Source organism: Hoylesella buccalis ATCC 35310 (assembly GCF_000177075.1).
Lineage (GTDB): Bacteria > Bacteroidota > Bacteroidia > Bacteroidales > Bacteroidaceae > Prevotella > Prevotella buccalis.
Map to the genome: position 1 here is coordinate 115,343 of NZ_ADEG01000039.1, position 57,671 is coordinate 173,013.

Consider the following 57,671-nt stretch of genomic DNA (forward strand, 5'->3'; position numbering starts at 1 on the left):
CAGATTTTTGAACTGGTGGCTCTCATCTATGAAGATGTGGTCGATGCCCATCTGCTTGAAATCCACCACGTCGTCCGTGCGTGACTTTATGGCATGTTCCACCTTCTCCAGCTTCGCTTCAAGGTTGTGTTTGCGCTTCTCCAGACCTTTCAGCATAGCCCGCGACACGTTCTTTCCCTGCTGCCGCAGCACTTCGAGGTTTTCCTCCACCGTGTCAAGCTCCGCTTGCAGGATGCGCTGCTGCAACTCCGGCGACTGCGGTATCTTGCCGAACTGGTCGTGCGACATAATGACACAATCGTAGTCGTTGTTCTTGATGTTGTTGAAGAAACGCACGCGGTTGGCGGTCGAAAAGTCTTTCTCCGAAGCGTACAGAATCCTCGCGTTGGGATATGCCGCTTGATAGGTGGCGGCAATCTCCGCAACATTGGCTTTCAGCCCGATAATCATCGGCTTGTGCGCCAAGTTCAGACGCTTCATTTCATGCGCGGCGATGCACATTATCAGCGTCTTGCCGGTTCCCACCTCGTGGTCACAAATTCCGCCGCCGTTCTGTTTCAGCATCCAGACGCAATCCATCTGCGAGGGATAGACGCTCCTGATGCCCCGGCTTGCCAGCCCTTTCAGATTGAGGTCGGGAAAAGTCTGATGCGAGCCGTCATACTTCGGGCGCACGAAACAGTTGAACTTGCGGTTATACATCGTCGTCAGCCGCTCCTTGAACTGTGGCGACTGCTCTTCGAGCCATTCGGAGAAGCCGTTTCGTATCTCGTCAATCTTGGCGTTGGCGAGCTGTATTCCCTCGCTGTCGCGCACCTTGATGTCGTTGCCATGCTCGTCCCTGCCGATGGACTTCATCATGTCGGGACAGGTGTTGTGCAGGGCGTGTTTCAGAAGGTGCATGCCGTCATAGTTACGGTAATACCCCTTCACCAGAAACTCGTCCGTGATTTTCATGGTGCGGTAGCCGCACGCCACCGAAAACTCGTCCATGCTTGCAGAGTAGGCGATTTTCACCTCCGTGTCGAACAGCCGGCTCATGTAGGCGGCATAGACACCCGTCGGAATCCAGCGTTCCCCGAAATTGAAATCAAGGTCTTCAAAAGCGATGCGCGGCGGTTCGGCATCTTTCAGAGCCTCCAACGCCTGCTTCACCTCCGGCATACGTTCACTTTCGGGGTTTTCGCCCATCCAAGCCTCTATGCGTTCCGCTTTCTCTATCACGTTTCCGGCAATAAAGCGGTCCTTAATCTCGTAACCGGTTACGAGCGGATTGTAATAGATGCGCCCTTGCAGGGCTGTGAGCAAATCCTCCGCCGTACTGTCGGTTATCTCCCGCATATAGTCGAGATCGACAGTGCCGAACTTGTTGAGCGACGCGGACAGTGCTTCTTCGGGTGAGCCGACGTTGGCATGGCTCTCCACGGAGAAGGAAACGGGACGCTCGAAGATGTCCGCCTTGACAAACTTCCCGTTCTCCGCCCGTTCCAGCGAAAGGATGTCACGCCCGCCCGCGTCCATCATCACTAACTTCACGTTCTGCTTGGCGTTGAGGTTGCCGTAGCGCATGACAAACTCATCGTAACAGGTGTTTAGATGCTCTCGCCACGGGACATTTGCTTCATGCAGGTTCGATTCATAGCGGTACAGCCGCTCGTAGGCGTCACGGAGTAAAACATACTGTAACGCCTTCTCCTTCTGGTAGCCTTTCAGGTCGAGCGGCTGGAATGTCGCCCCGTATGGCGTGATGTCCTTCAGGTAGCCGATGTTATGACGCCCCCTGTCAGCCACCAGCGACCCTTCGCGCAGGTGCATCTCCGGCGTGCGATGGTAGGCACGCGGCGTAAGGTCCGCGACTTCCTCCTTCGGCTTTTCCGGTTCGATGTCGGGAAAAAGGGAAGTAGCCACCGTTTCCGGTGGAGCATCGGTAACAGCAGGTGCGGCGACTGCTTCCGGCTGTGTTTCCTCCTGCCGGGGTTGTTCACGTGGTACTTCCGGCGTGATCGTCGCAACCGTTCTGTTTTCATGTTTTTCATTATGCTGCCTTGCCAGCTCCCGAAGTTCCTTCCTGCGCTCCGGCGTGAGTTCCATCATCATCTCGTAGAAGCCGTTGATGGGAGGATTGGTTTCCCAGTCCAGCTTTGCATAGATGTCGTCCGGGTCGGCAGGCTTGGCGGTGTTCTCCGCTTTCACCTCCTTATTCTCCATAGCGGGTTTTGCAGTTGGAGCTGTCGGTGTAACCGTGACTTTCGGTTTGGGCGGAGTGGACTTTGCCGTAACTGCCTTTTTCACCGTCTTTTTCTTTTTGGAGGTTTTCGGTTGGCTGACCTCTTCCGTCATCCCCCAGAGGTTGAGCAAGGAGAGCTGCACCCCGTCAGAATATTTCGGACGTGGCTCTATCTCCGGTTTTTCCTCAACGGGTTGCGGTTTTTCCGTCGGAGTTTCCACCGTCTGCGCCGAAGATACCGTTTCCAATTTTATAGCAGGACGCTCCGCCTCCTTTTGAACGGTAACCTTTTCTTCCGTTCCCGACTGCCAGATTGTTCCCGAATACAGACGCATGGCGAGCCTGTAATGGAAATCCTCGTTGAGCATCCGGCGCAAGTCCCCGGCGATACCTGCGGTCTTGCCCTCGTGCAGATAAACCATAGCGGGCTTCCCGTAGGGGTCAGTGTCAAGTTTCGACGTCGTATGCACGATGCGTTCCGGGTGGTGGATGAAATAGGCGTTGTCGGTCAGGTCGGTTTTCGTGTCCGTCTGTATCACGGTCATCAGCCGCTCGTCCTGCGACATTTCCTTCTTGCTGAGGTTCTTTTGCAGGACAATCAGGTCGCTGCCCACCTCCGTCCCCGCGTTGTCCGTGAACAGGTTGTTGGGCAGGCGTATCGCGGATACCAGATTGGCCTGACTGAACAGCTCGTTACGCACGGAGGTCTTGGTGCTATTCAATACCCCTTGCGAGGTGATGAACGCCACGATACCGCCGTCACGCACGGCATCCAGTCCTTTGAGAAAGAAATAGTTGTGGATGGTTTTCTGGGCGGAGCGTCTGCCGAAAGAGTCGCTCCGCTGAAACTCCGCGTCGAACACGGCAATGTCACCGAACGGAATGTTGGACACCGCCAAGTCGAAATAATTGTTGAACGGTCTTTCGATTTTCTCAAAACCGCAGGTGCGCATTTTCTGGTCGGGATAGAGATGCCTCAAGATTGTACCCGTGAGCAGATCCTTCTCGAAAGCCATCACATCCGCATTGGGGCTGTGCCGTAGCATGGAATCCACGAACACGCCGACACCTGCCGACGGTTCGAGCATACGGGCGGGGCGGACGCTGTAATCTGCCAGCACGTCCGCGATGGTGTCGGTTATCTCTTTGGGGGTGTAGAAAGCGGTCAGCACGGACGCTTTCAGCGAATCCACAAACCGCTTGTACTCTGTTTCGTCCTTGCTGTTCTCACGGATAAGCCTGTGCAGCTCCACCGTCGGGGCGAACAGTTCGAGGTCGGATTTCGCCCACCGGACGGCATCCGTCAGTTCCTTTGCAGGGTTGAGGATACATTTCAGACCGCCGAAACCGCAGTACCTTTGAAGTATGGCACGCTCTTCGGTTGTCGCTGTCCTGTTTTCCCTGTCAAGGATGAATGCCGTCCGTATCGCCTCGATGTTGTCCCGCAGTTTCTGTTTGCGGTTAAACGCCATATTCGTCTAAGTAAAGGACGGTTGCTCCCGTCAGCTCCGTGTAGAGCAGGTCGTAATCGGAAGACAGGGCGAAATTGTCATCCGAGAGGTCATAGACGGAGAACACGTTGCCGACAAGCGGCAGCAGTTTCAGGACAAAGGCTTCACGCTTCTCTTCCGGCACTTCATCGGCAAACTCGTTTTCCACGACTTCGCGGAGGATGGCGTAACGGGAATAATGCAGCCCGCGCAGCAGCGTGTCCATCGCCAGTTCCTGCGCACCATCGGCGGGATAGCCTTCAAGCCGTGCCCTCTCATACGTTTCGGCGGCACGGTCGGCCCGTTCCCGTATGAAAGCGGTGTCGTCAGCCTGTTCAAACTTGTTCGTGCGGAGATAGTCCAGCAGGTACAGACCGTAATAGGAAAAGTCGGTCTGACCCTCGTTTTTCTTCTTGTTGTTCATTACTTTGGATTTAGCGGATTGATAATTAACGGGATAATCGGTTGGAAAAAGGAAGAAAAAGGCACTCGGTATCCCTCCGAGTGCCACCACTAAATCCAAAGTATGAGTGTAATCCGGTATCGAAGAACAATTCATTACTCTGAACAAGTGGCAAAGTTAATACTATTTCTTCCGTCCTGAAAATTTCTTGCCCTTTTTAGCCTCCGGGAACACAAAAGTCGTGTTATATTCCCCGTCAAAGGCGACAACAGCATCGAAACTCTTGCCCTGTTTGCTCTTGAACCCTTTGAGCAGCTTGGTATGCCCTTCGGTGAGCAGGTCTTTGATTTCATCGTCGGACAGGGTGCGTCCCGCTTTCAGCCGGAACACGGGCAGTCCGCACTCCGTGTTGTCGCAGCGTACCACCTTGCCGTAGAACCGCATCCTGCCCGTGCCACACTTGGGACACGCGCAGCCGGAGTCACGGCTGCCGAAGAGCTTGTCGCACGAGAGCAGTTCGGAGGTTATCTCACGTGTGTACGCCTCTATCTCCTTGCGGAAGGTGTCGGCGGACAGTTCCCCGCGCTCGATACGCGCCAGCTCCTTTTCCCATTCGCCCGTCATGGCAACATCGGCGATGCGCATCGTCTTGACGACGGAATTGAGGGCAAGTCCTTTTTCGGTGGGAACAAGCGACTTCTTGCAGCGTTCCATGTAACCGCGCTTGAAAAGCGTTTCGATGATGGAGGCGCGTGTGGCGGGAGTACCGATGCCACAGTCCTTCATCGCCTGCCGCAGTGCGTCGTCCTCAATTTCCTTGCCCGCCGTTTCCATTGCCGAGAGCAGGGTGGCTTCGGTATGCAGCGGCTTGGGTTTGGTCTTTCCTTCGGTAATGGACGAGCCTTTCGGTGTCAGCGTGTCGCCTTCCTGCCAGCCGGGGATGGTAATTTCCTCTTTTTCCTCGCCATAGACGGCACGCCATCCGGTTTGCTTCACGACGCTGCCTTTTACGGTAAACTCCACTCCGGCACATTCCGCCGTGACAGTGGTCACATCCTTGACGCATTTCTCAGAGAATGCCTCGACCATGCGCCCGGCAATCATCTGATAGATGGTATTGTCCTCTTTGGAGAGGAAGAGCGGTTTCTCACCCGTGACGAGCAGGGCATGGTGGTCTGTCACCTTGCCGTCGTCCACGCTGCGGCGTGTCGGGGCGGCTTTTGCCCGCACCTTGTCTTTCCATTCGGGCTGTGTGCCGATGAAAGCGAGCAGTTTGGGAATTTCGGCAAACACGTCTTCGGGGATGTAGCGGCTTCCCGTTCTCGGATAGGTTATCAACTTCTTTTCGTAGAGTTTCTGCGCGATTTCAAGCGTCTGTTCCGCCGTGAAGCCGTGCTTGGCGTTGGCTTCTTTCTGGAGCGTGGTCAGGTCGTAGAGCAAGGGAGTTTCCTCCGTCTTCTCCTTGCGCTCGGCTTTCGTGACAGTGGCGCAACCTGCCGCCTTTACCTTATTATATAGTTCCATCGCCGGTTCTTTCTCTTTCCATTTCTCGGAGGATGAGAATTTCACGACTTCGCCGTCGCAACCGTCCGTTGCGATATGGAGCAGCCAGAATGCTTCGGACGTAAAGCGGCGGTTCTCCCAGTAGCGTTCACATACCATAGCCAACGTTGGTGTCTGCACCCGCCCCACGGAATACGTGCCGTGTCCGGCGGCGATGGATAACGCCTGTGTGCCGTTGATGCCCACGAGCCAGTCGGATTCGCTCCGCGCTTTGGCGGCGAGGTAGAGGTTGTCGTATTTGCTGCCGTCTTCGAGTTTCCGCAGTCCCTCACGGATAGCTTTGTCGGTGAGAGAGCTGATCCACAGGCGCACGAAAGGAGTGGTGCAACCCGTATAGTGGTAGAGGTAGCGGAAGATAAGCTCTCCCTCGCGTCCGGCATCGGTCGCCACGATGATATGTTCGCTTGTGTCGAACAGTCTTTTGATGACTTTTATCTGCGACACCACGCCGCTGTCGGGCTTGTAACCTTTCTCCGTCCTGACCTGACGGGGGACGAGCGTGAATGTGTCGGGAATAATCGGGAGGTTGTCACGGACAAATCCGCGCACGCCGTAGCCGTCGGGCATGGCAAGCTGAACGAGGTGTCCGAATGCCCATGTCACGGCATAGCCGCCTCCCTCGAAATATCCTTCCTCTCTCTTTGTCGCGCCCACGATGCGGGCGATTTCACGTGCCACGGAGGGCTTTTCTGCAATGATTGTCTTCATGTTTTCTTGCTTTTTTGTTGATACTTTGGATTTTATTTTGGATTCAGTGGCGGACACGGGATTACATTTTCATGCCTTTGTTGTTCTTCTTTTTCGGCTTCTCCTGCTGCTGTTGCTGGCGGTCGTCCTTCGGGGCGGTCTGACCTTTCTGCAAAGGCTCTTTCAGGTTCTTTGTCGCCTCGTTGGTTTTGCCCTCGTTGTTCACCGCCACCTGTGTGCGGCTCTCGTTGGACGGGGCGACCTGCTGGGCGTTGTCGGGGTTCGTTTCGTAGCGGTACGGGCGGCCCTTCTCCGGGTTGAACTTGATATACATCGTGGCATGGAAGCCCTGCTTGTCGGTCACGTTCTCCAGTTTCACGGCTTTACCCGCCACGTAGTCGGCTTTCTGCTTGTCGGTGAAGTTCACGCCGCTCCATTTGCTGATGGGGCGGATGCTGCCGTCCTCGTTCATCCACGTGTTGCGGCGTTGCTCCTTCTTGGTCTGTGCGGCATTTTCCCCGCCTTGCGCCTGACTTTTCGAGGTGTCACCTTTGGCTTCCTGCGTCTGTGCGGTACGGGGCGACCTTCCGGTTCCCGGCACGAACTCCACGCCGCGCTGCTCCACGTTCACTTGAAGGGTGGTGACGAACTTCCTGCCGTCGTTGCGCTCGATGAGCTTGTCGCGCACGGGCAGTCCGGCGCGGAGCATGTCCTGCTCCTGTTTGGTGATTTCCGTCTTGCCGATGCGCTCCGGGATGCGCACCTTGTTTGCCGGAATGTCCGTGATTTCATTCGTCTTGCGGTCGATGCTGATGTAGGAGGGGATGATTTCGCCCGTTTCCCTGTCCTCAATGTCCACGACCCTGCCGAGGTTGCCCGTTTCGCGCAGGTTCTTCCGGTCATCGTCGGAGAATTTGTGTTCCTTGTACTCATCTAACTTCTGCTCCTTGCGGATGAAGTGCGGCACGAGGCTGACATTTCCCTCACCGTCCTTCTTGAAGGAGAGGCGGGCGTCCAGCTCGAATGATTCGCCGCCGAAGGTGGGCTTGACCTTTACCAAGTCGGACTTGCCGTAGTGGAGCATCTTCGTAAGGTCTCCGGACTTTTCAAGGTCGTCACGCTTCACGCCCCATCTGTCCTCCAGCTCCTGCCAGTTGATTTTGCTCTCGTTGATGGGTTGGTAGCCCTGTCTGCCCTGCGTCTGTTGCGGGCTTTCCTGCTGTTCTTTCTGTTGTTCCATGTTTTCCTGTTTTTGAGGTTCTTGTTTCTCTGTCTTTTGTGCCGCCATCTCTTCCTGCACCTGCTGTTGATAAGGGAAGGTGTCGATTTTGTGCGGTGCAAGGATTTGTTTGTTCTGGTACGGATGCTGAAGCAGGTCTTTCATCACGCCAAGCATGGAATCCACTTGGTCTGCCGCGATGCGGTAGAAACCGAAGCGGCTGGGTTCCTTGCACTGCCGGAAGAAGTTCTTGAAGAAGTTGTCCAGCACGTCGCCTTGTCGGTCGAATTGCAGGAAACTCTGCGCGTTCTCAGCTTTCGCAGGGGTACGCTTGGGTGTGCCGTCTGCATTCAGCCCGGCTACCACGCTGATCTCGCCCGTCTTCTCATCACGGACTACCAGCACGTCCTTTTCGTCTTTTTTCTTTGCCATTTGAAAAATGTTTTAATGGGTTATTTATGAAAGAAATTATGGATACGAGCCTTGTAGAAGGCTATATCTTCTTTTTTGAAGTCCTTGATATGGTTGGAAAGGAATGTCAGCACATCCTCCTCGCTGTAATAGGTTTTCTTGCCCAGTGTCTTGTAGGGCAATGCGCCGACACTGCGGTAGCGTTGCAGTGTGCGCTTGCTTATCTGGAGCAGCATGCACAAATCCTGATTGTCGAAAAGGCGGATGCTTTCCGTGATAGTAGGCTGTTTCCCCTCAGCCTTCATCGCCAGCAGCAGTTCGTCCTGACGGTCGAGCCGTTCCATCAGCTTCTGCATCCAGCCCTCGAAGTTGTTTCGTGTGAGCAGTTCCATGACCTATGTCCTCCTTCCTTTTGGTTTGCCGCCAGTGCGCAGCGTGTGGTTGCGTTTCAATTCCTGCGGTGTCGCCGCGTCCTCGTTGACGGCACACGCTTCAAGCAGGCGGTCTATTTCCGACTGCCGGTAGCGGCATTTACCGCGAAGCACGACATAACCGATGCGTTGCTCGCTGCGCATACGCTGGAGGGTGCGGGTACTCACGTTAAGCAGGTGCGCCGCCTCGCGTGTGGTGAGCAACCTGTCGGGCGATGCCGCTTTCTTGTCGCCGGAGGCGGCACGGACGTGTGCCGCAATCTCCGCTATCTGTTCCGTCAATGACCGGAAGGCGGAACTTTCCATCGTTATCACTTTCATATTCAGTCCTTTCTTTTTGTTTCTGCAGCAAAAATCGGCAATAAACAAAAGGGGCTTTAACAACTCACTACGTGACTCACGTAAGATTTTTACGGAAGATGGCTCCGTAACCCGGTCAAACGGCGCAACAGGCAGCCTTTCAGCGGAAAACGGCACGTGTTCAGGACCGTACCGTTACCTTTGCGGGCAAACCGATAATTGCATGAATATGGAAATAGTATCTATCGAGAAAAAGACTTTCGAGATGATGGTGGCGGCATTCGGCGCACTCTCGGAGAAGGTCGCCGCCCTGAGGCGCAAAAGCGACACGAGGCGCATGGAAAGATGGCTCACGGGCGAGGAAGTCTGTAGGCAGTTGAGAATAAGTTCGCGCACGTTGCAGACGCTGCGCGACAGGCGGCTTATCGGCTACTCGCAGATAAACCGCAGGTTTTATTACAAGCCGGAGGAGGTGAAGCGGCTGATACCGCTTATCGGCACGCTCTATCCGCACGGCAGATGATTTGATTTATTCACCCACTGAATCCGAAGTTATGATGAACGAGAACAACGATGTTTTTACGATGGAAGACGAGCCGATAGCCTCTGTGGTGCAGGATATGCGCAAAGGCTCGAAATGGCTGTCCGCCTTTCTGGAAAGTTACCGTCCTCTGCTGGACGGGGAACGTTACCTGACGGACGGCGAGGTGGCGGAACTGCTCCGCGTAAGCCGACGCACATTGCAGGAATACCGCAACAACCGCGTGTTGCCCTTCATACTTTTGGGAGGGAAGGTGCTTTACCCGGAAACGGGGCTGCGTGAAGTGCTGGAAGCAAATTACCGCAAGCCGCTGGAGTGAGCGCGGTTGGCAAGAAAAAAGGAAACGGGCGACACTTTTTGTGGTGCTGCCCGTTTCCTTGTCTTATGTGGTATGCGCAATCAGCAGTACCCGGCTTTTCCGTTCTGTATGAACATCACGTATGCCTGCCGTTTCTCTTTGGCGAGAGCTTTTCCCACCAGCCATGTGCGGAACAGGTGGGTGTTGTAGGTGTTCAGCCGGAAGGCGACGGGGATGATGATTTCAAGCGCGTACACATCTGCGTACAGTCCGTTTTCAAGTTGCATGTAGCGGCACACCTCGTAGTCGTTAAGCACGTCCGACTTGCGGATGGCTTTGATGGCGGCGTTCACTGCCGGGACGGTCGTATGGAACAGTCCGGCGATTTCGGTGGCGGTCATCCACACGTCGTTACCGGTTACGCTGACCGCCTTGTCCTCTATGATGATTATGTCACGTTTCATGGCTTCTCTTTTTTAGATGGTGCAACCTGCAAATTCCTCAACACTGTTCAACCTTGCGGCAAGGTTCTTCATGTCCTGATTGAGTTTTTCTTTGGTTATCTTCGCGTAAATCTGCGTCGTCTTTATGCTCTTGTGTCCGAGCATGGAGCTGACGGTTTCGATAGGTACGCCATTAGAGAGAAATACCGTCGTGGCTGCCGTGTGGCGGCTCTGATGCCACGTGATATGCTTGGTGATGCCGCAACGCTTGGCGACGGCACGGATACCGGCAAGGCACGTGTTATAATGCGGGACGGGGAATATCTTGCCGTTCTCGCACAGCCCACGGTATTTGCCGATTATGCGGTTGGCGATGTCAAGCAGGCGGATGTTGGACACCACGCCCGTTTTCTGGCGGTTGATGTTTATCCACTCGTGTTCGTCGAAGTAGGTGCGGATATTCTCTTCCGTGAGGTTGCGCATATCCGAGAACGACAACCCGGTGAAAGCGCAGAACAGGTAGAGGTCACGGTACAGTTCCTGTTTGGCGTTTTTCAGTTTCCCGTCCATCAGCAGGCGTATTTCCTCTTTGGTCAGAAAACTGCGTGTTGTTTCCTCCTTCTTGATTTCATACTCGCGGAACGGGTCGCGTGTCAGCCACTCGTTGTTGATGGCGATGAACACCATCGTCCGTAGCGGGCAGACGTACAGCCACACGGTATTGGTGCAGCAGTGTTTGTCCGTGCGCAGGAACATCTCGAAGTCGGAGATGAAAGCGGGGGTAAGCTCTTTCAGTGCGATGTCCTTCACATGGTAGCGGATGTCGAGGAACTCTTGCAGGTGCTTGTAAACGATACGGTACTTTTCCAGTGTACCTTTTGCTTTCATGCCTGCTTCCACCTGTTTCTCATAGTCCTCATTGTGACGACGGTACACCTGCATCAGCGTGTGGTAGCGGTGTTCCAGTCCGAGAAAAGCGTTCTTCACCTTCTCAGCCGTGACGAAGTTGTCACGTTCCATGATTTCCTGATAGTGCCTATTGATGCGCACCCGCATCTTGTCAAGCATACGGTTCGTTTCGAGTGCCGCCGCGCTTCTGCCTGTGACACGTCCACCTTTGGTGTCCCACAGTTTCGGATCGACTGTCAGCTTGCAGCTGAACTGCGTCTGGCTGCCGTCCACCGTGATGCGTCCCATGACGGGTACTGTCCCGTCCTTTTTCACTACCTGACGCTTGAGGTAATAGATTACTGAAAATGTACTCTTCATCGTCCTTAATTTTTTGGTTTCAAAATTAGTTGGTGAAGAGTCCGGTGTCGGTACGCAAAACGGGGAGGAACGGAGCAATCTTTTTCCGTAACCGAAATTTTTGCGTGAGTTATCGGTAACTCACTATTCCTTAACGTATTGTTTCGCTATCCGTACCCGTTTGTCGCATTTTCGGGCATGGTTACGAACAAGTAACGTTGCGGCGTCAGGATTTGGCTTCGGCAGGGATTGTAATGGCTTCACGAATTATCGCCACTTCAACTAAAACCCTTGTAACTCAATTCTATCACTATAACTTTCCGCATTTCACTTTTTTGTAGTAACTTTGTGGCAATAAATAACTTGTTTTTATGCATATTGAGAGGAATACAGGACTGGTGTTGGAAGGTGGCGGCATGCGTGGCGTGTTTACCAGTGGTGTTCTGGATGCTTTCATGAAGCATGGTGTATATTTCCGTTATGTCGTCGCCGTGTCGGCCGGTGCGTGTAACGGCATGTCGTACATCAGCAGGCAACCGCGCAGGGCGCGCTTGTCTAACATCGACTTTTTGACTCAATATGGTTACATTGGTTGGCGACATTTACTCAGACAGGGTTGCATCTTTGATCAAGAATTGTTGTACGATAAATTTCCAAACGAATACCTGCCATTCGATTTCGATACGTTTTTTCAGTGGTCAGCGACCTTCGAAATGGTGACTACCAACTGTCTGACGGGACAAGCGGAATACCTCACGGAGTCGAAAGACCGGCAACGTTCGCTGGACATTGTGCGCGCTTCGAGCAGTTTGCCGTATGTTAGCAAGATTGTGATGGTAGACGGCATCCCCATGCTCGATGGCGGCATCGTCGACTCTATTCCTGTGATGCGGGCCATAGAGACGGGGCATCCGCAGAACGTGGTGATTTTGACGCGCAACAAAGGCTACCGCAGTAAGGAACGCGACCGTAAGATACCTCCTTTTGTTTATAAGAAATATCCCCGTCTGCGCGTGGCCTTGAGCCGCCGAGTGGCCGCTTACAACGAGCAACTGGAACTGGTGGAGCGGCTCGAGGAGTTGGGGAAGGTTGTGTGTATCAGGCCCCAAAGACCCATGGAGGTGGGACGAATGGAGAAAGATATCGGCCGGCTGGAGCGGTTGTATCAAGAGGGCTTCATGCTGGGCAATGCCTTCTGCGAAACCCTATTATGATGCTTTTCTATACCGACTATCGCTTAAGGACGATGGTGACCTCGGTAGATTGATTTGATTTGCTGTGGCTTCGAATCGCAAACTCATAGACTTTGGCGTCCAATCTCATTGACATTGCCGTGTAAAAGCATTGAGTTTGGCACCCAAAGTCAATGGTTTTGCTGGGAATGTCGCATCTTGTTGATAAACAATATCTTATGCTGTTGCTTCAAGATGCTGTTCGTGTGTCGTTTCTTCTTGGATGATGTATTTAGGTGAGGGACCGTACTTGTTGGGCTGGGGTTTCCCATCCAGCAAGCAAAGCACGAACGTTACCAGACCGGTGACCATGACAACGATTAGCGAGATGATGAAGATGGGGTCGGTGAACATGCCCATGCTGGCTTCTGGATTGGCATTGACACTCATCAATTCTTCGCCAATGCCTGTTCCATAAATATACAGTGTGTAAACAACTGTTGATGCATAGTTTGCGTAAACCCACCATTTGCTGGCACCACGGTCTTGCAATCGGCGCACGGTAATGGCAAGGGCAAGTGATAAGACAGCAAGGTCACAGATGGCGGCAGCCAGTAGTGGCAGGAAAGCCTTACAGATATTGGTTAGGATGAAATAGCATACCATGTAGGCTAACATAAACCACCAGAAGTCTGAACGACGTGTGCGGCCATGGAAGTCGAAAAGTCGGTTGCATCCTTTTCTTACAGCTTCCGGAAATGAGGGTTGTGGTTTCTCAATAAATTTAGTCATAGGTTTTAAAGATAATATAGTTTTAATAGTTTGTCAATCATGTATTTGAGGATTGTGGGGCGTGTCTTCCAGCAGGTCGGGGCGCAGCCTGCGGGTGCGTTCCAGGGCCTGTTCCATTTCCCAGTTCTTGATTTTTGCCTCGTTGCCACTGAGCAATATCTCGGGAACCTTCCATCCTTTGTAGTCGGCCGGGCGTGTGTAGATGGGGGCGGAGAGCATGTTGTCTTGGAACGAGTCGCTCAGTGCGCTCTGCTCATCGCTGATTACTCCTGGGACAAGGCGTATGATGGCATCGGCCATCACAGCCGCAGCCAGCTCGCCACCCGTTAAGACGTAGTCGCCAATGCTAATCTCGCGAGTGATTAGATGGTCGCGAATGCGCTGGTCTATGCCTTTGTAGTGGCCGCAAAGAATGATGATGTTGCCCTTCATGGATAGGTCGTTGGCCACCTGTTGGTTGAATTGTTCACCGTCGGGCGACGTGAAAATCACCTCATCGTATTCCCTTTCGGCTTTCAAGGCGGTGATACAGCGGTCAATAGGCTCGCACTGCATCACCATACCGGCAAAGCCTCCGTACGGATAGTCGTCCACGCGTCGCCACTTGTCGGTGGTGTAATCGCGCAAATGGTGTAGGTGTATCTCGGCTAATCCCTTCTTTTGTGCTCGCAATAGAATGGATTCGTTGACGAATCCCTCGAGCATTTCGGGCAAAACTGTAATGATGTCTATTCGCATATTGTGACAAAAGTAAGAAAAAAGCGTTAATGTTAATGACACTAATTCCTTAAATAATGTGAAATAAGTGAATGATAGAAAGATTGAAAAGACGTGAAAAATGTTTTTTCTTCATGTGTTCCATGCGTGCGAACAACCCTTGATTGATGGGATGGAATGGTGCACAGAGGTAATCGTTTGCAGGTGTATTTGCAAACAAATGCTATGATTTGTGAAAAAATAGGGCATGAAACTCCATCGGTTTTCGTAACTTTGCGGCCGACAATATATCACAAAACACGATTTTATCGATATGAAAACAAAAATCATCACCATGCTTTTGGCGGGTCTAAGCCTGTCGGCAGTAGCGCAAAACGTACAGTTTCATTACGATTTAGGCCACAACATCTACAGCGAGTTGAGTGGGCGTCCGTCGGTAACAACAACCGTGGAAATGTTCAAAGCAGACAAGTGGGGAAGTACTTACATGTTCACTGACCTCGACTACCAGCGTGATGGCGTGGCTGGTGCTTATTGGGAGATATCCCGTGAGTTCAATCTGACGCCCAACAAGCAATGGGCCGCACACGTTGAGTATAACGGTGGACTGTCTTCTAATGAGAAAACTTGGAACGCAACCCGCTTTCAACATGCTGCATTGCTGGGTGGTGCGTGGAATTGGCACAACGACAATTTCTCTAAAACCTTCTCGGTGCAATTGTTGTATAAGCAGTTTTTCAAGAGTAGGCACATGGGTGCGAAGGCTTTCAGCAGTGTGCAACTCACGGAAGTGTGGGGTGTTAACTTCGCCAATAACCTGATGTCGTTCAGCGGATTTTGTGATCTTTGGTACAATTCGAATGTAAACGGTAATTTCATCTTTTTGTCTGAACCTCAGTTGTGGGTCAACCTTAATGCCATCAAGGGTTGGGAAGGGGTTAACCTGAGCATCGGTTCAGAAGTGGAACTCAGCAATAATTTCGTTTGGAATGACCATGGAAAGAACAATAAGTTTTACGCCATTCCAACTTTAGCTGCAAAGTGGACGTTCTAATTGACATCCATTATCCCGCAACATGCGTCCTGTTTGTGCTGATTCATCAAGGTGTTTGACGTGATGAACCCAGTAGTCAAAGCGACGGATGTTGCGGGATGAAAAAGAAAAAACTCAGGTGAATTGTTCCCTGAATTGATCTTCTGATATAATCTCTATCCCCAATTCTTTTGCTTTTTTATTCTTTCCGGAGGTAGAGTTCACATTATTATTAATAAGGTAGTTGGTCGATTTACTCACGCTTCCTGTCACATGTCCGCCTTGATTTTCGATATAAGCCTTGAGCTCAGCGCGGTTTTTGTAGTGATGTACGTCGCCTGTGATGACGAAAGTGAGGCCTTCGCACCTCGCACCTGTAGGCTGTGTGGACGGCTGTTCAACGTTTAACGTCTTCAACAGGTCATCAACCACGTTTCTGTTTGCTTCCACTTGGAACCATTTCACAACCGAAGCCGATGTTTCCGGACCAATTCCGGGGATGTTGGCAAATGCCTCTGGCGTGTCAGCCTCAATGGCTTTGCTAATGAGTTCGTGCAAAGAGTAAGCGTCCAGCAGGCGTTTGCAAGCGTCAACACCACACATGGGAATGGTCAAGGCATAGAGGAATTTGCGCGCTTCCACAGTCCTTGACTTTTCAATGGAGCGCATCATGTTGCCCGCTGACTTGTTTCCAAATCCTTCCAATGATGCGATTTGTTGGGCATAATTGGGTAAACGGTAGATGTCAGCGTAGGTGTTGAGCCATCCTAAGTTAATGAATTTGGCCAACGTTTGCTCAGAAATGCCATCGATGTCCATGCCGTTTTTCGACACAAAGCGATTGAATTTCTTCAATTGTTTGGCCGGACAAGCCTCGTTAGTGCAGTGAAGGGTGCGCGTACCGCTTGCCTTGCTGATGTCGATGCGTGTTTGATGATGGCAAACGGGGCATTCGTGCGGTATTTCCAACGCTCCAACAGTTTGCACAACCTTAATCACTTTCGGGATAATTTTATTGGCCTTGATCACCGACAGCACGCTGCCTGGTCCGCCAATGCCCAACCTTTCGCACTCACTGATATTGCACAGCGAAGCCTTTTTCACGGTTGTTCCCTCCAATTCTACTGGCTTGAACACCGCAACGGGTGAGATAGTAGACGCTGCGCACGACCATTCAATGTACTCAAGTTCGGTTGTAGCCGCTTCATCCTCCCACTTAAAGGCCAGTCCGGCGCGTGTGGCATGATGGCCAGTGATAGAGCCTGTGGCAGCAAAGGCCGTGTCGTCGAACGTGATAACCAAGCCATCTACGGGGAAGGGACATTGGTTGTGGGTCACCAGGTTGGTCCATTGTTCAATGGCTTGGTTCACGTTGTGGATGGAAGGGTCGCTGATGCGTTCGTGTTTCACCACGTTGAAGCCCATTTCTCTAAGCCAATCCAAGCGTTCTCCCCAAGAGTTTATCGCCTCATCGGTGAACACCAGCGTGAACGGAATCCATTGTATTTTGCGCCGTTTCACCTCTTCAACATCCTTCAGCGTGAGCGATCCCGATGCGAGGTTGCGCGGGTTGGCGTATGCTTCGTCTGCTTCCATGTTGAATACTTCAAAGTCTGCATACGAAATCACAGCCTCTCCGCGAATCACTAGATGTCCACTGTTCTTGATAGTAGCAGGAATTCCCTGGATGGCAGGAGCCAGATGGGTGATGTTGGTGCCCACGTGTCCGTTGCCACGCGTTACTACTTTGGTGAGTTTCCCATCGTCATAAGTCACCACGAGGGTCAAACCGTCCAGTTTCCACGACAGCCATATCGGTCGTTCTTCAGCCCATTTTACCAGTTCTTCGGGCTTCTTGGTCTTCGCCAGTGACAGCATTGGAAACTCGTGCGCCTCTTTCTGTCCGGTGATTGTGCCGTCAGAAACATTCGTGGTGGGACTGTCTGGCAGCACCAATCCACTTTCTTGTTCCAGTCGTTTCAGCTCATCGAACTTGGCATCCCATTCAAAGTCGGTCATCGACTCTGTGCGTCCACTATAATAATTGTCTGATGCACGGTTGAGTTCTTCAACCAACTGCTGCATCTTTTGCCGTAAGTCGTTTGTCATCAGATTGTTTTTGTCTTGAGAATTTCTATCAGTTTTCTGTCGGCCTCCGTCCATTTCAGGTCATTCAACTCATCTATGGTGAGCCATTTGTAGTCCAAGTGTTCCAACATCTTGAACTCTCCGTCGCCGCCTTTGCAAAGGTAAGCCGTGAGATGCATGTTGAAATCGGGATAGTGGAATTCCACTGTACCCACTTTTTTGCCCACAAATACATCCCAATCCATCTCTTCCTTGATTTCTCTCACCAGTGCTTCGTGGTCAGATTCTCCCTCTTCAACCTTTCCACCAGGAAACTCCCAGTGTTCTGAAATGTACGCATAGTGCGAGCGTCCCCGCTGCATGCACAAGTATTTGTCGCCGTCTTTGATGATGGCAGCTACCACACGATATGTCTTTTCTTCCATCTTTCCTTGGTTTTTATTTTGCTTCAAATGTACAAATAATTATTGATAATGTTGTAATTTTGCAGAAAATAGGCTGCACCTTAACATAGAAAGTGAACTTTCTCTGTTTTCGGTTTGCACTATTTTTGCAAACTATAAAACGATAATTATGGCTATAGTAATAGGAATTGACGTAGGAATCAGTACGACAAAGATTGTGGGAATTAATGATGATGGCACCGTGGTGGCCCCCATTCGCATCAAGGCTACCGACCCGGTGACCTCGCTCTATGGTGCGTTTGGCAAGTATTTGCACGACAACAAGATTTCTCTTGGCGAGGTAGAGCAGGTGATGCTCACCGGTGTTGGTGCGGCTTACGTTGACGACCCCGTGTATGGATTGCCCACCGCCAAGGCAGAAGAGTTTATCTGCAATGGTCTTGGGGCACAGTTTGAGACCGAGTTGGACGACATGATCGTTGTGAGTATGGGCACCGGAACCAGTCTTATCCAGTGTTTGGGCGATGACATTCGCCATATTGGGGGCATGGGATTGGGAGGCGGAACGCTCATTGGATTGTCGCGCATCATGCTCAAGACAGACGATATCAAGCAGATTTCCATGCTGGCCATGCAAGGTGAAGGTTCGAATATCGATGTGCGCATCGGCGACATCAGTCCCAATCCGCTGCCCAACCTGCCCAAAACCGCCACTGCCTCACTCTTTGGCAACGCCAAGAGCAACGCCTCGCGCGAAGATATTGCACTGGGCATCATCACCATGGTGCTACAAACCATCGGAAGCAGCACCATCCTGGCCTCGTTGGGCACGGGCATCAAGGACTATGTTCTCATCGGCAACCTCACGCTTCTACCTCAGTGTAAGTCCATATTCGGTGGCATGGAGAAGTTGTATGGCGTGAATTTCATCATTCCCAAGTACAGTGAATTCTGCACAGCCATTGGTGCTGCACTGTGTTTTATCGATAAAAAACGGAAATAAGCCATCGGTCTTACACGCTGTCGGATAGGGAATCAGGCTTGTTCATGGATGTAATTTTTCTTGACAACAAGCTTGCTTATTTTGGACGTATTTGCGAACAATGCAGACATTGGGCGCAAATACGCCAAATATGAGCGATTTTTGTATGTAGTTGATATATAAAGAATTACATCTGTATATAATCCTTGTTCCATCTTTTTTTACCCATTTTTTAGCCAAAAGCATTGCTTTTGGCCGCCAATTCACATGACTTTGCAGCGCAAAAGCATGTTGGTAGGTCGCCAAAGTGCTGCATTTTTTGGTGAAAAATCATTGTTTTTGCGCAAAAACTAGATGTTTCTATCCAAATTACTCCTTGTTTGCATCCTTCCTGCCTATTGATTTTTTCTAGATTGAAAGATTTGAAGAGCCGTTTTATGGGCGTTTATTAGACAAAAAACTTAACATCTTGCGTTGTGACAAAGTGCTGACCCGTTTCATCTGGTTCAGTGCATAAAACGCTGTGTTCGACATTCAATAAAATTATAAAGAGCGACATCAGGATAACGATTAATTCTCGTTTTAACCTTTTTATCTTATACAATCGTACAAAAAGGACATATTTAAAGTATAAAGGGTAAGAACAGTTACCGCAAAATATTGTATTTTTGCAAACATAACTAACACAAAGTATATGAAACAACGAATCATGATGCTGCTGTTGTCTGCCGTTGCCGTGCAAGGCTTTGCCCAGCTTACGTTGGAACGTTGCCATGAGCTGGCACGCACACAGTATCCCGTCATCAAGCAATACGAGTTGGTCAAGCAAAGCAAGAACTACACGGTTTCCAATGCTTCAAAGGCCTATTTGCCACAAGTGAAGGTCAGTTTGGGAGCCAATGGGTTCACCGATCCGATCGATTTTTCTGAACAAATGAAGGCTACGGGCATGGCAGATATGAAAAACTACCTGCTCAATGGCAGCGTACAGGTTAATCAGGTGATTTATGATGGAGGTGGCATCTCCGCTCGTAAGCAGCTGGCTAAGGCACAAGCCGAAGTTGACGAAAACCAGTTGAATGTGCGTTTGTATGACATCAACCAGCGAGTAGACCAGCTATATTTCGGCATTCTGATGCTGGATGAACAGCTCAAACAGGTTAAACTCTTACAGAACGACTTGCAGTTGAGCCGCAATACCGTTGAAGCCATGTTGAAAGGTGGCGTTGCTAACCAGTCTGATTTGGATGCAGTGGCTGTAGAACAGGTTCGTGCCGAGCAGCAAGAGGGCAGTCTTCGTGCCTCACGACGCTCGTATGCGCGGATGTTGGGACTGTTCATCGGACAGGAGGTGGATGAGAAAACCCAACTGGCGAAGCCTGCCATGCCGGAAGTTTTGCCAGACAGCACGTCGCATCGTCCCGAATTGTCGTATTTCGCAGCGCAGTCAAAATTGCTCGATACGCAGCGCAAGGCTTTGAACAGTCAGCTCAATCCCACGATAAGCGCTTTCGCCATGGGCATGTATCATAACAAAGTGATGGACATCATGCGTCCGGGTATGATTGCGGGTGGCATTACGTTGTCATGGAACGTGGCACCTTTTTATACGCGTAAGAACGATTTGAGGAATCTGGAAACCAAGAAAAGGCAGATTGAAAGTGAGCGTGAAACTTTCCTTTTCAACACACGTTTGCAAAACCAGCAGTCGGCAGGGGTGGTGTATGACCTGCGCAAAAAGCTGGAACAAGACACGCGCATCATCACTTTGCGTGAGCGCATCCATGATACGTCGGTGAAAAAGGTGCAAAATGGTATTGAGAGCATCAACGAAATGCTGCGCGACGTCAATGCGGTGAGCGAGGCACGGCAGCAGAAAACCATTCACGAAATACAGCTCTTGCAAGCAATTTATCAACTCAAAAACATCAATAATAACTGATATGAAAACGATGAAGATAGTGATGGTCGGACTTGTTGGCATCTTGTCAGCATGTTCGTCACACGAGAATAAATACGATGCGACTGGTCTTTTTGAAGCTACAGAGGTTGTTGTGTCGGCCGAACAAAATGGCAGACTACTCCAACTGGGGGTTGCCGAAGGTTCTGAAGTGAGTAAAGGACAGCAGGTAGGCTTGATAGATACGGTTCAATTGACCTTGAAAGCTCGCCAGGTAGGGGCCAACTCCAAGTCGATTGCCAATCAGAAACCGGATGTAAACGCGCAGATAGCCGTGCTCAGACAGCAGCTCAAGCAGGCCGAACAAGAGCGACAACGATTTGAAGGACTGGTGAATGATGGGGCTGCCAACCGCAAACAACTGGACGATGCCACATCGGCCGTTCGGGTGTTGAAACGTCAATTGGCTGCACAGCAATCTTCTTTGAACAATAGTACGCGTGCACTGAATTCACAAATCAGTGCGAACGACATCCAAAAATATCAGGTACTTGACCAGTTGAAGAAGTGTCATGTCACCTCACCGCTCACGGGTACCGTGCTTGAGAAATATGCCGAAGAAGGCGAGTTCGCCTCCATCGGTAAGCCATTGTTCAAAGTTGCTGATACCAAGAACCTCTTTTTGCGCGCCTATCTCACCAGTCGGCAGTTGGAAAAGGTGAAGATTGGGCAGCAAGTGACAGTCTTTAGCGATTACGGAGATGACACCAGCAAGGAGTATAAGGGAAAGGTGGTTTGGATATCACCACGCTCAGAATTCACCCCCAAAACCATCTTGACCGATGACGAACGTGCCGATCAGGTGTATGCCGTGAAGATTGCCGTGCAAAATGACGGTCACATCAAGATTGGTATGTATGGTGGGATGAAGTTGTAAGATAATAATGAACGCGATAGAAGTAAGTCATATCACCAAACATTACGATGATGTCCAGGCGCTGGATGATGTTTCTTTCAGCGTGAAGCAAGGAGAAGTGTTCGGACTTATTGGTCCAGATGGTGCCGGCAAGACATCTCTGTTTCGCATTATGGCATCACTTTTGCTGGCCGATGCAGGCACTGTAAGTGTTGAAGGCTATGACGTGGTGAGCCAATATAAGGAAATTCGCCAGCGAGTTGGTTACATGCCGGGTAAGTTTTCGTTGTATCAAGACTTGACAGTAGAGGAGAATCTCCAGTTTTTTGCTGATCTTTTTGGCACCACCATCGCTGCTGGATATGATGGAATCAAAGCCATTTACTCGCAGATAGAGCCTTTCAAAAATCGGAAGGCGGGTGCGTTGTCGGGTGGTATGAAGCAGAAATTGGCTCTTTCTTGTGCGCTTGTCCATCAACCAAGCGTATTGTTTTTGGATGAACCCACCACGGGTGTCGATCCTGTTTCGCGCAAAGAATTGTGGCAGATGCTGGGAATGCTGAAGGAAAGGAATATCACCATTGTGGCCGCAACGCCCTACTTGGACGAGATTCGCTGCTGTGAGCGGGTGGCTTTTCTGGACAATGGACGGGTGAGAGCCATCGATGGCCCCGATGAAATCTTAACGCAATTTGCCGAAATCTTCAATCCTGAGGGTCTGAAGCATGAGGATAAGTCTGCCCAGGTGCAGCAAGGAATAGCGGAAGAGGGTCAGCAAGAGAAGGCGGAAGACGTGATACAGGTTGAACATTTGGTTAAGGCTTTTGGGACGTTCCATGCCGTTGACGACATTTCTTTCAGCGTTCATCGTGGCGAAATCTTTGGCTTTTTAGGTGCAAATGGTGCTGGAAAGACCACTGCCATGCACATGCTCACGGGATTGAACAAGCCCACAAGCGGCAAAGGGAAGGTGGCTGGATTTGACATACGCAAGCATTCGGAGCAGATTAAGAAGCACATTGGCTACATGAGTCAACGCTTTTCCCTGTATGAAGACATGACCGTGGCTCAGAACATCAAGCTTTTTGGCGGTATCTATGGCATGAGTAAACAAGCCATTGCCACCAAGATGGACGACATGCTCAAGCAGTTGCATTTCGAGGCTCATCGCAATTCGCTGGTCAATTCGCTGCCATTGGGGTGGAAACAGAAACTCGCGTTCTCGGTAAGTATCTTCCACGAACCTGAAGTGGTGTTCCTTGATGAGCCTACTGGGGGTGTGGATCCAGCCACAAGACGACAGTTTTGGGAACTCATTTATGCCGCTTCGGCCCGCGGTATCACCGTCTTTGTCACCACGCACTATATGGATGAGGCCGAATATTGTGACCGAATCTCCATCATGGTGGATGGAAAAATTCGTGCCATGGGTACACCTGACGAGCTGAAACGCACATACCGATGCAACGACATGGACGAGGTGTTTACGCTGTTGGCACGCCAAGCCACCCGTGGAGAATAATGTTTAGTGATAAAAAGAATGAATCAGTTTAACTCATTTGTCATCAAAGAAACGAAACATATCATGAGAGATCGGCGCACCATGCTGATTCTCTTTGGCATGCCGGTGGTGATGATGCTCGTTTTTGGCTTCGCCATCACGACCGACATCAAGGATGTGAAGGTGGCTATTGTCACTTCTTCGATGGATAGTCGTACGCAACAGGTGGTAAACAGTCTGGATGCGTCGGGCAATTTCATCGTCACTCATACGGTGGGGACGACGAAAGAGGCCAAACAACTGCTGTCAGACAACAAGGTGAACATGGCCATCGCCTTCTCTCCCGATTTCGGAAACAATCGGTATAGCGGTCAGGCTGGCGTTCAATTTATCGCTGATTACACGGATCCGAACATCGCTGAACAGCAGGTGTCGTATGCCCAACAAATCGTGATGGACGAACTGACGAGGGAAATGCATGGAGAAAGCAGGCCTGCCGTCAACACCCAACTGCTGTATAATCCACAAATGAAGAGTGCATACAACTTTGTTCCTGGCACCATGGGTATGCTCATGATGCTTATTTGCGCCATGATGACCTCGGTGAGCATTGTCCGTGAGAAAGAAAGAGGTACGATGGAGGTGCTCCTGGTATCGCCCGTCAAGCCGCTGTACATCATGATAGCCAAGGCTGTGCCTTACTTTGTGCTGTCCATTATGATACTCATCAGCATCCTACTCATCTCGAAGTTTGTCCTGGCCGTGCCCATTGCGGGCAACGTGGCACTCATCTTTGGTGTTTCGTTGCTGTACATCTTGCTGTCGTTGGCTTTGGGATTGCTCATCAGTGTGGTTGCCAACACGCAAGTAGTGGCCTTACTAATGTCGGGTATGTTGCTCATGATGCCAAGCACGATGCTCTCTGGAATGATTTATCCCATCGAGAGTATGCCGGCCATTCTGCGTTATCTCTCGGCTATCATCCCAGCCAGATGGTATGTGTCGGCCATGAAGAAACTGATGATTATGGGCGTTGACGTGCAGATGGTGTACCAAGAACTGGCCGTACTCACTGCCATGGCTGTGGTATTGTTAGCCGTTGCGTTGAAGAAATTTAAAATCAGACTGTCATGACACTGTCCTATCTCATTGAAAAAGAATTCATCCAGATTCGGCACAATCCATTCATACCCAAGCTGATACTGTTCTTTCCAATCGCCATCATGCTGGTGTTTCCGTGGATTACGAGTATGGAGGTGAAGAACATCTACATCACCGTGGTTGACAACGATCACAGTACGCTGTCGCAACGCTTGGTACAGCGCATCCAATCATCGCCCTATTTCAAGTTCTCGGGAATGGCTCAAACCAATAAAGAGGCCATGCAGGCCATCGAAAGGAATGATGCCGACGTGGTACTCACCATTCCTCACTACTACGAACGCGACCATGTGAACGGCCAACAGCCACAGGTACTCATCTCTGCCAATGCCGTGAATGGTACCAAGGGCGGCATGGGATCGGCATATTTGGCCCAGATTGTGAACCAAAATTTACAGGACGGACAAGTCAGACCGATGGAGTCTCCGTTCTCAACCGTGGCACTGTTCAATCCTCACAAGAGCTACAAGCTGTTCATGATTCCTGCCCTGATGTCGTTGGTGATTATTATGTTGTGTGGTTTTCTCTTGGCCTTGAACATTGTCAGCGAAAAAGAAGCCGGCACGATTGAGCAGATGAACGTAACGCCTGTGAGCAAACTCCAGTTTATTCTTTCCAAGATGATTCCCTATTGGCTCATATCCGCAGTCGTCATCATAGAGTGTATCTTCCTGGCTTGGCTGGTTTTTGGCATTTTTCCGGCAGGCAACATCGTGTTGATATTCCTGTTGTCCATGCTCCTGGCCTTGATATTCAGCGGCATCGGACTCATCATTTCCAACTACAGTGATGCCATGCAGGAAGCCATGTTCGTGATGTTTTTCATCATCATGTTTGTCATGATGCTCAGCGGACTGTTCACTCCCGTGTCCAGTATGCCCGATTGGGCGCAAAAGTTGACGCTGGCTAACCCCGTGACCTACTTCATTGAGGGCATGCGAACGGTGTTTATTCGAGGGGGCAACTTGGCTTCCATCGCCCAAGACCTGCTCATCTTGCTTCTGTTCGCCATCGTCATCGATGTGTGGGCGGTGTTCAGTTATAAGAAAATTCAGTAAACGTTTGTCCCATCATCCATTTGGATGTCAAAAATAACGGCAGTAGTTGAAACGCTTAACTGGGACCGATGACGTTCGCATACATGAGAAATGAAATAGATGGATGACATACTTTCATCCGCCAACGTTATTCGTTTAAGTAGAGAGAAGTGGGTGGAAGATGGCGCATGTCGTTGACTTTTTTTACCAAATAATACCCCAAAAACGGCACTTCAAATCTTTCAATCTAGAAAAATTCAATAGGCAAACAGGATGCAAATAAGAGATAATCGTGGCTGAAAATGCGAATTTCACCTTCAGCGCGTAGCTTTTATTAGCTTATATGCATCACTTTGGTGCTCAATTGACATGCTCTTGCTTTGCAAAAGCATGTAGATTGTAGCCTTAAAGCAATGCTTTTAATGAAGAAAAGCTTGAAAAACAACGCCCTGAGTGTGATTGTTAACCATAACGTATTGGCTCACAGGTATATCTGAAAACCGCTTCATATTTGGCTTATTTACAACGAAACGATTGTCGTTTGTAAATAAGCCAAATATGAAGCGGTTGCTTGTCAAGAATATTCACACCCATGATACCGCTGGAGTAGGATGCTCACAGCGTGACATGGTGATCAATTTGCTATGCTACAGCAAATGAGTCTCGCCAATAAAGAATAGGAGTGCGTAACCCAATATCATGCTGATGATACCCACTGTCAAGCCCACCTTGAGCATGTCGTTCTGCTTGACCAGTCCTGTTGAATAGGCGATGGCGTTTGGTGGCGTTGAAATAGGTAAGCACATGGCTGAAGAAGCTGCGATGGCAATACCGATGAGTATCGTAGATGTGCCGCCAATGGAATTGAGGGTGTCGCCCATGCCTGCACAGACAACGCTCAAAATTGGAACCAACAAGGCTGCTGTTGCGGTGTTGGAGATGAAGTTGGACAAGAAATAGCAAATCAATCCCGACAAAATCAGTATGATTACCGGACTGAATTCCTTGAAAGGAATGCTCTCGATGGCGCGGTCAGCTAAGCCAGATCCGTTCATGCCGAGGCCTAAAGCGAATCCGCCGGCCACCATCCAGATGACACTCCAGTTGATTTCTTGCAAATCTTTACCAGTAATGACGCCCGTAATCGCGAAAATTCCCATAGGTACCATGGCCACGGTGTTAGAGTCCATGCCGGTAATCTTGCCCGGGATGAGCCAGAGAAGAATGGTGAGGATGAAGGTTCCGCTTACTACCCACATGCGCCATCCACTATGTATGTGTCCTTTGATTTCCAACTCAATGGTCTTCTGTGTAAAGGGGAAGAACTTCAAGATGATGCGCCACGAAATGAACAGCAGGATGATGACCAATGGAAACATGAAGGCCATCCAGTTACCAAAGCCGATACCCATGTTCAGTCCTTCAGGGTCGTTGAGGGCTTGTAGTGCAATTGCGTTCGGTGGTGTGCCGATAGGCGTGGCCATACCGCCAAGGTTGGCTGCTACAGGGATGCTCATAGTCAGTGCGATGCGCCCCTTACCGTTGGGTGGAAGGGCTGCGAATACAGGGGTGAGGAAGGTGAGCATCATGGCTGCCGTGGCGGTATTGCTGACAAACATGGAGAAAACACCGGTGATGAGGAGGAATCCTAAAAGTACATTCTCACTCTTGCGTCCGAACGGTTTGATAAGGTTACGAGCCAAAAGAACATCCAGTCCCGATTTTGTCGCTGCGATGGCAAGGATAAATCCGCCCAAAAACAGGATGATGACGGGGTTGGCAAAGGTGGCCATAATCTCCTTTGATTTGAGCAAGGTGCCGAATACTTCATTCTCTTCGCCCTTGAACATTGATAAACTGTTATTGGAAACAGTTAAGCACATCACGGTGATGATGGCTAATGAGGTGGCCCACGAAGGCACGGCTTCGGTAATCCACGACAGGGTGGCGAATACAAAAATGGCGATGATTCGCTGTTGAATGACGGTCAATCCATCGATGCCGAAGGTGTCAATGGGTAGGTTCCACACGATAGCGGTCACGGCTATGATTCCTAAGAAGGTAAACAGCTTCTTGGTATTTAGCTGACCGCTCATAACATTTTCTTTTTCTTCTTCCATGGCTAATTGAGTGTTTAGTTATAGTTAGATTGGGCAAAGATATGATTTTTTTGGAATAAACAAAAATTATGACATAATAATAGTAGAAAAACATCCTTTTTCCTTTTCGTATGACAGGCGAACATGGCGGTGGGAAGATGAAAAATCGTGGCACTTCCATGTAGTTTTTGTTTAATAATTTTGTATTTTTGTATCCTATTTTATCAGGACATGTTGCATGATGTATAGAACAGAAAGGCATGAAGAATAAATTTATTTTGCGTTGGTTTGGAGCTTTTGTCCTCTTCACGGTCATCTTGTTGGCGGGTTGCCGTCATGGTAGTGGGTCGAAAAGTTCGGGCGATGGGGAGCCATTGGCATTCAAGTATGCCCAACATATTAAGGTGGTGAAGCATCAACTGTTTACGGTTGTCACACTCGTTGACCCGTGGCGTGAGGGGAAAACGTTGCATACTTATGTGCTGGTGGATAGGAAAGATTCGGCTCGGGTGGATCATTTGCCCGAAGGAACGCTGGTTTATACGCCTTTAATGCGCAGCGTTGTCTTCACGACAGCTCACTGCAAACTGCTTGAATATTTAGGTTGTTTGAATCAAATTGTTGGCGTTGCCGACTTGAAATACATCCTGATACCCTCCATTCATGAGCGGGTACGATTGGGAAAGATTGTGGATTGTGGTGAAGGCATGGCACCCCAGTTAGAAAAAATCATCGAATTGAAGCCGCAGGCGTTGTTCTTGTCACCTTTTGAGAACAGCGGTGGTTATGGAAAGTTGGCGCAATTGGGAACGCCCATCATCGAGATGGCCGATTATATGGAAACTTCTCCGTTGGGCAGAGCCGAGTGGATGAAGTTTTATGGCATGTTGTTCGGTCAGGAAAAGCGTGCCGATTCGCTATTTAATGTCGTGGATAGTCTTTACCAGGGGCTGAAGACGACGGCCCAAGCGTGGCACATTGGACGTTCAATCTTGACGGAACGCAAGACGGGTAGCGTGTGGTACTGCCCCGGAGGGATGAGTACGATGGGGCAAATGATAGCCGATGCCAACGGAACCTATGCCTTTTCGGACGACAAGCATAGCGGTAGTCTGCCTTTATCGTTTGAAGAAGTGTTGGAAAAGGCTGGAGATAGTGACGTTTGGGCATTCAAATTCAACGGCGAAAGGCTCATGACGAAGAAGGATTTGTTGGCCGAATATCATGGATATGATGGCTTGAAAGCGTTCAAGATGGGGCAGATTTATCAGTGTAATGGCAGTGTAAAACCTTATTTTGAGGAGACTCCTTTTCGTCCTGACTTATTATTAAGGGATCTTATCATCATGTTACATCCCGAAGCAACGGCCTTAGGTCCATTGAGATACTATGAGAAAATAGAACAATAGGTGTGACATGGACGACTCGGCATCACGCTTTCAGTTGTAAAGTATCGTGCACAGACACAAAAAAGACAATCCGCATGGACTGTCTTTTTGTAGTTATTTGATGGCACAGGCAGGTGATATCAGCTTACTGTCTGTGTCTTTTGTTATTAATAGGCGGCTTCAAACTCCTTCAAGAAGCGCAGGTCATTCTCTGAGAACATGCGCAAATCGCTTACACGATACTTCAGATTGGTGATGCGTTCCACGCCCATTCCGAAGGCATAGCCACTATATACCTTACTATCAATGCCGCAAGATTCCAGTACGTTGGGGTCAACCATGCCGCAACCGAGTATCTCTACCCAACCCGTGTGCTTGCAAAACGCACAACCATCACCACCACAAATGAAACAAGAGATATCCATTTCGGCACTTGGCTCAGTGAAAGGGAAATAGCTGGGGCGCAGTCTGATGTCGGTATCTGGGCCGAACATCTCACGTGCAAAGGTCAACAATACTTGTTTGAGGTCAGTAAACGACACGTTCTTATCAATATATAGACCCTCTACTTGATGGAAGAAGCAGTGCGCGCGGGCCGAGATGGCCTCGTTGCGATACACTCTTCCCGGGCAGATGATGCGGATGGGAGGTTGATGGGTCTCCATATAGTGCGACTGGTCACCTGATGTATGTGAGCGCAGCAATATGTTTTTGGTCACATCATTGGGATGTTTGCTCACGAAGAACGTGTCTTGCATGTCGCGGGCAGGATGATCTGACGCAAAATTGAGCTTGGTAAAAACGTGCAAGTCGTCATCAATCTCTGGTCCATCAGCCAACACAAAGCCCATGCGTTGGAAGATATCGCAGATTTGATTCTTCACGATAGTCAGTGGATGTCGTGTCCCCAAGCGGATAGGATAGGGTGTACGAGTCAAGTCAATGTCATCAGAAGCATCGGCGGTAGTCTGTACTTCCTCTTTCAAGGCATTGATTTTGTCCAACGCCATCTGCTTCAATTCATTGATTTTCATGCCTACTGTTTTCTTCTCATCAGCGGCCACGTTGCGGAAATCGGCCATCAAAGCATTGATTTCACCTTTCTTACTGAGGTATTTCAGGCGCAACCGTTCAACTTCTTCCGCGTTCTTGGCTGAAAGATTGCTTACTTCGTGCAGAAGCTCATCTATTTTATCAAGTATCATACTTTATAATAATTTCCTACTGCAAAGGTACTATTTTTTAAGTTAAAAAGAAGACTTATATCAAAATTAAGTCGTAATTTTGCATAAAATAGGCTGCACCTTACCAAAATAAGTAAACTTCTTTTGGATTCGGTTTGCGCTATTTTTCCATAAGATAGGCATCGCCTCAACAAAGAAAGCAAACTTCCTTTGTCTTCGGCTTGCACTATCTTTGCATAAAATAGACTGCACCTTCGTCCAGAAATGTCGTGTATAGATAGGAATTTGAAGGGGTATGTTAGAAAAAAATGAGAGGATTTTATAAGTAAAAGCGTTCGTATGAGAAAATTTACTTTCTTCGTTTTGGCATTGATGATGTTGATATCGGTCCTGTTTTCCACAACGGGATGTGTTGATAAAAAGCCTCAAGCCGTTGATACCTTGGCGGTTGATTCCATTGAAGAGGATAGTGTTGACGAGGATACGCTGTCAAACATGATTGCTGAATCGCCCATGTCGAAGTCAGCCGACGAGCTGTTTGACGACTTTATCTTTAATTTTGCCGCGAATAGAAAGCTGCAGCTCAAGCGTGTGAAGTTTCCACTTCCTGTGATGAAGCATGGAGAACAGACCGATGAAATCAAGAAAGAGCAGTGGAAGATGGACTACTTTTTCATGAAACAAGGCTATTTTACGCTCATTTTTGACAACCTCAAACAGATGGAAGTGATGAAAGACACGTCGGTAAACCAGGTGACTGTTGAAAAGATATTGTTCAAAAACAAAACCGTCAAGCAGTATGTTTTCAACCGAATCAATGGTGAGTTCATGCTAACTTCGATTGTTTACCAGCCAATACACGAGAGTGTCAACGGCTCTTTTTTGCAGTTTTACCAACGATTTGCTGTCGACAGTGCTTTTCAGGTGCGTAGTATGAACGAAACAGTTGAGTTCACAGCTCCCGATCCCGATGATGATTTTGGTACCATCACGGGTTCTATTGTTCCCGAACAGTGGTCGGCGTTCAAGCCACCCATCATCCCCCAAGGAACTATCTACAATATAGTTTATGGTCAGAAGCATAAGCGAGGGAATCAAAAAATCTTTGTTGTGCGTGGCATCGCTACCGATTTGGAGAATATCATGGTGTTCCGTCGCCAGAAGTCTGAATGGAAATTGATGAAATTTAATAGCTGATAGAGTAGGGATGAGAGATATACGCAACCATAGTCTGCTGCATCACAACACGTTTGGCATAGACGTTTCGTGCCGTCGCTTCATCGAGTTTAATACGAAAGCCGAACTTCTCGAAGCACTTTCACGGCTCACCGAGGCCGATTATCCCATCATGCCATTGGGAAAAGGCAGCAACCTGTTGTTGACAAAAGATTTTGATGGCACCGTTTTGTGTTCGAACATCCGTTCGATTGACATTGCGATCAACAACCATCAGGCTGTCATCAAGAGCGGCAGTGGCGTGGTGTGGGACGATTTAGTCGCCACTTGTGTTGAGCAAGGAGCTTACGGTCTGGAAAATCTCTCTTTAATTCCTGGCACGGTAGGCGCTGCGGCAGTGCAGAACATCGGCGCTTACGGCAGCGAGGTCAACCATTTTATCCACTCCATAATGGCTGTAGAAATCGCCACGGGGCATGAGGTAAAGTTCGCTCGCGCTGATTGTCAATACGCCTACCGATACAGTAAGTTCAAGGATGAGTGGAAAAATAGGTTTGTCATCACCCATGTTGAGTTCCGTTTCGACTGCACTTACCGTCCTCATTTAGATTATGGTAACATTCGAGCAGCATTGCAGCGGCAGGGAATAGAACACCCCACGCCACAGCAATTGCGCCAAACCATCATTGCCATTCGCCAGGCCAAACTGCCCGATCCACAGGTGCAAGGCAATGCAGGAAGCTTTTTTATGAACCCCATTGTTGACCGAAAGGTGTATGAACGCTTGGCCATGCAATATCCTCAGATGCCCCATTATACCATAGATGATGAACATGAGAAGATTCCAGCCGGCTGGTTGATTGACCAATGTGGGTGGAAAGGCCGTTCCATGGGGGCCGCCGGCGTGCACGACAAGCAGGCACTTGTGCTGGTGAATCGTGGTGGAGCCACCGGAAGCGATATTGTAAAATTGTGTGAGGCCATACGGCATGATGTCTTCCAACGCTTCGACATCATCATCAAACCGGAGGTAAACATCTTATGAGATTAACATTCTTGGGTACTGGCACGTCGGGTGGCGTCCCTTCTTTGGGATGTCATTGTGCGGTATGTGAGAGCACTGACCCACATGATAAGCGTTTGCGAACGGCTGCTTTGCTGGAAACGCAAACAACGAGGATTCTCATTGACTGTGGCCCTGACATCCGTCAGCAACTCATGCCCTTTACCTTTACTCCGTTGGATGGTGTGTTGCTCACGCATGTTCATTATGATCATGTGGCCGGCATCGACGATTTGCGACCCTTCTGCGTGTTCGGTTCCGTACATGTTTTTGCTGACCAACAAACGGTAGATCAGCTGCATCAGACCATGCCTTATTGTTTTACGGAGAAACTTTATCCCGGTGTGCCACGGCTCGACTTAACCCCTGTGGTCCCACATCAACCCCTAATCGTGGGGGATGTCGAGGTGTTGCCTTTCCAGGTGATGCATGACAAGCTGCCCATCTTAGGCTATCGGTTTGGTAGCCTGGCCTATATCACGGACATGAAGACCATCGATGATGCCGAATATGCCTATCTTGAAGGCATCGACACGCTCGTTGTGAATGCGCTGAGGTATCAGCCGCAACACCATTCGCACATGACGGTAGATGAAGCAGTGGCGTTTGCCAAGCGCATTGGAGCCCACCGTACCTATTTTGTACACATGAACCACGACGTGGGTTTTCATGAAGAAGTGAACAAACAGCTGCCCGCTGGCATGCAATTGGCTTATGATGGATTGCAGATAGATGTGTAAAAAGTACGTCGTTTGCACTCGTCAACAATTTATGGGCAAATTGTGTCTTCTTGTCAAAAATACCTTTAGTTCGATTAAAAATAGTTATAAAAAGTCCAAATTCATGGCCAAATCTTGCAAATACGATATCATTTCGTATCTTTGCAATGTGTTTTTCATAGTATTAGATTTAAGGTTAATAAGATTGAGAGTACGGCGGTACTCTTTTTTTTTTGCTCATAAATCATTAAAATTACGACACATACCTTGCTCGTTGGCAGCATGAACACAGCTTTCCAGCAGCAACTGTCAGTGCCTGCCACCCCGAAACCAATACAGAAGTCACACCATTTTGAAAGCTCTACTTTATCACTCACCGTATCGTCATGAATAAGATTTCGGAAAAAAGTGCAGATAAATTTTCTTGACAACCAACCTCTTTATGCTTGGCGAATTTGCAAACAACTCCGCCTCTAGTCGCAAATACGCCCAAAATGAGCGATTTTTATATATCATTCATACACAGGTATTTACAAATTTGTGATGCTGTTTAGTATCAACTTAACAAGTCTTTTTATTCCAAAAGCAATGCTTTTAGGGTGCAATATGCATGCTTTTGCTGTTCAAAAGCATGTTGGTAGGTAGTCAAAGTGCTGCATGTAAGCGTGTAAAGCCTATACTTTTGTGAGAAAATTTGATTTTTTGGGCTCCAAAATCTCTGTTCTGCATCCTCCAAGCCTATCGTTTTTTTCTAGTTTGAAAGTTTGCAGATGCCGTTTTAGGGGCGAAAATCGTTGAATAAACACAACAAAATCGCAACTCGCAGTCAAGTGCTCAATCAGAATTAACATTGTCATAAGGTGCGTTTTCCCTTGTTCCTTTTCAGGAGAGGTTCATCTGGTAAGCTAACAATCAACAACAAAAATGGGGAATGTAGTCGTCAACTCAGTTTATGAATGGAAACTTGTTGTTGAGGTTCAGACTTACGATTGATAAAGAGTCTGTCGATGTTTTTGGATAGTAATGGTAGTAGGGTGTGAAAAAATGACAACCGTCAATAGGTTGTCATCGTTTAGTTTCTGAAAAAAATTATCTTCTTTTCTTGAATTTTCTGTACAATTTCCAGGCCAACAGCACGCCGTCGAAGATGCCAGTCCCAGTGTTCATCAACCCCGATATACGTTTTGAGGGCAGCTTTGATGTCAGTGTAGCCGGCTTGTTGAACATGCTGTTCCAAAGATGCCGCATGCCTTCGTCATCCTTCCTGATGCTTTTCAAAATCTGGTCTTTGCGTATCCTGATTTCACTAAGCGACTTATATTGTGCGGGAGCGTTATTATCTGTATTGTTTGTCATGTCACTTCTCCATTAATAGGCTTGCCAGGAATCTGACAAGTGGTCGCTCTATCCACTGTTTGCGGAAGAGGAAGAACAACAAAAAGATGAATAAATAGCCTCCGGCCACAATCAGGAAGCCTATGGGCAGCCCCACATGAGGTTCGAGTGCGTATGCTGCTGCGAACGACACGTAGATGAGTGCCAATATCATGATGATGGAAAGCGCTGCGACCAAGGTGATGACTGTGATGAGCCGTACCACCTTCTCAATCACATCGAGCTTCACATATTCTGTTTGAAGCCCGATGTAATGTTTGCATATATCGACCAAACGGCCGATGGTCTCAACGTTCTGATCGTTTGAAAACATATACTAATGTTTACTCTACGATGTCTGATGCAGCCTCCTTGATGTCGTCAACCAAATTGTCAACATCTTTTTTTGACAGTTTGATGTCGTGTTTCTTGCAGAAATCATCAACCGTGTCAGAAATTTTGTTACGTGTCCTCTTACCCTCTTGTGGAGCTATCAATAACCCAACCACTGCACCTGCGATGGCGCCACCTAAGAATGCGCCGATATAACCTACTGTTCTCATTGTTCTATTCTTTTTAAATTGTTATTAAATTAGTTGTTTATAACGTTATAAGCGTTCGATACTCTCGAACTATCGCAAATATAAGAAAAGTTTTGCAGATAGATAGTTAATGTATTGCATATTTTTGTTAAAAAACATGAGTTTTGTGCATTTAACAAACTTTATGCGGCCCTTTTGTTCCATTTTAGCGGATATTTTGTACCTTCGCCAGGTATAATGAATCAACAGGTTTAATTAATAATATCTTACAGAATTATGAAAAAAAGTATTGTTTTGTGCGCGGGCTTGTGTATAGCACTGGCTTTTACCGGTTGTAAATCAAGCGAGAGCGCTTATAAGAAAGCATACGAAAAGGCAAAGGCACAGGAATCTGTACAGACTTCGGCTCAGACCGAGGCTCCGGTGGTTGCTCCTTTGACCCCAGCCCCTGTAACACAGACGCAGGTTGTAGATAATGTTGACAACGCAACAGTACGTACCGAGGACGTGACCGTGGTGAGCGGCAGTGGCTTGAGCGCATTCAGCGTTGTTGTAGGTTCGTTCGGATTGAAGGCCAACGCAGAGGGATTGCAGCGTACGTTGCAGTCAGCCGGCTATGGAGCACAAATCGCTTACAATTCTGCTCGCAATATGTACCGCGTTGTTGCCACAACCCATGCCGACAAGGCCTCGGCCGTAGCATCGCGCAACCAGTTCCGTTCAAAGTATCCTGACGCTTGGTTGCTGTACAAGAAATAAGAGGATGATGGTAAATGGTGTGAGCTAAAGAGGTGCTGGTAAGTGCCAGCAAAAGATAGTTACGCACGAGTTCACCAACAAGGGTTTGATTTTGTTACTCAGATTCGATTCGGGTGAACTCCCAGTTAACTCCCGCTCCAATACCATTTACAGATACTATGCGTATCCTTTCGATAGATTACGGAAAGAAACGTACGGGCATAGCAGTTACCGACCCATTGCAAATCATTGCCAATGGATTGGCAACTGTTTCTACATCTACACTCTTCGATTATCTCAAAGACTATGTAGCGCGCGAGGAGGTGGAACGGATTGTCATTGGAAAGCCCATGCAGACCAATGGCAAGCCCAGTGAGAACATGGCTCGGGTGGAGCAGTTTGTAAACCGATGGCGAAAGGCCATGCCACAGATTCCCATCGAATATTACGACGAGCGTTTTACGTCCGTGCTGGCTCATAAGGCCATGCTCGCAAGTGGCATCGGCAAGAAAGCCCGGCAAAATAAAGCATTGGTAGACGAGATATCTGCTACCATCATTCTGCAAAGTTATATGGAGTCGAAACGACTAAGGTAAACGACGTTGTAACAGGTTTGATATGTGTTTGCATGGACATGGCTGCGAGTAGGCAAGTTCATGGTTCGGTCATAAATAGGAAACAGGAATCCATCACCTTGTCAGCCACAGAACGATCACCTCGTCAACCATCAACTTGTAAACTATCACCTCGTAAACTCGTCAACTTGTAAACTTGTAAACTAAAAAATAGATATTACCTATATATATATATGGTCAACCCGTGCTTCGCAAAGTGGCACAGGACATCACGCCCGAGTATGAAGGATTGGGACAGTTGATACAAGACATGTTTGAAACACTTGATTCGTCAGATGGTATTGGCCTAGCCGCACCGCAGATAGGAAAATCCATCCGCGTGGTAGTTATCGACCTCAACGTGTTGAGTGACGACTTTCCCGAATACAAAGATTTCAGGCGTGCATACATCAATCCGCATATCATAGAGATTGACGAGAACGCACCCAAGGAGTCGATGGACGAGGGATGCCTCTCCATTCCCGGCATTCATGAAGCTGTTTCGAGAACCACACGCATTCATGTGCAGTACATGGATGAAGACTTTACACCGCATGATGAATGGATAGAGGGCTACTTGGCTCGTGTGATGCAGCATGAGTTCGACCATCTGGACGGTAAAATGTTCGTTGATCGCATCTCGCCGTTCCGTAAACAAATGATCAAAAACAAATTGAAGGGTATGACGCAGGGCAAGTACGAGTGTCACTACCGCACCAAACCCGTTCGCAAATAAGGCGTCAACAGTGTACCTGCCCGCTAAAATGGGTGCACAAGTAGAAGGTATGTATCGGCATGTAGTCATCATATTCATGGCTTGTTTGTCGCTCGTAGCACGGGCGCAATACAATATCGACAAGCTGCTTAGGAATGGTCAGGTGGCCCTTCACTATGAAGACTATGTGCTGTCGATACAATATTTCAACCAAATTATTGCCTTAAAACCCTATCTTTATGAGCCATGGCAATACCGAGCCGTGGCAAAATTCTATTTGGATGACTTTACAGGTGCCGAAGCTGACATCTCTAAAGCCATCGAACTGAACCCTTACATCCATCAGTTTTTTGATTTAAGGGCCATCACCAAGATCAGACAAGAGCGTTATGATGAGGCTATCGCCGACTATAATCGGGCCATCAGGCTGCAACCCAGACAACAAAGTTATTGGTTTAATCGGGCAGTCTGCTTGATGAACGAGAAGAAATACGACGAGGCGTTGCTGCAAACAGATACTATCGTGCAGAAATGGGCTAACGCAGCCAATGCCTATTCACTGAAAGCCGAAATTTATTTGCATCAGAAAGATACCACGCAAGCAGCCAAATCTTTGGACAAGAGTTTGAAGATAGACCCTTACGATGGCAACACTTGGACCACACGCGCCTATATCAGTCTGGCTCGAAGAAAGTGGAAGGATGCGGACGAGGAACTTTCTCGGGCCATTCATCTGAAGCCCAACGTGGCCAACAACTATGTGAACCGCGCCTTGGCCCGACTTAATTACAACAATCTTCGTGGGGCAATGGCCGATTATGACCTGGCACTCGATTTGGCACCGAACGACTTTTTGGCGCACTACAATCGGGGATTGCTGCGTATGCAGCTGGGTGATGACAACCGGGCGATAGAAGATTTCGACTTTGTTATCAAGATGGAGCCGAAAAACGTGATGGCCATTTTTAACCGAGCACTGCTACACGACAGGACTGGCGACTTGCACTCGGCCATTCGTGACTATTCGGCAGTGATAGATCAGTTCCCTAATTTCTGGACAGGATTATCCTATCGTGCCAATTGTTATCGCCGGTTGGGCATGACGGCAAAAGCCGAAATGGACGAATTTCGTATCTTCAAGGCGCAGATGGACAAGCGCAGTGGCGTTCAAAAGCGCTGGAGCAACAACAAATTGAAGGCCATGCGTAAGCGCAGCGAGATTGATCCAGAGAAATATAATCAAATCGTCGTGGCCGACGAGAACACGGTAGAGCGCGAATACGAGAGTGAGTATCGGGGACAAATCCAGCATCGCAAGGTGGATGTCGCACGCATGCCGATGTTCGAAGTGTCGTATCTGCCGTACCATAATGGCATGAATACCTATCAGGCATTCAACAAAGAAATAGAAGAGTTTAATGATCTTCACCCCCTGAAATATCCACTTAACATCACTTGTAATCCCGCCCAGCTGACCGAAGAGCAGTCAAAGGCGTTTCTTTCTCTCATTGATCAGCTGTCGGCTTCTATCCAAGATGCGAAGGATATGAAGGCTGTGCATGCTTGGTTGTTGCAACGTGCCGTAGCATATAGCGTTACTCAGAACTTTGACGAGGCTATCAACGACCTGAATGTTTATCTCGATCAAGACAGTTCTTCGGCTATTGCCTACTGGCAGAGAGCCGTATGTCAGTTCATGATGAATGATTTTAACGCCTCTCATGGTGTTGACATCCAGTTGAAAGCAGCCAAGACGCTCGATGATTTCAATCAAGCCATCAAGCTGGATGGCCAGAATGCCTACCTATATTATAACCGCGGCAACTTCCATGCGGCACGCAAAGACTATCAGTTGGCTATCGATGATTATACCAAGGCCATCGAACTGGACAGTCGATTGGCTGAGGCTTATTACAACCGAGGAATCATTCGGTTGGAAAACACCCATACCAAAAATGCCGGAATCGCTGACTTGAGTAAGGCGGGAGAACTCGGTATTTACGACGCTTATGGCGTTATCAAACGAAAAACGGCGAAAAAATAAGCTGTCGTATTAGGTTTCAGCTATGTTTCCCCTTTGGTATCAAACTCCTTTTTTATAGGAATAAACAAACCAAATCGTTGTTTTATCTCAAAATAAAGCATTACTTTTGTGTCGATTAAGATAAATAAACTAATTTGTTATGGTTAAAATCACATTTCCAGATGGCTCTGTACGTGAGTACGAAAAGGGCGTAACTGGGTTACAAATCGCCGAGAGCATCTCACCGGCTCTCGCTCGCAACGTTGTATCTTGCGGTGTTAATGGTGAGACAGTTGAGTTGAATAGGCCCATCAACGAAGATGCTACCATCGCATTGTATCGCTTTGAGGACGAAGAAGGCAAGCATACTTTTTGGCATTCTTCGGCTCATTTGTTGGCAGAAGCATTGAAAGAACTGTATCCAGGTATTCAGTTTGGCTTTGGTCCTGCGATAGAAAACGGGTTCTTCTATGATGTTCAGACGGCCGATGGCACTCCTATCTCAGAGAATGACTTCCCTAAGATTGAACAAAAAATGATGGAACTGGCCAAGAAAAACCAGCCAATCGTTCGACGTGAGCTTTCCAAGGCCGACGCTGTTAATGAGTTTACGGCAGACGGACAGACGTACAAGGTTGAACACATTGTTGAAGATTTGGAAGATGGAAACATCTCTACCTATACGCAAGGCAATTTCACAGACCTTTGTCGTGGGCCGCATTTGATGTCCACTGGTTTGATTAAGGCTGTTAAAATAACAAGTGTTGCAGGTGCTTTCTGGCGTGGTGACGCCAAAAACACGCAGCTCACCCGAATTTATGGCATTACCTTCCCCAAGAAGAAGATGCTGGATGAGTACCTGTTGATGCTGGAAGAAGCCAAGAAACGTGACCATCGCAAGATTGGAAAGGAAATGGAACTCTTCATGTTCTCTGACCGTGTGGGCAAGGGTATGCCTATTTGGTTGCCAAAAGGAACAGAACTTCGTTTGCGTTTGCAAGAGATGTTGCGCAAAATACAGAAGCGTTTTGGCTATCAAGAGGTCATCACTCCGCATATTGGCAGTAAGAATTTGTATGTCACCAGTGGACACTATGCTCACTATGGTAAGGACTCTTTCCAACCTATCCATACACCTGAGGATGACGAGGAGTACATGTTGAAGCCCATGAACTGTCCGCATCACTGTGAAGTGTTTGCGTGCAAACCTCGTTCGTACAAAGACCTTCCACTGCGTATCGCTGAGTTTGGTACGGTTTACCGTTACGAGAAAAGCGGCGAACTGCATGGACTAACGCGCGTTCGTTCGTTCACACAAGACGATGCGCACATCTTCTGTCGTCCTGATCAGGTTAAGAATGAATTCCTTCGCGTGATGGATATCATCCAAGCCGTATTCACTATTTTCAATTTCGATAACTTTGAAGCGCAGATTAGTCTGCGCGATCCTAACGATAAAGAGAAATACATCGGTTCTGATGAGGTGTGGGCAGAAAGTGAACAGGCCATCATCGAGGCTTGCAAGGAGAAGGGCTTGGATGCTAAGGTGGCCTATGGTGAAGCTGCATTCTACGGACCTAAGCTCGACTTCATGGTGAAAGATGCCATTGGAAGACGCTGGCAGTTGGGTACCATTCAGGTGGATTACAACCTGCCACAACGTTTCAAACTTGAATATACGGCGGAAGACAACACCAAACAGACACCAGTGATGGTACACCGAGCACCATTTGGTTCGCTTGAGCGATTCACGGCTGTGCTCATTGAGCATACAGCTGGGCACTTCCCCTTGTGGCTTACACCCGAGCAGGTGGCCATTCTTCCTATCTCAGAGAAGTTTAATGGGTATGCTCAGCAAGTAGTTAAGTACTTCACGGAGCAAGATATTCGGGCTACCATCGATGACCGTAACGAGAAAATAGGCCGTAAAATTCGCGACAACGAGTTGAAACGCGTGCCTTACATGGTTATTGTTGGAGAGAAAGAAGCTGCTGAAGGACTTGTATCCATGCGTAAACAGGGTGGCGGTGAACAAGCTACCATGAAGATGGAAGACTTCGCTGCGCGCATAAACAATGAAGTGTCCGAAATGCTTGAGGCAACCAATATCCATCCAAAAGATTAAAAATTGCCTTGAAATGTCTGTGGACTGGGTTGACGAGAACACAAGAATATAACCTTTGAAAGGAGGTAATTTCCTTGTTTTCTCGTCAATTTGTATATATAACTACAATAAAAACTCATCTAAATATTTTGCTAATTGTGGTAAAATCAGTAACTTTGCAGCCGTTTAGCGAAAGTAAAAACATTAATATAGTTGAATGAAGAATGACAAATTAAGTAATCAGTACCGCGTGAATGAACAGATTCGCGTAAGGGAAGTGCGTGTTGTAGGTGACGATGGATCGCAGGTAATGCCGACAAAGAAAGCTCTGGATTTAGCTCGTCAGCAAGGAGTTGACCTCGTTGAAATATCTCCTAAAGCCCAACCGCCAGTTTGTCGTTTGGTCGACTATAGTAAGTTTCTCTACCAACAGAAAAAGCGTGCTAAGGAAATGAAGCAGAAGCAAGTGAAGGTAGAGGTGAAGGAAATACGTTTCGGGCCGCAGACTGACGAGCACGACTATCAGTTTAAGCTGAAACATGCACAAGGGTTTCTCAATGAAGGCAACAAGGTTCGCGCCTATGTCTTCTTCCGTGGACGCTCCATTTTGTTTAAAGAGCAGGGAGAAGTGTTGCTTCTTCGCTTCGCTAACGACTTGGAAGAATACGGAAAAGTTGAGCAGATGCCGAAGCTGGAGGGCAAGAAAATGTTCTTGTATCTTGCGCCTAAAAAAGTTGGTGTAGAGAAGAAAAGCCAGCAAAAGCGTGACCGTGAACAGGCAATAGCTGAAGCTAAGGCCGCTAAAAAGGTTGTTCCTACTGACGGTACGTCCGCAGATGACAAACCAAAGGGAGGCTTGTTCGACAATGCCAAGAATGGTTCGGATGCATTGAAGAAACTCCAAAACGAAGAATAAACATTGGAATGTGCGTAACGTCTTGGTATATACGTTGCCACAGAAGTAAATAAATAACCATTTAAAATTAACAAAAAATGCCAAAATTAAAGACAAACTCCGGTGCGAAGAAGAGATTCAGCTTTACCGGAACTGGTAAGATTAAGCGTAATCATGCTTACCATAGTCATATCTTGACTAAGAAAACAAAGAAACAAAAGAGAAACTTAGTAGGTTACACCCTCGTTGACTCTGCAAATGTTAAGCAGGTTCGCGACTTGCTCAACTTGCGTTAATTAACTTTTAGTCAAACAATTTAAAAGGAGAAAAACTATGCCAAGATCAGTAAATCATGTAGCATCAAAAGCAAGAAGGACCCGAATACTGAAGCAGACTAAAGGTTATTTCGGAGCAAGAAAGAATGTTTGGACCGTAGCTAAGAATACCTGGGAAAAGGGACTTACCTACGCTTACCGCGACCGTCGTAACAAGAAGCGCACTTTCCGATCACTGTGGATACAGCGTATCAATGCTGCTGCGCGCTTGGAAGGTATGAGCTATTCAACCTTGATGGGCGCTTTGAACAAAGCAGGTATTGAAATCAACCGTAAAGTTCTCGCAGATCTCGCTGTTAATAACCCTGAAGCATTCAAGGCTATCGTAGACAAAGTGAAGTAAAGCGAATTGAAATTAACAACATAAAAAGAGTTGCATCTCATTTGAGGTGCAACTTTTTTTTGGTGCCATGCCACCAACTTCAACTGTCATTGCAACAGAAATTAATTAGGAGGGGCTGCTCGTACGAGAGCGATTGGGTTACCAGTGTGGATGTTTGCGAACATCCTGCGTGCGTTGGTCAGCACTGGAGAGACAAAGTAAGATGTCGCCTTCTTCCAGTGGCAACTGTCCATTGGGGACCAAAACGGTCTTCCCGCGTTTCACCATCATGACGAGCGTGCCCTGCGGAACATCCATCTGCGAGAGCAAGTTGCCGTTTTCGAGCATGGCCTCTGTGAGTGTCACCTCGCGCAACTTCGACCCCAACTCTTCTGGTATCTCCACCCCAAACTCGTTTCCAGTTTTCTCTTCGGGCATGTCAAGGTTGAGTTTCTTGGCCGAGAGCGAGATGGTGGTACCCTGGATGGTAAGCGACAGCAGTGTGATGAAGAACACAATGTTGAACAAGATGTCAGCACCCTCCACGCCATTGATTAGCGGATAAGTGGCAAAGATAATGGGAACGGCGCCGCGTAGGCCCACCCAAGAGAGGAAGGCCTTGGCCTTGAAGGGTATGTTGCGATAGGGCAGCAAGCAGAAATATACGCTCAGCGGTCGTGCAACAAGCATCATGAAGACGGCAATGGCCAGAGCGAACAGGCTCACGCCAATGAGTTCGGACGGATTGACCAGCAGACCGAGCGTGAGGAACAGTACAATTTGCAGCAGCCAGGTAAGGCCTTCCATAAAGGTAGTCATCTCGCGGCGATACGACAGACGGCAGTTGCCCACCACAAGTCCTGCGATATACACCGCCAGGTAGCCGTTTCCGTTCAGCATGTCGGTCAGGGTGAAGGTGATGAACACCATGCTCAGCAGCAAAACAGGATAGAGTGATGGGTTCGGCAGGTTGATACGATTGGCCAGCCACACGGCCAATCGACCCGCACCGTAGCCCAACGCGCTGCCCAGCACGAATTGTTCGGCCACATCGAACAACAGGTCTGTGAAAGAAAGTTCGCCTCCCGACAGTGCCACATTCATCAGTGCGATGGTGAGCATGTAGGCCATAGGATCGTTGCTACCGCTCTCCAGCTCAAGCATTGGCCGCAACTTGTATTTCAGACCGATGCGTTGTGTGCGCAGCAGACTGAAGACCGATGCCGAGTCGGTGGATGACATGGTGGCCGCCAGCAGCATCGACACGATAAGCGACAGCCTGATATCCATCCCGGCCCACTGTGAGAGGGCAAAGATAAACCCGCCAGTGAGGACGGTGGTCATAATGACACCCAGTGTCGAGAGCAGCACACCTGGGCCGATAATGGGCTTGATTTCTTTGAATTTGGTGTCCATTCCTCCTGAAAAGAGAATGACGCTCAAGGCTATCATACCAATCATCTGCGTGTCTTTCGGGCTGTCGAATGTCAAGCCGAGTCCCTCGTTGCCAAAGCCCATGCCGGTAAAAAGGAACAGCAGCAGGGTGGGGATGCCGAACCGATAGCCCGTCTTGCTGATGAGAATGCTGACCAGCACGAGGAACGAACCAAAGAGAAATATGTTTTCTGTAGTAAAGGTAATCATAGTGCGTTAAGCAAATAGTTTAAATGTATATCATCTTGTGAACGACTTCCCACGATGGAAGCTTCCGTTCATCATCTGCAAACTTACATAAAATTATTAATTTATATGTCTGATTGAGCAAGAAAAGCGCTTCTTCCTCATACGAATGTCATGAATAACTCATGCCATGAAAACATGCTTCCCATGTATCGTAGTTGTCATTTCCTGTACATGTCAGCCTGATTGTCATTTTTTTTTCGTATATTTGCAAGTGGTTATCATGAAATAACCATTGTTCACGCTATTTTATTTACAACCAGAAATATATTTTATTTTAATATGATTCTTACACTCATTGTACTTCTTGTTACAGTCATCATGTTTGTCGTTGGTCGTCTGCGTGCCGATATTGTGGCCTTGTGCGCCCTGTCAGTATTGCTTTTAGCTGGTATTCTAACGCCTGAAGAGGCCCTCTCTGGCTTTTCTTCCAAGGTAGTCATCATGATGATTGGTTTGTTTGTGGTGGGCGGTGCCATTCTGCAAACAGGTTTGGCCAAGGTGGCCAGCCAGCGCATCATACGCTTATCCAAGGGCAATGATATCAAACTTTTCTTGTTGGTCATTCTCACCACTTCTTTCATCGGCGCCTTTGTCAGCAACACTGGCACGGTGGCACTGATGATGCCCATCGTGGTGAGCATGGCGGCACAATCGAATACCAGTCCCGGCAAGCTGCTTATGCCACTGGCCTTTGCCAGTAGTCTGGGCGGAATGCTCACGCTCATTGGTACGCCGCCTAACCTTGTCATTCAGGAAGCACTCACCGACGCAGGTTTTGAACCATTGTCGTTCTTCTCGTTCTTTCCCGTTGGCATCGTATGTATTGCCTTAGGTATCATAGTGCTGTTGCCGCTGAGCCGTATATTCCTTGGCAAGGACAAGAAAGAAGGAAGGCGCAGGAAGTCCAAGAGCAAGAGCATGGACGAACTGGTGTCCGAATATAAGTTGCAAAGCTATACGGAGGCTTATCGCATTGGCAGTCATTCGCCACTGGTGGGAAAGACGGTAGCCCAGCTTGACCTGCGCAACAAGTATGGACTGTCGATTATCGAAATCAGGAAAGAACTAACCAATACCAATCGTATTATGCGGCAGGTTAAGCAAAATGTGCCAAAGCCATCTACCGTGCTGCGCGTTGGTAACCTGCTGTACCTTGCAGGTGACACCGACAAGATGGAAGCCTTTGCTGCAGAAAATGGGTTGGCTAAGCTCGATGACAGTTCGGTTGACTTCTATGACATTGGTATGGCCGAGTTGGTATTGATGCCTAATTCACGCATCAACGGCATACGTCTCAAGGATTCGGGCATTGGCGAACAATACAACATCAATGTGGTGGGAATCCGCCGCCATGGCGATTATATGTTGAAGAACCTCTCCGATCAGAAGCTATTGGCTGGTGACGTGCTGCTGGTACAAGGCTTGTGGAGCAACATCGACAAGTTGGACATGGCTGAAAGCGACTGGGTGGTGTTGGGCAGGCCCATTGAACAAGCCAGCAAGGTAACGCTCAACTACAAGGCACCTGTTGCTGCGCTCATCATGTTGCTGATGGTATGCATGATGGTGTTCGACTTTATTCCCGTAGAACCGGTTACTGCTGTTATCGTGGCGGGATTGCTTATGGTGCTCACAGGTTGTTTCCGAAATGTCGAGGCGGCCTACAAAACCATCAAGTGGGAGAGCATCGTACTCATCGCTGCCATGATGCCCATGTCCATTGCCTTGGAGAAGACGGGCGTTTCGACTCTTATATCCAGCTCGCTGGTCAATGCCTTCGGTAACATGGGTCCCATGGTGCTGCTGGCAGGTGTTTACTACACCACCACACTCTTAACCATGTTCATCAGCAACACCGCTACGGCCGTGCTCATGGCACCTATCGCCATGTCGGCCGCCTCACAGGTAGGAGTAAGCCCATACGCATTCCTTTTTGCCGTGACGCTGGGCGCCAGCATGTGTTTTGCCTCGCCATTTTCCACGCCACCCAATGCGCTGGTGATGAAAGCCGGGCAATACCAGTTCATGGACTATATCAAGGTAGGCTTGCCTCTTCAGTTGCTCATCGGTTTGGTGATGACGTTTGTGCTGCCCTTGCTGTTCCCGTTCTAAAGACTCTGCATGCTTTTCATGAGGCATGTTTAACCCTCATAACGCCCAATTTTATTGTTTTGACAACAGCATGGGCAAATGGGTTTGAAAGGTTGTGTGTGGAAATCACGATGCTCAACTATGATGAATTTTCTTGACAACGAACCTCTTCATATTTGGCGTATTTCCCAACAACCTTTTCAGTCGTTGCAAATACGGCCAGCATGCGAAGGTTTTGTAAGTGGTTTTGATACAATTAGTTGCAGATATGATTGTTTCTATGCCACTTTTTTCATGCACTTTTAAGCCAAAAGCATTGCTTTAGGGGTGCAATTATCATGCTTTTGTCCTGTTAACCCATGCCTATTGACCGCCAATAAGATGCATTAGTGCGCATGAAAGCATTACTTTATTGGTAAAAATAGAATTTTCTGACCCACCAATCATTCGATTTGCACCCTGTTTGCCTATCATTTTTTTCTAGATGATCAACATTGATGAGCTGTTTTAGGCCCCTTTTTCGGGTAAAATTTTCAACATTTTCTGCGTTCTGATGTGATTCATAACATTTTGCTTTGATGAATAATGGTGTTGCATTCAGTATGACCATTGATTGTTGCGAGGTTGACTGACTATGAAAAAAATACAGCAGGTGGCTATTGGATTTGCTGACAGACTGGGCGTGCGCCTCTACATTATTCTCTTGACTGATTCACAAGAGGCTACATTTGTTGCCGTATTAGCATAGGATATTAAGGTGAGAACGACTTTTCTTGTAAATTTATATGGATAAATAAGATTGTTTTGTAAATTTGCAAACAATCAAATTCAAATTATTTTTTATGCTGAAATCATCTAATCTACGACATATCTTCTTGTCAACGCTCATGTTAGGAACTGCCACTTTGTGGGCCCAAGGTCCCAACCGCACGGGAACCTATTACGAAAGTACGAATGGAAAAACGGGTGCAGCGTTGAAGACAGCCTTTTTTCACGTCATTTCCGGTTCCATTCACGGTTCTTACGATGGTCTGTGGGCGATTTACCGTACGTCCGATCGGCGTGCTGACGGCAAACTTTACGACATCTATTCCAACACTACCAATTATATCATTGGCAGTAGTGCGCAAGGACATCAATATTCAGGTGAAGGCGACGGCTACAACCGAGAGCACACGGTGCCTCAGAGTTGGTTCTTTAAAGCCAAGCCGATGAAGTATGACGCTCATCACATCCTGCCCTCAGATGGCTATGTGAACAATCGAAGAAGCAATTTTCCTTATGGCGAAACTAAGGGTGAGAAGTACCAGTCGAACAATGGATTCAGCAAACTTGGAACGTGTACTTTGCCAGGTTACGGTGGAACGGTGTTTGAACCCAACGATGAATACAAGGGCGATTTGGCTCGAATTTATTTCTACATGATTACTTGTTATGAGAGTAATGTGTCAAAATGGTCGAGCGGAAGTGGAGGTGCCAACATCTTTTCGGGAAATGCCTACAAGCCGTTGGTCAAGTGGCAGATGGACATGCTACTGCGTTGGGCGAAGAAAGATCCTGTGAGTGACAAGGAGATCAATCGCAATGAGGCGGTGGCAAAAGCTCAAGGCAACAGAAATCCGTTTGTAGATTATCCGGGGTTGGAGGATTATATTTGGGGCGATTCTGTGAATGTAGCCTTTAGTTATGATCATTACCGCAGCGGAGGTAGCGTCGTGGTGCCTGATCCTACACCCGACCCAACACCCCAACCGGGTGTGGATGGCGTGGTTTTCAATGAGTCGTTTGCATCGGGCAAGGGGATGTTCACTGTCGACAACAAGAAATTGTCAAACGGGATGACTTACGTTTGGTTCAGTTATGCGAAAGACAACGTGCAGTGTATGAAGGCATCTGCCTATGTCTATAGCGCAAACCAGGCTGCTGAAAGTTGGTTGATATCGCCTGTCATCGATTTAACTGCGTATGAAAAAGCACAAATGAGTTTTGAACAGGCTTGCAACTTTTTAAAGAGTTACAAAAATAGGGGAGGAGAATTCTTGTCTGTGATGGTTCAAGAGGTAGGACAATCGACATGGACGAAGGTGAATGTTGAGATTCCTGGACTTGAAAATTGGAAGTTTGTACAGACCAATCCCATCAATTTGAGTGCCTATGCTGGCAAGAAAATACAAGTGGCTTTCGTCTACAAGAGTACCACTTCGTGTGCGCCAACCTGGGAAATCAGAAACTTGAAGGTGACAGGAAGTGTGCCTACGGGCATCTCCCGAGTAATTACCGATTGGAATAAGCTGGACCCAGCGGCACCGATGTTTGATTTGTTTGGGCACCGGGTGCGCAGGAATTACAGAGGAGTGGTGATTCAACATGGCAGAAAACATCTCAAGAAATAACGGCATTTAGTTGAGATAAATGGTGTGATACTGCTGAAAAAAATGTATATTAGCAGAAAAATTGGAGGCTTTCATGAGAAATGAGTTCCTTTTATGTAGTGTGTTTGCTCTTCTGGTGGGATGCTCATCAAGCCGTTTGACATCACAGCAGAAGGACGTGAAGTTGGCCTGGACGGCGCAAAAGGTTCACGAGGCCATTGAAAATAAAAAGATGGCAGTGGATATCAATTATGTCATTCCTTTCCGTGGGGGTATGAAACATCTGGACTACGGGTATGGCATCCGCATGTCTGGCGACACGCTTTATTCATATCTTCCCTACTATGGGCGTGCCTACAATATTCCATACGGGGGCGGAAAGGCCTTGGTGTTCGACGCTCCTATTCAAGATTATGCTGTCAGTAGCCCTAAAAAAGGGTTGACAAAAATGGACATCTATGTAGAAAACGATGAAGATCGTTATGCGTATATGATGGAAATTTTTGATAACGGACAGGTTAACCTGCTGGTAAGGGCGCAAAAACGTGAACAAATCTTGTTCAGAGGAAAACTCGTCATCAAGGATGAAAAGGAACAATAGTAGATGCATCGCCCTTCTTGCAGCCTGCGTTGGATGGGCATGGACTGGTGGCATGGTGACAGATACCTTGTCCTATGATTTAATTTCTCTTTAAACAATCGTGTCAATCCATAGCTGTTTAAATCATGACCAACCCACGCTCACATTCCTATCGGCACCACCATCATCGCCATCACCACCACGGTTCAAGGTGGAAGAGAAGACTAAAGGCCATGGCTATTGTGGTTTCTTTTTTGTTTTTTGTGTTCTGTTCGGTGGTTATCTTTTTCCCAGAGCAGTACAGAAGTTTTCTTTCAGGTTTGCAAACTACGGCTTGGCAAAGCGGTTTGCTGCCTCATCCCCGGAGCAAATATCATTATGACGGTATCGATGTTTCGCATCATCAAGGACTTATCGATTGGCCTTTGGTGGCCAGCGACACGTGCATTCAGTTTGTATACATCAAGGCTACCGAGGGCAGTACGCACGTCGATACGTTATATCAGTACAATATACGAGAGGCTAAGCGTGCGGGATTGTTGGTTGGGTCGTATCATTTTTTGACCTCTTCCAGTTCTATGCGTTCACAATTCAACAACTTTATCACCCAAGTTGACAGTACATCTCAGCATCTTTTGCCGATGGTTGATGTGGAATGGTCGGGGGTAAAAGGGTGGAATAAGCGTCAAATACAGGATAGTTTGACTGTTTTTGTAGGGTTGGTCAAGCAACATTACGGTTCGTATCCGCTACTTTATGCCGACAGTCGTTTCTATAATGCCCATCTTTCGCCCCGTTTTGATAAGCTGCCCCTATTCATTGCCCATTATAGTGATGAGGCTCCCGTGGTGAATGGCGCTCATCGGCACTATATATGGCAACGCGATCAGCATGGATGGGTGAGTGGTATCAATCGTGAAGTGGATTTGGATGCGTTTGCATCCGGCACGACAATCACCGATATCCTGCTGCCATTAAAATCGAATGAATAATGACTTCTGGCAAGAAAATGATTTTCTAAAAGGTTAAAACCAGTCTGCCGAAGCCATTCATTGTGGTTTATGCTCGAATGGAATAATAGTATTTATCTTGATAATGATAGGAGTGGGGAGGATTTATAGTAGCTCCAATTCCACCGGACAGTGGTCGCTTCCTAAAATCTCTGTATGTATTTTGGCGTCAACGAGTCGTTCTTTGAGCCGTTCTGAAATGAGAAAATAGTCGATACGCCAGCCGGCATTCTTTTCTCTTGCGCGAAATCTGTACGACCACCACGAGTATGTTACTTGCTCAGGATAGAGATGACGAAAGGTATCTACAAAGCCATTGTTAAGCAAAATCGTCATCTTTTCACGCTCTTCGTCTGTAAAACCGGCGTTACGGCGATTGGTCTTGGGGTTCTTCAGGTCGATTTCTTCATGGGCAACGTTCAGATCTCCGCAGATAATCACTGGTTTGATGGCATCCAACTGCATAACGTAAGCTCGGAAATCGTCTTCCCATTGCATGCGATAGTCAAGTCGGCGAAGCTCATCTTGCGAGTTGGGAACATAGACGGTGATGAGGAAAAAGTCATCCATCTCCATGGTTATCACCCGTCCTTCGTGGTCGTGTTCGTCTATTCCCAAGCCATACGTCACGTTCAGTGGTGTATGTTTGGTGTAGATGGCGGTACCCGAATAGCCTTTCTTGTCGGCATAGTTCCAGTACGATTGATAGCCTTCGAACTGCAAGTCCAATTGGCCTGCCTGCATTTTGGTTTCTTGCAGGCAAAAAAAGTCAGCGTCCAAATGATGGAATGATGCTTCAAAATCCTTCTTCACACAGGCCCGCAGCCCGTTAACGTTCCATGAGATAAACTTCATATACTTAGCTTAGTCGTGAATAATTGTGTTTGGCAATCCTCAAGTTGCCATCTTATGTAAACCTTGAGAAGGCCGAATTGTCGTCCAATTGCTTGTTGATAGTGAGGAAACGAATCAATGCAGTAGGACAAATGCCAAACACTATTGGTGAAAATTTATTTATATTCTCTTTGATTCCCCTCGCAGAAGATTCATGAACTCCTCACGGGTTTTGGCTTGATTGAAGGCACCACTGAATGCACTGGTAGTGGTGATAGAGTTTTGTTTCTCTACTCCGCGCATCTGCATGCACATGTGTTTAGCCTCAATCACTACCATCACTCCTAAGGGTTTGAGTGCACTTTGGATGCAATCTCCAATTTGTTGCGTCAAACGTTCCTGCACTTGCAGACGGTGACTGTATATGTCAACCACGCGAGCTATTTTGCTTAATCCGGTGATGTGGCCGTTGGGGATGTAGGCTACATGCACTTTTCCATAGAAAGGCAGCATGTGGTGCTCGCACATGGAGAAGAAATCAATGTCTTTGACGATGACCATTTGATTGTATTTCTCATCAAACAGCGCATCGAGAAGCACTTGTTTGGGGTCTTGTGCGTATCCTCTTGTCAGCACTTGCATGGCTTTTGCCACGCGCATGGGAGTCTTCTGTAGGCCTTCGCGCTGTGGGTCTTCGCCGAGAAGTGATAATATTTTTTCGTAATGTGAGGCCAGTTCGTCCAGGCCTTCACGAAATTCAGTATCTGAATTCATTTGTTTCTTCGTTCCTATTGTTTAATATTGTACAGTAATTTTGCCGCGTACAATGCTGGCTTGTTTATACCCAAGACCTTTCACTTGCTTGAGAATGTGAGCCGCTTCTTCATAACTTCGATAATTACCTACGCGACAGATCCACCTTGGAGAATAGAAATGAACGTAAACTGGCTCATTAGGAAACGTCTGTTTGATGATGTCTCTGGCGGCTTCTGCTCGTTGTCTGTCGGCTCGTGAGTTGCCTCCAGCATAGACTTGCACACGGTATCCATTGATCTTATACCCCTTCCGCATCACTTTTTTGCGCAAGTCGATGGTGGGAATCTCCATCTCATTGGTCGAAGTCTCTTCGTTTTGCAGTCGTTTATCTTCATGTCTAGCCGTGGAATCATGTTTCGTTTCAGCTCCCTCTTTAGGTTTCTGACCATTCTTCTCCGCCGGGTTTGTTGTGACTGCAGGTGTGTTTTGATTCTTTGTTACTGCAACATTCTTTACGTCTTGCGCTTTGTTATCAATCCTGCCAGTCTGTGTTGTAGCGGTTTTCGCTTTTCCGTTAACCAATTCGTCGATATCCTTACTCTGGCTAACTTTGACAGATGCTTTTCCTGGCTCCTTCTTCTGAAGATGCTCAAGGAAAGTCTGTGCATCAGCAAATGTTACTGAACAAATGATGATGATGAATAAAGTGACGAATTTCTTCATTTTTCTTTGGTGTTAATTCAAAAATGTCGAGTGAGCCAAAGGCTCACTATTGGATGGGCCTTGCCTCACTCAACATGTGTGGAGTCTTATTTCTTCCAAGCATCAATAATGCCCTTGAAGTCGGCACATTTGAGTGATGCGCCACCAATCAGACCGCCATCGATGTTTTCTTTAGCGAACAATTCTGGCGCATTGCTGGCTTTGCAGCTGCCTCCGTACAAGATAGTGGTGTCCTGAGCCACCTCGTTACCATACTTCTCAGCAACGATTGAACGAATATAGGCATGAATCTCTTCTGCCTGATCGGCTGTTGCAGTCTTTCCAGTACCAATAGCCCAGATGGGTTCGTAGGCGATAATGATGTTCTTGAACTCTTCTTCAGAAAGGTTAAATACAGAACCTTCGAGTTCTGCCTTCACCACTTCGTTCTGCTTGTTGGCCTCGCGCTCTTCCAAAGTCTCGCCAATGCAGAAGATAACCTTCAGCCCATTCTTCAATGCCAACTGCACTTTCTCCTTCAAGATTTCTGGAGTTTCCTTGTAATATTGACGTCTTTCAGAGTGTCCCAGAATGACATATTGTGCTCCGGTGCTCTTTACCATCTCTGCAGAAACCTCACCTGTGTAGGCTCCTTTTTCCTTATCGGCACAGTTCTCAGCACCCAGACCCACTAAGTTTTTATCCAATACGTCTGCAACACATGCCAAGTGAATGAACGGTGTGCAGATGATAACGCCGCAGTTGGGCTTTTCAGCTACTAATGCTTCATTGATTTCTTTTGCCAAAGCAACACCTTCTTGCAGGTTCAGATTCATCTTCCAGTTACCTGCTACGATTTTCTTTCTCATTTTACTATTCTTTTTTAAGAGTTGATTTATTATCTTTTTCTTTCTTTTGATAGCGTTCTTCTTTCTTTTTCTTGAACTTCAACCACTGGCTCCAGGCCCAAAGACGGTCGGCAATGGTCAGCAACATCAATGGCAGGATGAACCACAAGAAGATTTCTGCTATCCTGGTTGACACGCTGTTGACAGGCATTTGCCCAATCACTTCTTCGTTCAGCGGCCGTTGCATGTCCGCTTCTTTCGGCAAGTCGTTGTGGCTCCATTTCCTAATGATGGTTCCTTTTTTCAGTAAAAGCAACCCAGGATTACTTCTGATGATGGTCTTCAGCGTGGTTTCGTCAGTCATGTAGAACGGATATTCGGCACCCGTCAGATCCTGCCAACGCTTGATGTGCGGCTCGGTGCTTGACGTGAGGCAATAAAAAGGATAATTGTACGTCTGTGCATACTCGTAAATCCTGTCAATATCGCCAAAGTTTGAGTCGTCTGCATATTCCAGATGAGGCGAGATGAGCAAGAAGGTGTAACTCGTATCGTTCAACACCTCCTGGGTGAGGTCATCTCCCTGCTGGGTTTGTATGCTGAAGTCGTGTATGGGAGGCACATACCCTTGCGCCGTCTGAACAGTCTTACTGTCCACGAAAGTCCAAGTAGAGTCTGGGTAATTGTCCAGTGTAAACTCCTTCGTCACGCCATTTTTTTTCAGCAAGAATGTTGTTTCAAACTTGGGTTGCTCTGCTCCTTCGGGAATCACCATACCCTGTTGGATGTTGGCTCCCACGTGATAAGGCCTGAAATCGAACAGCGGCAGCTTGTACAGGCAATACAGACTGGACACGATAATGAAGAAGATGGTATAGTTGAACACAATCCATTGGTTGGGTCTTGATATGAAACGCCACATGCGTGTCGGCCAAATGGCCAAGACAATGGCACAACCCAGTAGCACAATGTTCTTCAACAATGTCTCCGTATTGCTCAGTTTGATGGCGTCACCAAAGCACCCACAGTCGCTGATGGGATTGGCGATGGCCAACCACAGCGTCACTACTGTCATGATTGCCATGAAAACCAGCGTGATTTTCGACACCACTCGCCGCCTGATAGCCAGCAGGATGAACACGCCCAAGCAGAATTCCAAAGCTGACAAAACTACCGAAGCTCCCAACGTCATCCAGTCGGGAATCATGCCTTGCCTTGCCAATGCTTCCAGATAGTCTTCTATCTTGTATTGTGTCCCCAGCGGGTCAATTGCCTTGACATATCCCGAAAGGATGAATGTCACCCCCAGGAGCAGGCGGCAAACGTTGGTCGATATCGTCTTGAGTTTATTCACTGAGCCTGATAACACCGAAGACAGCGTAGTTGATAATGTCCATCAAATTGGAGTCGATGCCCTCAGAAACGAGTGCCTGTCCATGGATGTCTTCCAGTTCTTTGATTCGTTGTATCTTTGTCAAGATAAAGTCTGTGTAGCTGCTCACCCGCATCGAGCGCCATGCCTCATCGTAGTCGTGGTTCTTTTTCACCATCAGTGTGAGCGCTTCGCTCGCATGTTGGTCGTACAACGCCATGGCCTGCTCGGTGTTGATGTCTATTTCGTCAACGAACCCCTTCTCCAGTTGAATCAGCCCCACGATGCCATAGTTAATCAAGGCCATGAATTCAGGGCGGATGCCTTCGTCTATCATGGCTTGTTTTTTGATTTCCAACGAGCGTATGCGCTTGGCTTTGATGAACAGCTGGTCTGTCAATGACGACGGACGCAGAATGCGCCACGACGCACTGTAATCGTGAAGTTTCTTCTCAAAGAGCGTGCGACATTCGGTCAGCACCTTCTTGAACTGCTCTTCTGTCTTCGTATTGTTCATATTTATTGTTTGCAAAATTAGTCAATTCTCATGAAATATCCAAAGGAAGTGGATGTCGATTTTTTGCCGACAAATCTGCGCTGAATAGGTTGATAGGTTAACAACGAAAAAAAATGAAGAATCGCTTTGCGGGGTTATCTCTCGCCAGTCGTTCTTCATTCTCTATCTTCTGCGCAACCCTCCAGGTTGCATGACGTATCTGAAACCTGTGCTACAGACCTTGTTTCTGCCGCATCCTAATCATTCGCACCACGCCGCACATGGCCTCATAGCGCGCCTTCAGCGAGTCGCGTTCCACCCTCATCATGTTGGCTTTGTACAGATTCGATTCCATGGGGATGCTTCTCAAGACGGTTTGTAGTGCCGAGTCGGTCTTGGCAATGTCGGCCTGTGCCTGCTTCAAGGAAGCGTTTTGCCAAATGTGCAGGGCTTCCTTGCGGCTCTCTATGGCTTTGGGAAACCGCATGCGCAGTGCCATGATGGAGTCGAGTGCTTCATTATAGCAACCATCCTTATATAAGGTCTTAATCTGGGAGAGCAATCTTGCTGCTTTTTCGTCTTCAGATGGTGTGCACGAACAGATGAGAAGCGTGCACAGAATCAACCACATATATTTCTTCATGTCGCAAAAATACGATTTTTCTCTTTCATAGCACCCAAAACATGGCTAATTTTTAGTAACTTTGCAGCCACTTAAGAAGTTTTATAGTTTCAACATGCGTAATCTCTCCAATGCCGACTTGGCTCATCTCCTTGATCAACCTATCTTTCATCACCTATCCGCTGTGGCCGATGACTTGCAGCTGGAATGCTATGTAGTGGGTGGCTATGTTCGCGACCTTTTTCTCGAACGACCGTCCAACGACATCGACGTGGTGGTGGTGGGCAGCGGCATCAAAGTGGCAGAGGCCTTGAAGCAGCGGCTGGGTAAGCAAGCTCATCTGTCGGTATTTCGCAATTTTGGAACGGCGCAAGTGAAGTATCGGGGACAGGAAGTGGAGTTCGTGGGCGCCCGAAAAGAAAGCTACAACCACGATTCACGCAAGCCCGTGGTGGAGGATGGCACCTTGGAGGACGACCAAAACCGACGTGATTTCACCATCAACGCCATGGCTGTCTGCCTCAACGAGGCGAGGTTTGGCGAGCTGGTCGATCCCTTTGACGGTCTTTTAGACTTGGAAGACGGCATCATTCGCACGCCGCTCGACCCCGACATCACTTTCTCTGACGATCCATTGCGCATGATGCGCTGCGTGCGTTTCGCCACACAATTGAAATTTTTCATCGAGGACGAAACCTTTGAGGCATTGCAGCGCAACCGGGAACGCATCAAGATTGTCAGTGGGGAACGTATCGCCGACGAGCTGAACAAAATCATGATGACCGACCACCCCAGTCGGGGATTCGTAGAACTGCATCGCTGTGGATTGCTCGAACTCATCTTGCCCGAGTTCACCCTCATGGACATCGTGGAAACAAGGAACGGCCGAGCGCATAAAAACAATTTCTATCATACCCTGGAAGTGGTTGATAACATTTGCCAACATACCGACAACTTGTGGCTTCGGTGGGCGGCTTTGTTCCATGACATCGGAAAACCACGCAGCAAAAGGTGGGACGTTCAGGCCGGATGGACGTTCCATAACCATAATTACATTGGATCCAAGATGATTCCAGGCATCTTCAGACGGCTAAAATTTCCCATGGACAGCAAGATGAAGTATGTGCAAAAAATGGTTGATATGCACATGCGTCCCATCGCCATCGCCGATGAAGAGGTGACCGACAGTGCCGTTCGTCGCTTGATGAACGATGCCGGTGACGACATCGACGGCCTCATGACGCTGTGCGAAGCCGACATTACCAGTAAAAACGCACAGCGTAAACAGCGGTTTTTGGACAACTTTCGTATGGTACGCGAGAAGCTGGATGACCTGAAAGAACGCGACTACAAGCGGCTGTTGCAGCCTTGCATCGACGGAAACGAAATCATGGAGATGTTCCACTTGCAGCCATCGCGCGAGGTGGGGACGTTGAAGCAGACCTTGAAAGACGCGGTGCTTGATAACAAGGTGCCGAACGAACGCGAACCGTTGATGGCTCTTTTGATTGAAAAAGCCAAAAAAATGGGGTTGGACGTACCTCAAAAATAGGAGTAAAAAAATCACGGTTTTGTCAATATTTTTGGTTATTTCAAAACTTGCATTCTAGAGATAATCCAGCCATTTATAGCTTCAAAAATCACTTTCTGATGCCCTTGTCTGGCAAAAAGCATTGACTTTGGTCTTCTATAGCATGCTTTTTGCCCCTGAAAAGCATGTCCGTTGCTGGTCAAACGCAATGCTCTTGGCGTACAATTTGGCTGCTTTTGAGGTGTCGTTGATAGGGTATATTTATGTAATTGGATGAGTGTGAAGCATATACAAAATTCGCATATTTTCGACCACCGAGGCACTTGCTTGCAAATACGCGAGTATTTGAGCGGGTTTGCAAGATTTTTCAACATCCCAGGCAACCCGTTTTTGACATCTTGGTTGGGGTAAGATGGCGTCGATGCCGAGGCACATTTTCATCTTTCTCCAATCCGTTTGATGTGCGTGTTTTTGCATTTTTGCTCCAAGGATGAATGTTTGCATCCGCTTGATGTAAAT

General features: G+C 48.0%; 49 protein-coding genes and 2 pseudogenes (1 of these 51 cut by a window edge). 27 read left to right on the forward strand and 24 right to left on the reverse strand.

The window, feature by feature from the left end:
* The 6 genes and pseudogenes from HMPREF0650_RS03725 to HMPREF0650_RS03750 all read right to left on the reverse strand — a co-directional run.
* Positions 1-3,699, reverse strand: a pseudogene (locus HMPREF0650_RS03725) (helicase-like domain-containing protein); its annotated part reaches 573 nt to the left of the window's first position; the annotation flags it as partial.
* Positions 3,689-4,276: a DUF1896 domain-containing protein gene (locus HMPREF0650_RS03730; protein ID WP_004291461.1), complete on the reverse strand. Its 588-nt coding sequence runs from the start codon at positions 4,274-4,276 to the stop codon at positions 3,689-3,691. The gene HMPREF0650_RS03730 and the pseudogene HMPREF0650_RS03725, both read right to left, overlap by 11 nt.
* A 27-nt stretch (positions 4,277-4,303) precedes the next feature.
* Positions 4,304-6,391: a type IA DNA topoisomerase gene (locus HMPREF0650_RS03735; protein ID WP_005790822.1), complete on the reverse strand. Its 2,088-nt coding sequence runs from the start codon at positions 6,389-6,391 to the stop codon at positions 4,304-4,306.
* A gap of 61 nt (positions 6,392-6,452) precedes the next feature.
* Positions 6,453-8,021 (reverse strand): DUF3945 domain-containing protein, encoded by a 1,569-nt coding sequence (locus tag HMPREF0650_RS03740; protein WP_004348473.1) that lies wholly within the window; start codon positions 8,019-8,021, stop codon positions 6,453-6,455.
* Between the two features lie 20 nt (positions 8,022-8,041).
* Positions 8,042-8,392 carry a helix-turn-helix domain-containing protein gene (locus HMPREF0650_RS03745; RefSeq protein ID WP_004291454.1) on the reverse strand — a complete coding sequence of 117 codons (351 nt, stop codon included), beginning with the start codon at positions 8,390-8,392 and terminating at the stop codon, positions 8,042-8,044.
* Between the two features lie 3 nt (positions 8,393-8,395).
* The gene (locus HMPREF0650_RS03750; protein ID WP_002561004.1) at positions 8,396-8,752 is read right to left on the reverse strand and encodes a helix-turn-helix domain-containing protein; all 357 of its coding nucleotides are present in this window, start codon (positions 8,750-8,752) and stop codon (positions 8,396-8,398) included.
* Positions 8,753-8,954: 202 nt separating this feature from the next.
* Here HMPREF0650_RS03750 and HMPREF0650_RS03755 point away from each other — a divergent pair, with 202 nt between their 5' ends.
* Together HMPREF0650_RS03755 and HMPREF0650_RS03760 are read left to right on the forward strand one after the other, a co-directional pair.
* Positions 8,955-9,254 (forward strand): helix-turn-helix domain-containing protein, encoded by a 300-nt coding sequence (locus tag HMPREF0650_RS03755; protein WP_004348475.1) that lies wholly within the window; start codon positions 8,955-8,957, stop codon positions 9,252-9,254.
* A 31-nt stretch (positions 9,255-9,285) separates the two neighbouring features.
* The gene (locus HMPREF0650_RS03760) at positions 9,286-9,591 is read left to right on the forward strand and encodes a helix-turn-helix domain-containing protein (protein ID WP_004348476.1); all 306 of its coding nucleotides are present in this window, start codon (positions 9,286-9,288) and stop codon (positions 9,589-9,591) included.
* Positions 9,592-9,671: 80 nt separating this feature from the next.
* Here the strand turns inward: HMPREF0650_RS03760 and HMPREF0650_RS03765 are convergent, their stop codons facing one another.
* Both HMPREF0650_RS03765 and HMPREF0650_RS03770 read right to left on the reverse strand, forming a co-directional pair.
* Positions 9,672-10,034 (reverse strand): hypothetical protein, encoded by a 363-nt coding sequence (locus HMPREF0650_RS03765; RefSeq protein ID WP_004348477.1) that lies wholly within the window; start codon positions 10,032-10,034, stop codon positions 9,672-9,674.
* Positions 10,035-10,046: 12 nt separating this feature from the next.
* On the reverse strand, positions 10,047-11,282 hold the full coding sequence (locus HMPREF0650_RS03770) for a site-specific integrase (RefSeq protein WP_004348478.1): 1,236 nt from the start codon (positions 11,280-11,282) through the stop codon (positions 10,047-10,049).
* 350 nt (positions 11,283-11,632) lie between these two features.
* Here HMPREF0650_RS03770 and HMPREF0650_RS03775 point away from each other — a divergent pair, with 350 nt between their 5' ends.
* Complete coding sequence (locus HMPREF0650_RS03775) at positions 11,633-12,475, forward strand: patatin-like phospholipase family protein (protein ID WP_004348479.1); 843 nt, start codon at positions 11,633-11,635, stop codon at positions 12,473-12,475.
* 195 nt (positions 12,476-12,670) lie between these two features.
* On the opposite strand, the gene HMPREF0650_RS03780 is transcribed toward HMPREF0650_RS03775, so the two are convergent.
* On the reverse strand, positions 12,671-13,225 hold the full coding sequence (locus HMPREF0650_RS03780) for a DUF805 domain-containing protein (RefSeq protein WP_004348480.1): 555 nt from the start codon (positions 13,223-13,225) through the stop codon (positions 12,671-12,673).
* 33 nt (positions 13,226-13,258) lie between these two features.
* Positions 13,259-13,963 (reverse strand): tRNA (guanosine(37)-N1)-methyltransferase TrmD, encoded by a 705-nt coding sequence (gene trmD / locus HMPREF0650_RS03785; RefSeq protein WP_004348481.1) that lies wholly within the window; start codon positions 13,961-13,963, stop codon positions 13,259-13,261.
* 292 nt (positions 13,964-14,255) lie between these two features.
* Between trmD and HMPREF0650_RS03790 the strand changes: the two genes are divergently transcribed.
* A complete protein-coding gene (locus HMPREF0650_RS03790) occupies positions 14,256-14,996 on the forward strand; it encodes a nucleoside-specific channel-forming Tsx family protein (RefSeq protein WP_004348482.1) in 741 nt (246 codons plus the stop codon).
* 114 nt (positions 14,997-15,110) lie between these two features.
* Here HMPREF0650_RS03790 and ligA read toward each other — a convergent pair whose 3' ends face one another.
* Together ligA and HMPREF0650_RS03800 are read right to left on the reverse strand one after the other, a co-directional pair.
* Positions 15,111-17,084: an NAD-dependent DNA ligase LigA gene (gene ligA, locus HMPREF0650_RS03795; RefSeq protein WP_004348483.1), complete on the reverse strand. Its 1,974-nt coding sequence runs from the start codon at positions 17,082-17,084 to the stop codon at positions 15,111-15,113.
* The gene (locus HMPREF0650_RS03800) at positions 17,084-17,488 is read right to left on the reverse strand and encodes a (deoxy)nucleoside triphosphate pyrophosphohydrolase (RefSeq protein ID WP_004348484.1); all 405 of its coding nucleotides are present in this window, start codon (positions 17,486-17,488) and stop codon (positions 17,084-17,086) included. Before HMPREF0650_RS03800 ends, ligA begins: the two co-directional genes overlap by 1 nt.
* Positions 17,489-17,636: 148 nt before the next feature.
* Here HMPREF0650_RS03800 and coaW point away from each other — a divergent pair, with 148 nt between their 5' ends.
* The 6 genes from coaW (at position 17,637) to HMPREF0650_RS03830 (ending at position 24,985) form a co-directional block, all read left to right on the forward strand.
* Positions 17,637-18,470, forward strand: a complete 834-nt coding sequence (gene coaW, locus HMPREF0650_RS03805; RefSeq protein WP_004348485.1) for a type II pantothenate kinase — start codon at positions 17,637-17,639, stop codon at positions 18,468-18,470.
* A 673-nt stretch (positions 18,471-19,143) separates the two neighbouring features.
* Positions 19,144-20,391: a TolC family protein gene (locus tag HMPREF0650_RS03810; RefSeq protein WP_004348486.1), complete on the forward strand. Its 1,248-nt coding sequence runs from the start codon at positions 19,144-19,146 to the stop codon at positions 20,389-20,391.
* 1 nt (position 20,392) lies between these two features.
* Positions 20,393-21,286, forward strand: coding sequence for an HlyD family secretion protein (locus HMPREF0650_RS03815; protein ID WP_004348487.1), 894 nt, complete (start codon positions 20,393-20,395; stop codon positions 21,284-21,286).
* Positions 21,287-21,293: 7 nt separating this feature from the next.
* Positions 21,294-22,787 (forward strand): ATP-binding cassette domain-containing protein, encoded by a 1,494-nt coding sequence (locus HMPREF0650_RS03820; RefSeq protein WP_004348488.1) that lies wholly within the window; start codon positions 21,294-21,296, stop codon positions 22,785-22,787.
* A gap of 18 nt (positions 22,788-22,805) precedes the next feature.
* The gene (locus HMPREF0650_RS03825) at positions 22,806-23,900 is read left to right on the forward strand and encodes an ABC transporter permease (RefSeq protein WP_004348489.1); all 1,095 of its coding nucleotides are present in this window, start codon (positions 22,806-22,808) and stop codon (positions 23,898-23,900) included.
* Positions 23,897-24,985: an ABC transporter permease gene (locus tag HMPREF0650_RS03830; RefSeq protein WP_004348490.1), complete on the forward strand. Its 1,089-nt coding sequence runs from the start codon at positions 23,897-23,899 to the stop codon at positions 24,983-24,985. Before HMPREF0650_RS03825 ends, HMPREF0650_RS03830 begins: the two co-directional genes overlap by 4 nt.
* A gap of 626 nt (positions 24,986-25,611) precedes the next feature.
* Here the strand turns inward: HMPREF0650_RS03830 and HMPREF0650_RS03835 are convergent.
* Entirely contained in the window at positions 25,612-27,084 is a 1,473-nt protein-coding gene (locus tag HMPREF0650_RS03835) for an SLC13 family permease (RefSeq protein ID WP_040562343.1), read from the reverse strand.
* Positions 27,085-27,323: 239 nt separating this feature from the next.
* Between HMPREF0650_RS03835 and HMPREF0650_RS03840 the strand changes: the two genes are divergently transcribed.
* Positions 27,324-28,472 (forward strand): ABC transporter substrate-binding protein, encoded by a 1,149-nt coding sequence (locus HMPREF0650_RS03840; protein ID WP_004348492.1) that lies wholly within the window; start codon positions 27,324-27,326, stop codon positions 28,470-28,472.
* Positions 28,473-28,618: 146 nt separating this feature from the next.
* Here the strand turns inward: HMPREF0650_RS03840 and pheS are convergent, their stop codons facing one another.
* Positions 28,619-29,656 carry a phenylalanine--tRNA ligase subunit alpha gene (gene pheS, locus HMPREF0650_RS03845; RefSeq protein ID WP_004348493.1) on the reverse strand — a complete coding sequence of 346 codons (1,038 nt, stop codon included), beginning with the start codon at positions 29,654-29,656 and terminating at the stop codon, positions 28,619-28,621.
* Between the two features lie 318 nt (positions 29,657-29,974).
* Here pheS and HMPREF0650_RS03850 point away from each other — a divergent pair, with 318 nt between their 5' ends.
* Genes HMPREF0650_RS03850 through HMPREF0650_RS03860 form a run of 3 tightly spaced genes read left to right on the forward strand, consistent with a single transcriptional unit; the run spans position 29,975 to position 32,614 of the window.
* On the forward strand, positions 29,975-30,832 hold the full coding sequence (locus HMPREF0650_RS03850) for a DUF4348 domain-containing protein (protein WP_004348494.1): 858 nt from the start codon (positions 29,975-29,977) through the stop codon (positions 30,830-30,832).
* Between the two features lie 10 nt (positions 30,833-30,842).
* A complete protein-coding gene (gene murB, locus HMPREF0650_RS03855; RefSeq protein ID WP_004348495.1) occupies positions 30,843-31,856 on the forward strand; it encodes a UDP-N-acetylmuramate dehydrogenase in 1,014 nt (337 codons plus the stop codon).
* The gene (locus HMPREF0650_RS03860) at positions 31,853-32,614 is read left to right on the forward strand and encodes an MBL fold metallo-hydrolase (RefSeq protein WP_004348496.1); all 762 of its coding nucleotides are present in this window, start codon (positions 31,853-31,855) and stop codon (positions 32,612-32,614) included. Before murB ends, HMPREF0650_RS03860 begins: the two co-directional genes overlap by 4 nt.
* Positions 32,615-33,682: 1,068 nt before the next feature.
* Here the strand turns inward: HMPREF0650_RS03860 and HMPREF0650_RS03865 are convergent.
* The 3 genes from HMPREF0650_RS03865 to HMPREF0650_RS03875 are packed head-to-tail and all read right to left on the reverse strand — an operon-like array spanning position 33,683 to position 34,530.
* Positions 33,683-33,949 carry a hypothetical protein gene (locus tag HMPREF0650_RS03865; RefSeq protein ID WP_004348497.1) on the reverse strand — a complete coding sequence of 89 codons (267 nt, stop codon included), beginning with the start codon at positions 33,947-33,949 and terminating at the stop codon, positions 33,683-33,685.
* Between the two features lies 1 nt (position 33,950).
* The gene (locus HMPREF0650_RS03870; RefSeq protein ID WP_004348498.1) at positions 33,951-34,301 is read right to left on the reverse strand and encodes a phage holin family protein; all 351 of its coding nucleotides are present in this window, start codon (positions 34,299-34,301) and stop codon (positions 33,951-33,953) included.
* 10 nt (positions 34,302-34,311) lie between these two features.
* The gene (locus HMPREF0650_RS03875) at positions 34,312-34,530 is read right to left on the reverse strand and encodes a YtxH domain-containing protein (protein ID WP_004348499.1); all 219 of its coding nucleotides are present in this window, start codon (positions 34,528-34,530) and stop codon (positions 34,312-34,314) included.
* A 255-nt stretch (positions 34,531-34,785) separates the two neighbouring features.
* Here HMPREF0650_RS03875 and HMPREF0650_RS03880 point away from each other — a divergent pair, with 255 nt between their 5' ends.
* From HMPREF0650_RS03880 to rplT, 8 genes are all read left to right on the forward strand, one after another.
* Positions 34,786-35,268 carry an SPOR domain-containing protein gene (locus HMPREF0650_RS03880; protein WP_004348500.1) on the forward strand — a complete coding sequence of 161 codons (483 nt, stop codon included), beginning with the start codon at positions 34,786-34,788 and terminating at the stop codon, positions 35,266-35,268.
* 158 nt (positions 35,269-35,426) lie between these two features.
* Positions 35,427-35,843 carry a Holliday junction resolvase RuvX gene (gene ruvX, locus HMPREF0650_RS03885; protein WP_004348501.1) on the forward strand — a complete coding sequence of 139 codons (417 nt, stop codon included), beginning with the start codon at positions 35,427-35,429 and terminating at the stop codon, positions 35,841-35,843.
* A gap of 193 nt (positions 35,844-36,036) precedes the next feature.
* Positions 36,037-36,597: a peptide deformylase gene (gene def, locus HMPREF0650_RS03890; RefSeq protein ID WP_040562346.1), complete on the forward strand. Its 561-nt coding sequence runs from the start codon at positions 36,037-36,039 to the stop codon at positions 36,595-36,597.
* Positions 36,598-36,646: 49 nt separating this feature from the next.
* Positions 36,647-38,620, forward strand: a complete 1,974-nt coding sequence (locus HMPREF0650_RS03895; protein ID WP_040562378.1) for a tetratricopeptide repeat protein — start codon at positions 36,647-36,649, stop codon at positions 38,618-38,620.
* A gap of 139 nt (positions 38,621-38,759) precedes the next feature.
* Positions 38,760-40,724 carry a threonine--tRNA ligase gene (thrS, locus tag HMPREF0650_RS03900; RefSeq protein WP_004348504.1) on the forward strand — a complete coding sequence of 655 codons (1,965 nt, stop codon included), beginning with the start codon at positions 38,760-38,762 and terminating at the stop codon, positions 40,722-40,724.
* 196 nt (positions 40,725-40,920) lie between these two features.
* On the forward strand, positions 40,921-41,619 hold the full coding sequence (gene infC, locus HMPREF0650_RS03905) for a translation initiation factor IF-3 (RefSeq protein ID WP_004348505.1): 699 nt from the start codon (positions 40,921-40,923) through the stop codon (positions 41,617-41,619).
* A gap of 77 nt (positions 41,620-41,696) precedes the next feature.
* Positions 41,697-41,894 (forward strand): 50S ribosomal protein L35, encoded by a 198-nt coding sequence (gene rpmI / locus HMPREF0650_RS12685; protein WP_004348506.1) that lies wholly within the window; start codon positions 41,697-41,699, stop codon positions 41,892-41,894.
* Between the two features lie 37 nt (positions 41,895-41,931).
* Positions 41,932-42,276, forward strand: a complete 345-nt coding sequence (rplT, locus tag HMPREF0650_RS03910) for a 50S ribosomal protein L20 (RefSeq protein WP_004348507.1) — start codon at positions 41,932-41,934, stop codon at positions 42,274-42,276.
* 138 nt (positions 42,277-42,414) lie between these two features.
* On the opposite strand, the gene HMPREF0650_RS03915 is transcribed toward rplT, so the two are convergent.
* The gene (locus HMPREF0650_RS03915; protein WP_004348508.1) at positions 42,415-43,899 is read right to left on the reverse strand and encodes a potassium/proton antiporter; all 1,485 of its coding nucleotides are present in this window, start codon (positions 43,897-43,899) and stop codon (positions 42,415-42,417) included.
* A 318-nt stretch (positions 43,900-44,217) separates the two neighbouring features.
* Between HMPREF0650_RS03915 and HMPREF0650_RS03920 the strand changes: the two genes are divergently transcribed.
* From HMPREF0650_RS03920 to HMPREF0650_RS03940, 4 genes are all read left to right on the forward strand, one after another.
* The gene (locus HMPREF0650_RS03920) at positions 44,218-46,050 is read left to right on the forward strand and encodes an SLC13 family permease (RefSeq protein ID WP_040562349.1); all 1,833 of its coding nucleotides are present in this window, start codon (positions 44,218-44,220) and stop codon (positions 46,048-46,050) included.
* A gap of 821 nt (positions 46,051-46,871) precedes the next feature.
* Positions 46,872-48,422, forward strand: a complete 1,551-nt coding sequence (locus tag HMPREF0650_RS03930) for an endonuclease (RefSeq protein ID WP_004348510.1) — start codon at positions 46,872-46,874, stop codon at positions 48,420-48,422.
* Between the two features lie 73 nt (positions 48,423-48,495).
* A complete protein-coding gene (locus HMPREF0650_RS03935) occupies positions 48,496-49,002 on the forward strand; it encodes a DUF4251 domain-containing protein (RefSeq protein WP_040562383.1) in 507 nt (168 codons plus the stop codon).
* 125 nt (positions 49,003-49,127) lie between these two features.
* Positions 49,128-49,973 carry a glycoside hydrolase family 25 protein gene (locus HMPREF0650_RS03940; protein WP_245543453.1) on the forward strand — a complete coding sequence of 282 codons (846 nt, stop codon included), beginning with the start codon at positions 49,128-49,130 and terminating at the stop codon, positions 49,971-49,973.
* A 123-nt stretch (positions 49,974-50,096) separates the two neighbouring features.
* Here HMPREF0650_RS03940 and HMPREF0650_RS03945 read toward each other — a convergent pair whose 3' ends face one another.
* The 6 genes and pseudogenes from HMPREF0650_RS03945 to HMPREF0650_RS03975 all read right to left on the reverse strand — a co-directional run bounded on the left by HMPREF0650_RS03945 (position 50,097) and on the right by HMPREF0650_RS03975 (position 55,642).
* Complete coding sequence (locus HMPREF0650_RS03945) at positions 50,097-50,846, reverse strand: exodeoxyribonuclease III (RefSeq protein WP_004348513.1); 750 nt, start codon at positions 50,844-50,846, stop codon at positions 50,097-50,099.
* A 159-nt stretch (positions 50,847-51,005) separates the two neighbouring features.
* Entirely contained in the window at positions 51,006-51,599 is a 594-nt protein-coding gene (gene folE / locus HMPREF0650_RS03950) for a GTP cyclohydrolase I FolE (protein ID WP_004348514.1), read from the reverse strand.
* A gap of 21 nt (positions 51,600-51,620) precedes the next feature.
* Entirely contained in the window at positions 51,621-52,304 is a 684-nt protein-coding gene (locus tag HMPREF0650_RS03955) for an SPOR domain-containing protein (RefSeq protein WP_004348515.1), read from the reverse strand.
* 86 nt (positions 52,305-52,390) lie between these two features.
* Positions 52,391-54,485: pseudogene (locus tag HMPREF0650_RS13470) on the reverse strand (BT_3928 family protein).
* On the reverse strand, positions 54,478-55,020 hold the full coding sequence (locus tag HMPREF0650_RS03970; RefSeq protein WP_004348519.1) for a DUF1599 domain-containing protein: 543 nt from the start codon (positions 55,018-55,020) through the stop codon (positions 54,478-54,480). The pseudogene HMPREF0650_RS13470 and the gene HMPREF0650_RS03970 overlap by 8 nt, the downstream one beginning before the upstream one ends.
* 211 nt (positions 55,021-55,231) lie before the next feature.
* On the reverse strand, positions 55,232-55,642 hold the full coding sequence (locus HMPREF0650_RS03975) for a hypothetical protein (protein ID WP_040562353.1): 411 nt from the start codon (positions 55,640-55,642) through the stop codon (positions 55,232-55,234).
* Between the two features lie 94 nt (positions 55,643-55,736).
* Between HMPREF0650_RS03975 and HMPREF0650_RS03980 the strand changes: the two genes are divergently transcribed.
* Complete coding sequence (locus HMPREF0650_RS03980) at positions 55,737-57,173, forward strand: CCA tRNA nucleotidyltransferase (protein ID WP_004348526.1); 1,437 nt, start codon at positions 55,737-55,739, stop codon at positions 57,171-57,173.
* Positions 57,174-57,671 lie beyond the last annotated feature (498 nt).

Coding starts and splice junctions, on each gene's coding strand:
- HMPREF0650_RS03730 (WP_004291461.1), bottom strand. CDS start 4,276: ATGAATTGTTCTTCGATACCGGATTACACTCATACTTTGGATTTAGTG.
- HMPREF0650_RS03735 (WP_005790822.1), bottom strand. CDS start 6,391: ATGAAGACAATCATTGCAGAAAAGCCCTCCGTGGCACGTGAAATCGCC.
- HMPREF0650_RS03740 (WP_004348473.1), bottom strand. CDS start 8,021: ATGGCAAAGAAAAAAGACGAAAAGGACGTGCTGGTAGTCCGTGATGAG.
- HMPREF0650_RS03745 (WP_004291454.1), bottom strand. CDS start 8,392: ATGGAACTGCTCACACGAAACAACTTCGAGGGCTGGATGCAGAAGCTG.
- HMPREF0650_RS03750 (WP_002561004.1), bottom strand. CDS start 8,752: ATGAAAGTGATAACGATGGAAAGTTCCGCCTTCCGGTCATTGACGGAA.
- HMPREF0650_RS03755 (WP_004348475.1), top strand. CDS start 8,955: ATGAATATGGAAATAGTATCTATCGAGAAAAAGACTTTCGAGATGATG.
- HMPREF0650_RS03760 (WP_004348476.1), top strand. CDS start 9,286: ATGATGAACGAGAACAACGATGTTTTTACGATGGAAGACGAGCCGATA.
- HMPREF0650_RS03765 (WP_004348477.1), bottom strand. CDS start 10,034: ATGAAACGTGACATAATCATCATAGAGGACAAGGCGGTCAGCGTAACC.
- HMPREF0650_RS03770 (WP_004348478.1), bottom strand. CDS start 11,282: ATGAAGAGTACATTTTCAGTAATCTATTACCTCAAGCGTCAGGTAGTG.
- HMPREF0650_RS03775 (WP_004348479.1), top strand. CDS start 11,633: ATGCATATTGAGAGGAATACAGGACTGGTGTTGGAAGGTGGCGGCATG.
- HMPREF0650_RS03780 (WP_004348480.1), bottom strand. CDS start 13,225: ATGACTAAATTTATTGAGAAACCACAACCCTCATTTCCGGAAGCTGTA.
- trmD (WP_004348481.1), bottom strand. CDS start 13,963: ATGCGAATAGACATCATTACAGTTTTGCCCGAAATGCTCGAGGGATTC.
- HMPREF0650_RS03790 (WP_004348482.1), top strand. CDS start 14,256: ATGAAAACAAAAATCATCACCATGCTTTTGGCGGGTCTAAGCCTGTCG.
- ligA (WP_004348483.1), bottom strand. CDS start 17,084: ATGACAAACGACTTACGGCAAAAGATGCAGCAGTTGGTTGAAGAACTC.
- HMPREF0650_RS03800 (WP_004348484.1), bottom strand. CDS start 17,488: ATGGAAGAAAAGACATATCGTGTGGTAGCTGCCATCATCAAAGACGGC.
- coaW (WP_004348485.1), top strand. CDS start 17,637: ATGGCTATAGTAATAGGAATTGACGTAGGAATCAGTACGACAAAGATT.
- HMPREF0650_RS03810 (WP_004348486.1), top strand. CDS start 19,144: ATGAAACAACGAATCATGATGCTGCTGTTGTCTGCCGTTGCCGTGCAA.
- HMPREF0650_RS03815 (WP_004348487.1), top strand. CDS start 20,393: ATGAAAACGATGAAGATAGTGATGGTCGGACTTGTTGGCATCTTGTCA.
- HMPREF0650_RS03820 (WP_004348488.1), top strand. CDS start 21,294: ATGAACGCGATAGAAGTAAGTCATATCACCAAACATTACGATGATGTC.
- HMPREF0650_RS03825 (WP_004348489.1), top strand. CDS start 22,806: ATGAATCAGTTTAACTCATTTGTCATCAAAGAAACGAAACATATCATG.
- HMPREF0650_RS03830 (WP_004348490.1), top strand. CDS start 23,897: ATGACACTGTCCTATCTCATTGAAAAAGAATTCATCCAGATTCGGCAC.
- HMPREF0650_RS03835 (WP_040562343.1), bottom strand. CDS start 27,084: ATGGAAGAAGAAAAAGAAAATGTTATGAGCGGTCAGCTAAATACCAAG.
- HMPREF0650_RS03840 (WP_004348492.1), top strand. CDS start 27,324: ATGAAGAATAAATTTATTTTGCGTTGGTTTGGAGCTTTTGTCCTCTTC.
- pheS (WP_004348493.1), bottom strand. CDS start 29,656: ATGATACTTGATAAAATAGATGAGCTTCTGCACGAAGTAAGCAATCTT.
- HMPREF0650_RS03850 (WP_004348494.1), top strand. CDS start 29,975: ATGAGAAAATTTACTTTCTTCGTTTTGGCATTGATGATGTTGATATCG.
- murB (WP_004348495.1), top strand. CDS start 30,843: ATGAGAGATATACGCAACCATAGTCTGCTGCATCACAACACGTTTGGC.
- HMPREF0650_RS03860 (WP_004348496.1), top strand. CDS start 31,853: ATGAGATTAACATTCTTGGGTACTGGCACGTCGGGTGGCGTCCCTTCT.
- HMPREF0650_RS03865 (WP_004348497.1), bottom strand. CDS start 33,949: ATGACAAACAATACAGATAATAACGCTCCCGCACAATATAAGTCGCTT.
- HMPREF0650_RS03870 (WP_004348498.1), bottom strand. CDS start 34,301: ATGTTTTCAAACGATCAGAACGTTGAGACCATCGGCCGTTTGGTCGAT.
- HMPREF0650_RS03875 (WP_004348499.1), bottom strand. CDS start 34,530: ATGAGAACAGTAGGTTATATCGGCGCATTCTTAGGTGGCGCCATCGCA.
- HMPREF0650_RS03880 (WP_004348500.1), top strand. CDS start 34,786: ATGAAAAAAAGTATTGTTTTGTGCGCGGGCTTGTGTATAGCACTGGCT.
- ruvX (WP_004348501.1), top strand. CDS start 35,427: ATGCGTATCCTTTCGATAGATTACGGAAAGAAACGTACGGGCATAGCA.
- HMPREF0650_RS03895 (WP_040562378.1), top strand. CDS start 36,647: ATGTATCGGCATGTAGTCATCATATTCATGGCTTGTTTGTCGCTCGTA.
- thrS (WP_004348504.1), top strand. CDS start 38,760: ATGGTTAAAATCACATTTCCAGATGGCTCTGTACGTGAGTACGAAAAG.
- infC (WP_004348505.1), top strand. CDS start 40,921: ATGAAGAATGACAAATTAAGTAATCAGTACCGCGTGAATGAACAGATT.
- rpmI (WP_004348506.1), top strand. CDS start 41,697: ATGCCAAAATTAAAGACAAACTCCGGTGCGAAGAAGAGATTCAGCTTT.
- rplT (WP_004348507.1), top strand. CDS start 41,932: ATGCCAAGATCAGTAAATCATGTAGCATCAAAAGCAAGAAGGACCCGA.
- HMPREF0650_RS03915 (WP_004348508.1), bottom strand. CDS start 43,899: ATGATTACCTTTACTACAGAAAACATATTTCTCTTTGGTTCGTTCCTC.
- HMPREF0650_RS03920 (WP_040562349.1), top strand. CDS start 44,218: ATGATTCTTACACTCATTGTACTTCTTGTTACAGTCATCATGTTTGTC.
- HMPREF0650_RS03930 (WP_004348510.1), top strand. CDS start 46,872: ATGCTGAAATCATCTAATCTACGACATATCTTCTTGTCAACGCTCATG.
- HMPREF0650_RS03935 (WP_040562383.1), top strand. CDS start 48,496: ATGAGAAATGAGTTCCTTTTATGTAGTGTGTTTGCTCTTCTGGTGGGA.
- HMPREF0650_RS03940 (WP_245543453.1), top strand. CDS start 49,128: ATGACCAACCCACGCTCACATTCCTATCGGCACCACCATCATCGCCAT.
- HMPREF0650_RS03945 (WP_004348513.1), bottom strand. CDS start 50,846: ATGAAGTTTATCTCATGGAACGTTAACGGGCTGCGGGCCTGTGTGAAG.
- folE (WP_004348514.1), bottom strand. CDS start 51,599: ATGAATTCAGATACTGAATTTCGTGAAGGCCTGGACGAACTGGCCTCA.
- HMPREF0650_RS03955 (WP_004348515.1), bottom strand. CDS start 52,304: ATGAAGAAATTCGTCACTTTATTCATCATCATCATTTGTTCAGTAACA.
- HMPREF0650_RS03970 (WP_004348519.1), bottom strand. CDS start 55,020: ATGAACAATACGAAGACAGAAGAGCAGTTCAAGAAGGTGCTGACCGAA.
- HMPREF0650_RS03975 (WP_040562353.1), bottom strand. CDS start 55,642: ATGAAGAAATATATGTGGTTGATTCTGTGCACGCTTCTCATCTGTTCG.
- HMPREF0650_RS03980 (WP_004348526.1), top strand. CDS start 55,737: ATGCGTAATCTCTCCAATGCCGACTTGGCTCATCTCCTTGATCAACCT.